A 57,325-nucleotide genomic window follows, 5' to 3' on the forward strand; every position below is an offset into this window, starting at 1 on the left:
TCAGGCGCACGCTGCCGCCGGAAAGCTCCCGGCCCAGTTTGTCGACCATCAGCCACTGCTCGGGGGTCACCACACCGCCTGGCACCCGGGCGCGCAGCATAAAGCTGTACAGGGGTTCTAGCTTGCGCTTGGCGCGCTCGCTGCGCTGGTCGCGGTCGTCCTGCTGATAAAAGCCATGGAATTTGGACAACTGGGTGTCGTCTTCACGCAGCGCGCCGGTGTAGCCGTCGTGCAGGCTCTCTTCCAGGGTGCCACGCAGGTGGCGGCTTTCGTTCTTAATGCGTTCGTTGGGAGAAGCCATCAGTAAACATCCCTCAGGTAGCGGCCCTGGGCGCGCAGCTCGTTCAAATAGGTTTCGCCATCGGTGTTGCCGTGGCTTGCAATGAGGTCGGCCAGGGCCTGGTGTACGTCTTTGGCCATGCGTTCACCGTCGCCACAGACGTAAAGGTAGGCGCCGTCATTGAGCCACTGCCAAACTTCGGCACCTTCCTCTTTGAGGCGGTGCTGGACATAGATTTTGTCCTGCTGGTCACGGCTGAAGGCAAGGCTCAGCTTGCTTAGCTGCCCTTCGCTCAGCCAGCGCTGCCACTCGGTCTGATACAAGAAGTCGTTACGCAGGTGGCGGCTGCCAAAGAACAGCCAGTTGCGGCCTTGCGCTTGCGTAGCTTCACGCTCCTGCATAAAGGCGCGAAACGGCGCCATACCGGTGCCAGGGCCAATCATGATCACCGGTTTGTCGGCGTCAGGCAGGCGGAAACGGTTGTTGGGCTGCACGTACACCTTCAGCTCATCCCCGGCTTCCAGGCGGGAAACAAGGCCAGAAGCTACCCCAAAGCGGGCCTGGCCTTCGGCCTCAAAGGCCACCAGGGCGATGGTCAGGTGCACTTCGCCTTCGGCTTCCTTGGGGGAAGAGGCGATGGAGTAAAGGCGCGGCGCCAGGGGTTTAAGGGCATCGATAAGTTGCTGGGCGGTCAGCGACTCGCTGCGGGTGCGAATGCGCTCCGGCAGTTGGCCTTCCCCTTCAGACAGTTGCAGCTCGGCCACGGTCTTGGGGTGCAAGGTGGTGAGCTCTTTGCCTTTAAGGGCATCAAAGAGGCGCACTTTTTTGCCATCAAGGGTGACCGGCTCGTCGGCATTGAGGCGGGTGGCGTCCAGCACCGCTTGTACCAGCGCGTCGCTTTGCTGCGCCACGATGCCAAGGGCGTCACCGGGCTGATAGCTCAGGCTAGGTACGTCCAGCTCCAGGTGATAGACCTCGTGGCCAGCGTCGATGGTCAGCGGGTGCACCGCCAGCACTTCGGCGCTCATGGGATTGGCGCGGGTCGGCTGGGGCGCAGCAGAGCTGCTGACCTCGGCGGCGCTTTGCACCTGGGGCGCGGCATCGGCAAGGGCGGCCAGCAGCTCGTCTTGCCAGGCTTGGGCCGTGGCCTGGAACTCCACATCGGCTTCTTTGATGGTAAGCAGGCGCTCGCTGCCGGCGGCGGCCAGGCGCTCGTCAAAGTCTTTACCGGTCTGGCAGAACAGCGGATAGGAGCTGTCGCCAAGGGCCAGTACCGAGAAACGGGTTTGGCTAAGATCAGGCGCCCGTTTGGAGCCCAGCAGCTCATGCAGGGCAATGGCATCGTCCGGCGCTTCGCCGTCACCGTGGGTGGACACCACCAAGGCGATATCCTGGGCGTCGCTCAGCTTTTTGGCTTTGAAACCGGCCATGGAGGCCAGGGTGACATCAAGGCCCGCCGCTTTGGCAGCATCGGCAAAGGTTTTGGCAACCCCCTCGGCGTTGCCGGTTTGGGAGCCGTAGAGCACCAGCAACGGGCGGCTGGCAGCAGCAGTGGCAGCAGGTGCAGCAACAACAGACCCGGTTCCGGCCTTGGCATCGGCCAGGCCAGCCAGATAACCGCTCATCCAGCGCAGATCGTCGCTGGACAGTTGCGACAGTTGTTCCCTGACCGCTTGGGTCAGCTGTGTCAGTACGTGAGACATGGGCGCCTATTCATAAATTATGATGGGCGCCATATTAGGGGCCTGGATGGCCAAACGAAAAGATTAAAAAGGGCTTTTGTATGCCATATCGGAATAAGCACTACGTTGTGAGGGCATTAACCCCTGAGTAGAATGCCAAGCCGCTTTATCATCATTTACTTAGGGAGGGCGCCATGAACGCAGCCCGTTATGCCGAACTGTCTGGCCTTGAGCTCTCAGCCAAGGGCCTGGCCATTGCCGATGCTACTGCCAACGCCCTCGACGCCCTGGCGCCCCAGGCCCCCGAAAGCCCCCTGGCCCACTACGTATTCAAGGTGCCAGAGTTGGGTGAAGGCGGCGCCTGCTCGCTGTTTGGCCAACTGGCCGACGAGCCTTACGACCTTCGCCCCATCCTCGGTGGCCAAAACAGCGCCAACGATGCCCTGCTGGCGCGCCTGAACGCCGCGGTTGCCCATATCACCACCCAAAGCCAGGTGGATTGGCTGGGGCTGTATCCGGCCAAGGTGAATGCCGCTGGCCAGCGGGTATTGGTTAAAGCCGCCTACCGTGGCGCCCCGTCCCGGGCCGAATTTCCGCTCACCCCCGAGTTTGCCACCATCTCCAACAACGCCACCGTGGGCCTGAGTGGTCGCGGCCGGCTTATTCAAGACGTGGCGGCTTATCTCAAGGACGGCGGCGAGTACTACACCTGCGACCCGAAAGTGCAGGCCGAGCTCTGTATTCCGCTCTACGACGAAGCCGGCAATACCATCGGTATTCTCGACGCCGAGGCCTTTCGCCCGGGTTACTTCGACGATGAAAAGCTGGGGGTCTTTGTGGGCCTGGCGCTGTGGGCAGCGAGCCAGTTCAGCTAATAAAAAAGCCTGCTGACGCAGGCTTTTTTATATTTGCCGCACTTAGAAGTGCATGGTCACCGAGGCAAAGGCGCCGTCGAGCTTGATGTCGGCGTCAAAGTCGCCAATGTCATTGAGCTTGAGTTGCAGGGCCCGGTAGCCTAGTTGCACCCCCACATCCACGGGGCCGGTGATGTCGAAGTCGTAACCCACAAAGGCGCTGTAATCGAGCAGGCGGTTGCCGCTGTAAACCACGCCATTACCCTGGGCACCCACATAAAGGCCGGTCAGCGGCAGGTCGACCCGGGCGTTGAGATAGAGCATCGGTACCCACTCGTCCACCGGCTCTTCGGCGCTGCCCACCAAGGGGTTGGCTATTTTGAGGTGGCCGTCGAGCTTACGGCCAGTCAAGCCGATGTCAAAATCACCGCCCACATCCCACAGCTCGTAGTAGAGGGTGACGTCGGTCATCTTGATTTGCAGATCGCTGTTGATTTCGCTACCGGCGGGGTAGAGCGTGTCGTCAAATTCAACGTTCTCATTCAGCTGGCCCTGGCCGCTTTCGGAGATGTCGCTGTAGGCGATACGCAGGTTGGGCAGCACCGGGATGGGGTGCTCGAAGTTGATATACCACTGGGTGAGATCGGCGCTTTTAAGGCCCATCTCGTCATCGATTTGCACGTTCTCGGACAGCAAATCGCCGGAAAAGTCGTTGTTCCAACGGCCAACACCGGCGTAGATCCCCACATTGTCGGCATAGGCCGGCAGCACGGCGCCACCGGTGATCGCAAGGGCAAGCAGCAGCTTTCTCATTTGATATAACTCCATGTCAACATTGGCTTAAAGGTTAGCGTGGCCAGTAACACACCGACAGTATCAGCGGCCTAAAACCACTAACGCATTAATGTTGCGTGTAAAAAGGCCCGCTTACACGGGCCTGACAAGGAGCATCATGTTACTTAAAAGTGCATGGTGAGGTTAGCAAAAGGCCCAGAAAGGCGAAGGTCTGACTCAAAATCACCGATGTCGGCCAGTTTCAGCTCCAGGCGGCGATAGCCAAGCTCTACACCCACGTCCACCGGCCCCGGAATATCGAAGTCGTAACCCACAAAAGCGCTGTAATCGAGCAATCGGTTGCCGCTGTAGGCAAGGCCATTGCCCTGCACCCCGGCATAAAGGCCGGTGAGCGGCAAATCGACCCGTGCTTTGCCGTAAAGCATGGGCACCCAGTCATTGAGGCGGGCGCTGCCCTGCTGGCTGGCACTTTGCAGCCGCACCTCGCCGTCCAGTTTACGGGCGGTGATGCCCAGATCCAGGTCGCCGCCGGTATCCCACAGTTGGTAGTAGAAGGTGGCGTCGGTCATCTTCACCGCAAAGTCGGACGACACCTGGCCAGAGAAGGTTTTGTCATCAAAGACGATACCGCTATCGAGGGTGCCCTGCCCTTGGGCGCTGATGTCGCTGTACGCAACTCGAAGGTTTGGCAGCAGCGGCAGCGGGTGTTCGATGTTGATGTACCACTGGCCCAAATTGGCGTTATCAAGGCCCAGTTCGTTATTGGCCGAGGTGTCGGTTGCGAGCAGATCGCCGGAGAGATGGTTGTGCCAGTAGCCGCCACCGGCATAGACACCAATGATGTCGGCACGGGCCGGCAGCGCTGCCGCCAGAGCCAGGCAAGCAAGAGCAACGGAGGATTTCATGATGAGGACTCCACAGAAACAGGAAAAGGCCAGGGCCTAGGCATGAAAAAGCCGCCCTTTCGGCGGCTTGGGCGGCATAAATAACAGGAAAACAAAAAGGGCTGCACCCAGGCAGCCCTTGTTCCTCTTTTTATCCTTTATCCGCGGTCCAGCAGGTTTTCCAGATCCACCACGGCGCCGTTGGCTCGGCTGATGTAGTTGGCCATCACCAGCGAGTGGTTGGCCAGCAGGCCAAAGCCGGAGCCGTTAAGGATGATGGGGCTCCACACCGTTTGTTGGGTGGCTTCCAGTTCGCGGATCACCTGGCGCAGGCTCACCAGGGCGTGCTTGTTCTCAAGGATGGGGCCAAAGTCCACTTCGGCGGCCTTGAGGATGTGCAGCAAGCCCCAGCTGTAGCCGCGGGCTTCGTAGAACACGTCATCGAGCTGCCACCAAGAGGTGGCCACTTTGTCGGCGGCGGTTTCTTTGTCTTCCGGCACGTCCAGGCTCTCGCGGCCCACCGAGGCGGCCAGGCGCTGGCTGTAACTGCCCAGGCGTTTATCCACCAGGCGCAGCAGCTCGCGCAGGTTGTCGGCGCGGGCGTAGAACTCGGCTTTATCCGGCCCGCTTTTGCTCAGGCGGGCGCGGTAGGCTTTGAGGTGGTTGATGCCGCGCTGGTACTCGCTCTCGGCGCGGGGCATCACCCAGGAGCGGCGGTCCACGTTAAAGAGCGGCTGGGCTTCTTTGAGATCCGGGTCTTCCCGGGATTGGGACTGGGAGCGAGACAGCTCGTTACGCATCACCAGGGTGGTGTCGCGCAGCAGTTCGAGGTTGCCAAATTCCCAGGCCGGCATGTTGTCCAAAAACACCGAGGGCGGGGTGACGTCGTTGGATAAAAAGCCACCGGGTTTGTCCAGCAAGGTCTGGGCGATGGTGATGACGGTAGTGGTGATGGTGGTGCCGGTCACGTCGGGCAAGTTATCTTCTTGCTCGGCTTTTTGGGTAACCGCTTTGACGTCAAAACGGTCCGGCTCTACCGACCAATACACACCCAGCAGGTAGCCTGCGAAAATCACTCCGAGCAGGCTCCAGGTAACGACTTTTCCTCGCGCCATAACAACTCCTTTATCGAGAATAACGTGGCCAGGCTTCAATCTCCTGGGTCTGGCCATCGGCAAAAATCAATTCCAGCCTCAGCGGCTGGCCCTCTTTGAGGGGTTTTACTATGTCCATCAGCATCAGGTGCAGGCCGCCGGGGGCCAGCGTCAGGCGTTGGCCGGGGTTCAGGCTGAGGCTGGGCACATGATACATGCTCACCCTGCCCTGTTGGGCCAGGGTTTTATGGATGCTGATGTCTTTGACATCGCGGCTGCGCACCCCGGTCAGTACCACGGTTTGCGAGCCTTTGTTGGTCAGCTCCATATAACCGGCGCTGTTGCTCCCCGGCGGTACCAACCGTACCCAGGGGTCTTTGACGTCCAGCACCTTGGCCTGGAGCGGCCCACTCAGTAATAACAACAGCAACAGGGCGTATTTCACGCTAGCTCCTTGTTTTACTGGTTGTACCAGTCTAACGTACTCATGCCAAATCAGATATAGGAAATCACCATGACCGATTTCGTCCAAAGCGCCGTTGCCGATGGCGTCATGACGGTAACCCTTAACCGCATCGACAAGAAGAACGCGCTGACCCAGGCCATGTATGACGGCCTCACCGCCGCCTTAAGCCAAGCCGACACCGACCCGGCTGTCAAAGTGGTGCTCTTGGTCGGCAACAACGACGTGTTCTGCGCCGGTAACGATCTCGAAGATTTTCTGACCTTAAAGGAACTGGGCCCGGACAGCCCCATTTTGCGCTTCCTCACCACCCTGGTGCGCTTTAAAAAGCCGCTGATGGCGGCGGTGGCCGGCCCGGCGGTGGGCATTGGCACCACGGTGCTGCTCCATTGCGACCTGGTACTGGCCGACAAGGCAGCCCGTTTTCAGCTGCCCTTTGTAGCACTGGGACTGTGCGCCGAAGCCGGTTCATCGGTCCTGCTGGCCGACCGGGTTGGCCAGGCCAAGGCCAACGAATGGCTGCTGACCGGTAAACCCTTCAAGGCCGACGAGGCCCTGGCGCACGGCTTGATTAATCAGGTGGTAGATGGCCAAGTATGTGAGATTGCCACGGCCATGGCCAAGCAGGTTGCCCAGTTGCCTTCAGGGGCGATGATGGCCACCAAGGCGCTTATCCGCCAGCCCAATCAGGCCCGCGCAGAAAAGGCCATCTTTGATGAAGCCGAGCAATTTGTTCGCCTGCTCAAGGGCGATGAATGTAAGGCCGCAATAAAAGCCTTCTTTACCCGGCGTTAACGCGTCGGCCTGGCCTTACCAACAGCCAAATCACCAGAATTGGCACCCACAGCGGGATGGAAACAAAGGCCAGGCCACAAAAAAGGCTACCGGCTACCAGCAGCAACACAGCCACCACGCCAATCAGGGTGCCGCCTATGGCCAGGAAGGCTACCAGCAGCCCAATGCCCAGCGCCAATACCGCGCCCAGGGGGTTGCTGACTTGCCAGTCACTGCCGGAAATGGCAATCAGGCTGTGGTGCCAGTGGCCGCCAAAGGTGAAGTAAAGCCAGGCGGCCACAAGCACCAAAAGTATCAGGGTTTTCTTTCCCATTGTCCCTCCAGATGCGGTTTAGCCGGCAACAACCAGACAGCGACCCCATAAAGAATGGCGGTGGTCAGGGGCGAGAGTAGCAATGCCACTACCGCAGCCAGTCTTACCCAGGCCTTGTCCAGGCCGATAATAGGGGCAAGCCCTGCACAGACACCGAACAACAGCTTGTCTGAAGTGTCTTTGTACCAACGTTCACGCATGCTTACCTCCGATCAGGGTGACTACGGCGCCGCCCAGCAACACCACGGCGGGCGGCACCATCCAGCACAACAACAACACACCCAGACTCAGCATCACTGACCTTCCTTGGCAGGGCTTTGGGCCTTGGCGTCGCTGGCGTCCTCAGGGGCGCTTTGCGGCATCATGGCAGCCATGGCTTCGTCAAATTTCTTGCTGAGCTCATCGCTCAACTGAGTCTGGATTTGGTCCAGGGCTTTAGTGCTTTGCTCAACCACCATATTGGTCAAAGTGGTGGTGAGATCGTCTTGGGCGAAAGCGGGTGCAGACAACATAACAACACCGGCCAATACTGCGATTTTCAGGCTTTTCATGGCCAACTCCATGTGTGGGTTATCAAGTACACAGGGGTTATTACAAGGGCCGTGCCAACCTGAGATAATTTTTTATCTGCATGATTTATAAAGAGATAAAAAATAAGGCCGCCTTTTAGGCAGCCTCATTTGGGGACAGCGGTGACCAAATACGCCAACACTATTGGCGAAATTCACCACTCATTCAGGGCGGTACTCGGTCAGGGCCAGGGCTTCTTCCATTACCTCAAGGCCGGCGCCCGGTTTATGGGCATTCTCAGACAAATACCGGCGCCAGCGGCGGCCACCGGTCTGGCCGTTAAAAAGCCCCAGCATATGGCGGCTGATGTGGTTAAGGCGGGCACCGGCGGCGAGCTCCGCTTCAATATAAGGGAACATGGCCTCCACCACGGCGCGGCGGCTGGGCATGGCGGTATCCATGCCATAAAGGGCAGCGTCCACTTCGGCCAGCAGGTAGGGGTTTTGGTAAGCCTCGCGCCCCACCATTACCGAATCGACGTGCTCAAGATGGCCTTGCATCTCATCCAGAGTCTTGATGCCGCCGTTGATACCGATATGCAGGTTCGGGAAGTCCTTTTTCAGCTGGTAAACCCGTGGGTAGTCCAGCGGCGGTATTTCGCGGTTTTCCTTGGGGCTAAGGCCGCTCAGCCAAGCCTTGCGGGCATGAACAATAAAGGTATCGCAGCCGGCTTCGCTGATGGTGGACACGAAATCCATCAGGAATGGGTAGCTGTCCATATCGTCGATACCGATACGGCTTTTTACCGTCACCGGAATGGACACGGCGTCCTGCATCGCTTTTACGCAGTCTGCCACCAACTGCGGCTCGGCCATCAAACAGGCACCGAAGCGGCCGTTTTGCACCCTATCCGACGGGCAGCCGACGTTGATGTTCACCTCGTCATAGCCCCGCTGCTCGGCGAGGCGCGCGCAGTGGGCCAAGTCCGCCGGGTTGGAGCCCCCCAGCTGCAACGCCAGCGGATGCTCGGCTTCGCTAAACGCCAGGTAGTCGCCTTTGCCATGGATAATGGCGCCGGTGGTCACCATCTCGGTATAGAGCAAGGCATGACGGCTCAGCTGCCGGGCAAAGACCCGGTAGTGGCGATCGGTCCAATCCAGCATGGGGGCAACGGAGAAGGTACGGTCCAGCATGGCGCGCTCACATCAAAAGGGGCGCAAAGTTTACTCAATGGCCGCCCCAGCGGCAAATAGCAGGGGAATACCCTACCTATTTGCTTGAATGAACTCTCGGTGAAGAAACGGCATAAGCCATTTCAAATGACATAAAACGCACATGCGCAGTGTGCAAGCTCTAAAGGTTAAAGCAATCCGAATGTTTTTCTCAGGCCTTTCTCGACAGCCCCTGCTGGCATAAAGCGACGTAATTTAGCCAGCATAGATGCCTCGCCTTTCGGCGTCCGGCGCATCTTCCATGCACCTAGCGCCGCCTCGACAATGGTATCCACTACACCGTCGGGGGCTGGCGCGTTTTGGACATTTTTCTGGATAGCCTGGGCAACTATCTCAAACTCTTTACCGTATTCGGGAATTCTAACAGCGGTTTGGGGAGCATTAAGATCCAGATTGGTTTTGGTAAAAGAAGGCTCGACAAGTACGACTCGAACCCCAAATTGGCGAACTTCATGATCCAAGGTTTCAGATAGCCCTTCCACGGCATGTTTGGAGGCTGAGTAGGCAGCCATGTAAGGTGCTGGCAAAAAGCCCAACACTGAGCTGATGTTGACTATTCGGCCTGAACGCTGCTTGCGCATATGCGGTAACACGGCTTGAATAGTGCGCAGTAACCCAAAAACGTTCGTATCAAACACTGCCTGCGCTTCAGTAATGGACGTTTCTTCCATCGCCCCGAGCAGAGTAACGCCTGCACTGTTAACCAGTACGTCGATGCGACCCGCCTGCGCCATGATCTCTTGGATCCCGCGTTTCACCGAGGCCTCGTTACGGATGTCCATTTCAATAAGCACAACTCCGGGGCTCGCCTGCGCGTTGTCCATGTCGCGCACCGTTCCGAACACTTGGTAGCCCTGAGTTGCAAATTTCATTGCGCTAGCGCGGCCGATACCTGATGACACACCGGTGATAACAACAACTTTGGTCTTCAACATGGTCGCTCCTTTTATTCAATGTTTGGGTGGTCAGGCCCGGGACGAAAGGGGTTTTATCCTGAACCAGATGGAGTACATGGCTGGCAGGAAGACCAGCGTCAAGATGGTGCCGGCAAAGGTGCCGCCAATCAGCGTATAAGCAAGGGTGCCCCAGAACACCGAGTGCGTCAGGGGAATGAAGGCCAGAATGGCGGCCAAGGCGGTCAATATCACCGGTCTGGCACGCTGCACAGTAGCTTCAACAACCGCATCAAACGGGCTTAACCCGGCTTGTTGGTTATCGCGGATCTGCCCGATAAGGATCAGCGTGTTACGCATCAATATGCCCGACAGTGCAATCAAGCCAACCAGGGCATTGATGCCAAAGGCCTGTTGAAAGATGAGCAAGGTCGGTACCACGCCAATCAGTCCAAGGGGGCTGGTGGCAAACACCATGAACATGGCGGCTATCGAGCGCACTTGCAAAATGATGATGAGCAGCGTCAGCACAATCATGATGGGAAACAGTGGCATCATCGCCACCGTGGCTTTGGCCGATTCCTCAATTGCGCCAGCCTGCTCTATACGGTATCCCGCCGGAAGACTCTCCATCACCGGCTGAAGTTCTTTTAAGAGTGCAGTAGAGACATCGGGGGGCTGCAAGCCATCGGCAATGTCACCACGAACCGTGATGGTCGGTGTGCGGTCACGGCGGCGCAGGATGGGATCTTCCATCTGCACTTCAACCTTACCTACCTGAGATAACGGAATACGTTGCCCCGCTGCGCCCACCAGGGTAAATCCTTCGATTTTGGAAGGGTCAAGGCGAATATCTCCGGCTGCGCGGCCAACAACCTGTACCGAGCGAATGTCCTCTCGCACATCAGTAATAGGTACGCCACTGAGCAGAAACTGCAACTGTGAGGCCACCGCATTGGACGTCAGGCCAACGGCCTGAAGCCGGTCTTGGTTGAGCGTAAAATGCAGGGTCGGCACACGGGTGCCCCAGTCGGTATTCACGGTGCGCATCAACGGGCTGGCACGCATGATGGACTCAACCCTTGCCGCCATGGCGCGAAGCTTGTCCGGGTCTGGGCCCATCACGCGATAAGCCACAGGGAAGGGTGAGTAAGGGCCAAACACCAGTTGGGCTACCCGCACTCGCGCTTCTGGTGCCAACCCGGCAGCAATGGCCTCGCGTAGCCTGAGTTTAAGGGCTTCGCGCTCTTTCTGGTCTGCGGTCAGCACCACTATCTTGGCAAAGGAAGGGTCGGGTAGCTCTGGCGACATCGCTAGGTAAAAGCGCGGCGCACCCTGGCCAATGTAGGAGGTGACAATCCTGGCTTCAGGTTGCTTTGCCAACCAAGCCTCAACCTTGGCTGTCGCAGAGCTGGTTTGCGCTATCGACGTGCCATAAGGCATCTGCACTTCAACCAGTACCTCTGGGCGGTCGGATGTGGGGAAGAACTGCTTTTTGACCAACCCCATTGCCACTATCGCCAGCACAAAGGTGGTAACAACCGCGCCCGCTACCAGCCACTTATGCGCAATAACACGCCCCAGCACACTGCGGAATCGGTTGTAGTTGCGGGTGTTGTAAATCCCATGATGCCCGCCCTCGACCTTCTTCATGTCTGGCAGCAGCTTTACGCCAAGGTAGGGCGTGAATGCCACCGCAACCACCCAAGATGCAATCAAGGCGATACCGACAATCCAGAACATGTTACTGGTGTATTCACCTGCGGTCGAACGCGCAAAGCCATTGGGCATAAAGCCAATGGCCGTCACCAAAGTACCGGAGAGCATCGGTGCAGCAGTGTGGCTCCAGGCATAGGCAGAGGCCTTGATGCGGCTAAAGCCCTCTTCCATCTTCACCACCATCATTTCGATGGCAATGATGGCATCGTCCACCAACAAGCCAAGCGCCAGGATCAGCGACCCCAGCGTGATCCGGTCAAAGCTTTTACCTGTTATTGCCATAACAACAAAAACTGTCGCCAAGGTCAGCGGAACAGCAGCAGCGACCACAATGCCGGCACGCCAACCCATGCTGACAAAGCAAACCACCATGACCACCAGCAACGCGACGAAGAACTTGACCATGAACTCGTTCACTGCCGACTTAATGTTAACGGCTTGATCCGACACCTTAGAAAAAGTCATCCCCAAAGGAAGCTCAGCGTTAATTTGGGCCGTTTCGGCATCCAGCGCCTTACCCAACTCCAGACCATTCCAGCCGTCACGCATCACAATGCCCAGCAGCAAAGCCGGCTCGCCGTTGTTGCGAACCAAAAAGGTGGACGGATCTTGGTAGCCACGCTTCACGGTTGCCACATCCTTTAACTTAAAGGTTCGGCCTTGGGCGCTGATCGGGGTTTCACGGATCTTGTTGAGCTTGTCTAAGGCGCCCTCGATGCGAATAAACACTTGCGGACCATGGGTCTCAATAGAGCCGGCAGGGGTGAGCATATTCTGGCTGTTGAGCGCCGCGAAGATCTGCTGCGGCGATACCCCCAGCGTCGCCAAGCGAGCGTGGGAGAAAGACACAAAAATCCGCTCGGGTTGCTCGCCAATAATGTTGACCTTTTTCACCCCTGGCACGTGCAGCAGTTGCTGGCGTAATGATTCAGCGTCACGCACCAACAGCCGCTGTGGCTCACCTTTGGCCTTCAAGGCAAACAGCGCAAAGGTTACGTCTGAGTATTCGTCATTGACCATCGGGCCAATCACTCCCGAAGGCAGATTTCTCGCTTGGTCTGAGATTTTCTTACGAGCTTGGTAAAACTGCTCCGGCACAGCCGAAGGCGGTGTTTTATCTAGCAGGTATACGGTGGTAAAGGCCAAGCCGGGGCGCGTGTAGGTGGCGGTATAGTCGTACCAGCGCAACTCCTGCATGCGTTTTTCCAAAGGTTCGGCAACCTGATCCTGCATTTCCTGCGCTGTTGCACCGGGCCAGGCCGTGATGATGGTCATCTGCTTAACGGTAAAGGGGGGATCTTCGGCGCGCCCCAGCTCTAAAAAGGCCAAAACGCCTGCGACAAAGGTAATGAAAATCAGGAATAACGTCACGGATCGCTCGCGTACTGCCAGCGCTGAAAGGTTAAAACGCCCCTCTTTCATAGACGGGCTCCTGCAGCAGTTGATGCATGCTCTAAAGGCTTAACCGGTTCGCCATCGTGCAGCAGGTGAGCACCCAATGACACAACCTGCTCGCCTGCCTTAAAACTGCCTTGAACCAGGGCTGTTGCGTCCGTCAAATCCAGCACCTGCACGGCGCGCCAAACCACCTTGCTGGGGTTGCCCTCAATCACCCAAACCCCCGGCCCATTGCCTTGGTCTAGAAGCGCACCAACCGGCACCATAAAAGACAACGCCGCTGGTGCACTGCGGGGAATATCAACCGTGACAGTGGCACCCAATGGCGCATTAGCGAGCGCCCCGGAAAGTACGTATCTTGCTTCGTAAGTGCGCGTAACAGGGTCGGCAGCATCAGATAACAACCGTAAAGTGGCAGGTACTGCGGTCTGCTGGGCCCCGTACAGAGTTGCCTGTGCTTTAGAGCCAATCGCCGGCCTTAGGGTCTCGGGCAAATAGACCGCAGCCTCGCGCTGCCCGGCCCGCGCCAAGCGCACCACGGTTTGCCCAGCGCTAACCACTTGCCCAGGTTCTGCAAGGGTATCAACCACGACACCGTCGGCATCAGCGAGCAACACCGCATAACTCGAGGCATTCTTGGCCACATCCGCTTGCGCCTCGGCCGCTTTAAGCTGCGCCCGCGCCGAGTCAGCCGCAGCCTTGGCCTGATCGTACGCAGACACAGAAACGGTCCCCTTAGCGACCAAATCGCGATAGCGCGCTTCATCGTCACTCATCTGCCGGGCACGTGCCCGGGCAGCCGCAACCGCCTGCTGCTGCGCTTGCACCTGCAAGCTCAAATCGCTCGGGTCGATGCGCATCAGCGGCTGGCCACCCTTAACCTTCTGGCCAGTTTCGACCAACCGTTCCAACACTTTGCCGGAAACCCGAAAGCCCAGATCACTTTGCACCCGCGCAGCGACAACGCCGGTAAAGGCCCTCGCTTGCGCAGAAGCGGCCTGAACGGCTTCAACCCTGACTCGCGGAGCCTCGGTACGTGGGTCTGAAGAACGAGCGTCACCGCATGCCGTCAAGGCAAGCGGCAACAGGCAAAAAACAGACGAAACAAACTGACGCCGAAACATGGGGACCCTTCTTGGCGAAGAAAAAGTACCCCATTCTCATAACTGTGACCAATTTAGTCAATAGTCACAAAGCGACATTAAGGCGCCAAACTGCGCAAAATGAGATTGGACAGCTGGCTGCTGTGCTGCGCGGCATTGTCTAAGTTGTATTGCAGCATCAGCGGGTTGATGTAGGGCTTCATCGCCAGATAGATGGCATTGGCCGTCTCATCCAGTGGTGTTTTTCTTTCAAATTCACCGGCTTCTCGGCCATCACGCACAATATCCAGCACCAGGGCCTTAAGATGGGCTTCGTAATGGCCAACCGATGGCCAGGCCTCGCTGGCCGAGGCCGCGGCGATGTCGTAGAGCTTACGCTCATGAAAAAACAGATGGCTGCCAGCGTCCACCAATGCCTTAAACATCCGGCGTAGCTTTTCAGAAGCACTGGTAGTGTCCGCAGTGACTGCATCAACTGTCGCGGTAATTTCGCTTAGTCGATTAGCACAAATAACTTCGCCAATGGCTTGTTTGGACTCAAAGAACTTATATATATAAGCTTTTGAAAAACCTATTGCTTTTGCCAGATCGGACACTGTGGTTTTGTTATAGCCATAATGGCCGAAGTACTCGGTTGCCGCCTCAACGATCTGGTCGCGGATATCGTGCTCGGAAGGTCCCCGGGATTGGGGAGTCGGCGTATGTGTCTTCGCCATGTTGTCACCTTACCTCTTGCAATGGTGCCATACAAAATGTGACCAATATAATCACTGGTCACATTATTTTCAGTATGCGGCTTATTTGCAACTGCCAATAGAAGTGGCAGAAGAGTGGCGCGTTCTTCTGCCGATTTTGATGATTTTTGTTTAGTCGGTGTGAATGCCCAGACGATCGCTAGCTCAGGTTCAGAACTCTTCAGGGCACTCGAATAATACAATTGGCACGAATAGCATCTGCCTCAAGCCTGACGTGAAACCGCCAGCCGCCAGGTCTCTTCGTTGATTATCTTGATGGCCTGCCCTTTGTTCCTAGCCTCGATGGCCGCTTGGATCTTGCGGCCATGGCTGCTGAACTTCCAATCACGGCTGACAATAGTACCAATCACTAACAGGTTAAGATTAAGAGGTACCCCTTTCACTACGGTCATGCCTGCTGCTAGCGCCAAATCCGTCTGGCGGCTGCGTGAGCCGGACATGAACTTGCCAGTGAAGCACACCACCAGTCCGTGCAACTCACCATCCAACTCCTTGTCAGTGCAAAATTCGGTGGCCAAGCCACCGGCAATACCGCTATCGATAAAGCGCTGGCCAGAGATCTGGCTGACAAGTTCGCTTAAATCGGCTCGCTCGTCCTCGGTTATAACACCGTCGGCAAGGATGTCATCCAGACGTTGCACCAGCAAATTGCCAGGCCAAGAGGTAAGCAGCGACTGGTTATCGTGAAGAAATTGGTTGAGGGCCTGTACTTCGCGATCGTTTAGCACACCATCGGCGGCAATACCCTGCAAAAAACCCAGCAGGCGGTTGATCAGGGCATCATCGTTAACCGGCAGCGTGTGACCACCAAACTCCAACACGTCGGATAGCAGCGTATTGATGTCGTCCATTTCGTCCTGAGTGATAACGCCATCGGTCAGGACGTCGGAGATCACATCTTGAATATCGAGAAAATCCCCGTCTTGCTTGAACTCATGGTCTGATTTCAACCAGGTATCCAAGAACAGCAACTCGGCATCGTTGAGGCGAGTATCGGCGATAACGCCAGCCAAAATGCCGTGCAGGGCCAGCAAGTGCTTTTCTTTATTGCGGTGAAAGTTAAATGCGCTGGGGGCTGGGTGACGTTCCATCTTTCCATTCCTCAATCCGTTGATGCATTACTGCTTCCTGCGCCCGAACTGCCTGTGCTCTGACTTACTAGCGATGATGGTCATGCACTAGCTCTCTGAGCCGCGGGTGCAGTCGCGGTTACCTAATGAGGACAATCTAACCTGATAGGGAGTTGCAATGTAAAGAGACTGAAGGACGCTCTATCGCAGCACGGCCCCATGAAAATACAAAAAAACAAAAACATGACATCAACATCAGTGCAAGCCCGCATGGGGCAACGGAGAAGGTACTGTCCCGCATGGCGCGCTCACATCAAAGGGGCGCAAAGTTTACTCAATGGCGCCAGTAGGCACTCTTGAACCAGCAATGGCCGTCAGCGTCCCTTTCAGGTTGGCCGATAAATAATGGCACTGGCTTTATACAAAGACGCCGCTGCGCGCCTACCTTGTCCTCGCTCCGAAAAAGTCGGCAATAGAACCCATGTGGCAAGCATCCGTCAGAATCCCTCGGCGAAGCCCTTGGATAGACATCCTTCGTTGGCGGTTGTCCTGAGATTGAACCACCCTCAATGAAGGCTTGCTTAGTTGGTTGTGAGCCCTAACGGACCCGGCTGAGGAGGCCAAAGTGCCAGGCGATACCGAAGAGTGCAGTGCGACTTGCCCGGATGGCGGTCATGGATGAGCAACCACCACCCCAAGCCAAACAGACCGGGCTTCCGGCCCAGTTGGTCGAACGCCTATCAAGGCCCTTTCAGCGCTTTTTGCACATCGAAGCTGCCGCCGGCGGCGTGCTCTTGCTGTGTACCCTGGCCGCCATGCTGTTGTCCAACTCCCCTTGGGTGCACCAGGTTGAACAGTTCTGGGAAACCCCCGTCGGCCTGCACTTTGGCGATATGGCGTCGGTACGTTCCTTACGCAACTGGATCAACGACGGCCTGATGACGCTGTTTTTTTTCTTGGTGGCCATCGAACTCAAGCGGGAGTTGGTGCTGGGTGAACTCAATGCGCCGCGCAAGGCGGCCTTATCGATTGCCGCAGCCCTGGGCGGTATGTTGGTCCCTGCCGGGATCTATCTTGTCATGCAAAAAGGCCAAATCGGCGAAGTGGGTTGGGGCACGGTGATGGCCACCGACACCGCTTTTGTGATCGGTTGCCTGGCGCTGCTCGGCTCACGCATACCGCAGAGTTTGCGGGTATTTATGCTGTCGCTGGCCATTGTCGATGATATTGGCGCCATCCTGGTGGTCACTTTGGGCTATAGCAGCCATGTCGCCTGGGGAGCCTTACTCTTGGCCGCCCTAGGATTTGGCTTGGTGAAGGCCATGTCCATGATGGGGGTGCGTGGTTTTGCGCTCTACTTTTTAATGGGGGGGCTTATCTGGGTAGCAATGGATGCCTCAGGGATCCACGCCACCATCACCGGTGTACTCCTCGGCCTGATGACACCGGCCCGCCGCTGGGTCAGTGACCATCGCCTATACGCCATCCTCGGGCAAGTTATCGCTCATCCCACAGGAAACCACGGTAGTGGTGATACCAAAGACCGGCAAACCTTGCTGATGGCTCAAATCGCGGCCCGCGAATCACTGTCACCCGTGGAAAGACTGGTGATGGCACTCCATCCCTGGGTGGGCTTTCTGATCATGCCCCTTTTCGCCATGGCCAATGCCGGTTTGACGCTGTCATTCGGCCAGCTTGGCAATCCCATTACCACGGCGGTGGTCATGGGCTTTGTCTTGGGTAAGCCGCTGGGCGTGCTGAGTTTCAGTTGGCTGGCCATAGGTTGCAAGGTGGCAATCAAACCGGCCGACCTCAGTTGGCGATTACTGACGGGAGGCGGCCTATTAGCTGGCATTGGTTTTACCATGGCGTTATTCATTGCCAATCTGGCTTTGAGCCAAAGTCAATTGGAGAGCGCCAAGCTGGGGATCTTTATCGCATCAGTGTTAGCGGCACTGGCCGGTTTGAGCGTCTTGGTCTCGCTCCCCTTACCGGCAGCAGATAAAGCCGCCAAGCGCGTCCTCTAACCGGCGGATGGCAGGCTTGCCCAAAGGAGGCGGCTCAGCTTTTAAAGACCTCCGGTAAAAGCCGCTCGTATTCTTGTTTTACCACTGCGTAGCATTCACTGGTGCGGGCCTCCAGCCCTGCTCTATCCAGCAGGGTGATGTGGCCACGGCTGTATTGGATAAGGCCAGCCTCCTGCAATTTGTGCGCTGCCGTTGTCACCCCTTCACGGCGCACGCCCAGCATATTGGCGATCAGCTCCTGAGTCATAAACAGCTCGTCACAGGGCAGCCGGTCACGACTGAGCAACAGCCAGCGGCAGAGCTGCTGGTCCAGGGAATGGTGACGGTTGCAAACGGCGGTCTGGGACATCTGGGTCAAGAGCGCCTGGGTGTAACGTAGCAGCAGGCTTTGCAGCTGGCCGTTGGCATGAAAGGCCTCTTTGAGTATTTGCCCCGGTAGCCGGTAGGCGGTGCCAGCACTCTGCACCACGGCGCGGTTGGGCATGGTTTCTCCGCTCATAAAAAGTGCCACCCCAGTACCCCTTCATTGCCAACCACTGACATCTCCGTGGAGGCGCCATCGAGGGTGACATATAGCAACGACACGATGGAATCGCTTGGGAAGTACAGATGGCGAAGTTCACTGCCCGACTCATAGAGCACCGCCCCCAGGGACAAGTTCACTTCTTCCAGATAGGGGGCAAGGCAGGCAAATTCTGGGGCTGGTAGCGCCGCCAACAGGCGGTTTTTAAGCGAATCTGAGGGCAATCTGGCGCCTCCTGCCGCAGCGGCTGGGCTCAAAACACGTTGCCACAGTATAGAAAAGCCTGCCTCAGCCGCCCTCACCAAGCACAGCACAGCAAACCACAGAAGCGCCGCTATGCGCGATAGCGTACAGAGCCTGACTAGCCTTCGGTTGACAATCGGGTTGGTCACCGCCAAAAGGAGGGCAAATCGCCACCGGTCAACGCGGGTTGGCTAAAAGGGGTGACGTGATGCCCGGGTGAAAGGTTGTGGCTAGCCTCAAGAGGATACCGCTATGACATTCAAAGACACCTGACACAACGCTGTCTCACCGCAAGGAGAGCCACAGGCACCAGTGCTGCGAACCCTCAGGGCAGCCTGGCCCAGCGGCCGCAAAAGTCAGGTGGCGCTGGGGGTACTGGCCTGCTTTGGGCTGCTGGGCTGGAGCGCTTTTTACACCGTACCGAGCGACTCTGTCGCCGTGGTGCAGCGCTTTGGCCAATACCAATTTGAAGTCCCCCCTGGGCTGCATATTAAGCTGCCGCTCGGCATTGACGTCGCCACCATAGTGCCGGTCAAACGGCAGTTAAAACAGGAATTTGGCTTTACCACTCCTGGCTCAACCGATCTGCACCAAAGCCCGCTACCAAAAGACGAAAAGCGCGAAACCCAAATGGTGACAGGCGATCTCAATGCCGCGTTGGTGGAGTGGGTGGTGCAGTACCGCATTGCCGATCCGGTCAAGTTCCTGTTTGAAGTGCGCGAGCCGGCCGCCACCTTACGCGCCGTTTCCGAATCGGTGATGCGTGAAGTGGTGGGCGACAGAACCGTAGACGAGGTGATCACCATAGGCCGCCAGGAGATCGAAACCGAGTCCCTGGCCAAGATGCAGATGCTGGCCAGTAAATACACCATGGGCATCAGCATCGATCAGGTGCAATTAAAAAACATCAATCCCCCCGAGCCGGTCCAAGAATCCTTCAACGAGGTCAACCAAGCCCAGCAGGAAAAGGAAAAGCTCATCAACGAGGCCCGGCGTGACTACAACAAGGTGATCCCCCTGGCCGAAGGGGAAAAAGACCAACGCATTCGCGCCGCCGACGGTTATCGACTGAAACGGGTCAATGAAGCCCAAGGGGATGTGGCCCGCTTTAACGCCTTACTGGTTGAATACAACAAGGCGCCAGAGGTAACGACAAGGCGTATCTATATCGAAACCCTGCAGGAAGTGATGCCCAAGATCCGCGCCAAAGTGGTGGTGGATAAACAGGCCGCGTCGGTGCTGCCACTGTTGGATCTCAATGCCCAGCCAGGAGAGCAGCCATGAAAAGTCGCAAAACCCTGATGTTGGTGGCACCGCTACTGGTGCTGGGCTGCCTCACCTTCAGCGCCCTTTACACCGTCAGCGAAACCGAGCAAGTGATCATTACTCAGTTTGGTAAGCCAGTCGGCGTGCCTGTTACCGAGGCCGGCCTGAAAACCAAACTGCCCTTTATCCAGACCGTTAACACCATCGACAAGCGCATCTTGGAATGGGACGGTAACCCCTCGGACATGCCAACCAAAGACAAGCTCTATATCTCAGTGGATCTCTTTGCCCGCTGGCGCATCACCCAGCCGCTGCAATACTTTTTGCGGCTGCGCGACGAGCGCAGTGCCCTGTCTCGTCTCGACGACATCCTCGGCAGCGAAACCCGCAATGCGGTGGCCAAGCATGAGCTGATTGAAATTATCCGTACCACTAAAGACCGGCAACCGCTGCGCGACGCCCTGCTCAGCCCGTCAGAGCGGGAAATGAATATCGGCAAGCTGGTGCCCATCGAAAAAGGACGAGAACAGGTCGAAAAAGAGATCTTCACCGCTGCGGCCGACAAGGTCAGGGTATTTGGTATTGAGCTGCTGGATATCCGCTTTAAACGGATCAACTACAACGAGAGCGTGCGGCCGAAGATCTATGACCGGATGATCAGTGAACGACGGCAAATCGCCGAGCGTTTCCTGGCCGAAGGCAAAGGTGAAGCCGCCCGGATCCGCGGTAACCGCGAGCGCGATCTTAACCAGATCCAATCAGAGGCCTATCGTCAGGTGGAAACGATCAGGGGCTTGGCCGACGCCACCGCTACCCAGATCTACGCCCAGGCCTACAACCAAAGCCCGCAAGCCGTGGCCCTCTATGAATTCACCCGCACCATGCAGGCCTATCCGGATCTGATTGGCAACAACACCACCTTGGTGCTGTCGAGCGACAGCGAGGTGTTTAGATACCTCAAAGGTATTTCGCCCCCACAAGACAAACGGCGCTAAAAGCCACTTGTGTATGCCAGCGCACAGAGCCACGGCCCACAACCGCGCAAACTGGTGCGAAAACGGCGGCTTTAGCAGGCCAAACGGTTGCCCTGCCAGGCCCCAAGGAGGCGATGATGTCTATCCAAATGCATCCAGAAAACGGCGGTGATCTGGCCGTCGTCGAAGTGCGCGGAAAGCTGACAAAGGCCGACTACGCCACCTTTATTCCAGCCTTTGAGCAACTGATCCAAACCAAGGGCAAGCAGCGAGTGCTGCTGGATATGTCTGGTTTCCAAGGCTGGGCCTGGGGGGCTGCCTGGGAAGATCTCAAATTCGGTGTTCGGCATTTCTCCGACATCGAGCAACTGGCGATTGTGGGGGAAAACCGATGGCAACATTGCCTGGCCGCCTTCTGCAAACCCTTTACCAAGACCCAGGTGCGATACTTTGACAGTAAAGAGGGCACTAAGGCACGTGCTTGGCTGGCAAAAGAGCAACAGGCAGCTTAATTCACAACAACGTGGGGAGGCGGCAGCGGCTCCTCCCCAGGGCTCAGCTGTTGATGAGAAACACCTTGGTACCGTCGATACCGATACCCGCCATCAAAACATCGCCTTATTCCCCATTCGAGTAAAAAGCATAGGGCTTATTGCTCGCTAGCCTCAGCGCGGTGGGCCTCGCCATAAGACACCATACGCTGCCGCTTCTCATCCCAAAGGGCCGAGCGGAAGCAGTCAACAATGTCTCTGGGCGCCAAGGTCGTTGTTAACGGCGCTTGCAGCTCAGGAATGGCGGCCATGGCTTCCGGCAAGCGATAGAAAGGGATACGAATATTAAGGTGATGAATATGGTGATACCCCACATTGCCGGTAAACCACTGCATCACCTTGTTCATGCGAGTAAATGCCGACGATTCCATCGATGCCCGATAGAAACTCCACGCCTCATTAGAGATCACCTGCATACGCCGAAAACTGTGCTGGGCAAAGAACAGATAACAGCCGATAGAAGAGGCAATGGTCATGGGAAGTAGCAGTACGAAAAATGCCAGGCTAAAGCCCCCTAACCACCACAGCAGGGCCAGCAAGCCGAAATGACAAACCAGGGCCACCAAGGAGTCCAAATGCTTGGCTGGCGCAAAGAGAAAAGGCTTGAGGGTAATGTTGATACCAAATACCAAGGGGTAGCTAAACACCACCACCAAAGGATGGCGCTGAGCTCGGTAACTGAAGCGCTGCCATCGGGTCGCTGTGCGCCACATCTCGGTGGTGATGAGAGGGAATGCCCCTACGCTTTTGGCCTCGATGCAACCCACATGACCATGGTGATAATTATGACTTTCCCGCCAGGAATGGGTGGGGGTCAGTACCAAGGCCCCAAACCCCTTAAACAGCCAATACGCCACTCGCGACTGCTTAAGAATGGCCCCGCGCTGGAAATCATGGAAGGTGATAAAGGCGCGCACCATCAGCAAAGCGCCAAACAGCGAAAAGACCAACCGCAGCGGCCACCAGGGCGCCAAGGCAGCAGCCGTCAGTGAGACAAGCAGCAATACAAAGGTTGAGCCGACATACCACCAGCTGGTGGCAGCAGACACCTCAACATAGGGGGCAGTTGCCTCAAGTAAGGCTCTACCAACCCGGATACCGGCACTGTGCTCGGGTAAGCTACCGGGGGCAACGGGGGCGTTATCCTGGTGCATGGCCACCTCCCATTTTTCAAAGCGACTGCAACAACGCTGCGTGTTCAATGGGTAAGTATCAGTTAGAAAAAAGCCCGCTCTCACTTAAATATGGGGAGAGTTGATACATCATGCACAAAGGAAGCTGACCAACGTCTGGCGTCTGGCCGTTACTTTATTCACGAACTCAGACACCAACGGCATGTTCAGCACTAAACGTTCCCCCTGATAATAAGTCGTTGCGCCATCGATGCAGCTTAAGCTCCCTACTTGACTCCACAGGCTCACCCTCCGGCAACCCTGAAATTGCGCCGTTAAATTAATAACAATATAAAAATCAATAATATATCGGAAAAATTTGTTCAATCCGACATGGGAAATGGTGAAATACCGAGACCACTCCAGCTCGCCGATGCCGGCCTCAGTATGATGAGTAGCAATTCCGGGATCCCCCTTCACAACTGACACCCAAAGCTGTGCGGCAGGCCACGTTTATGGATTTTTACAGCCGGCCTCCCCTGTCTTTTTTAGCAGGTTTAATAGTAATAACTGCTTATAAAATGGTTGCTAAAATCAAATTAATTCAACATGTTAAACCGGAAGCCTAGCAGAAGATGTTGGTTTAAAAAGCTGGCTACACTGTAGAACGTTCGATGGATAGTCCACCTCAACGGCTTTTTGATAACGGGCCTTAATTCACGGCCATGGACCTGCTGACAAGCCGCAAACAATGAAGGTGTAGCGCCATCGGTAAGCAGTGCCTCCTCGGCACTCTAGCAGCCATGACAATCAGGATATGGACATGTCCCCACAGCAAAGCCACCTTGTCGGTTCCTCCGAGTTGTTTCAGCAGGTATTAAAGCGTCTTCACCAATTGGCCGGCATTGACGCCACTGTGCTGGTCACCGGCGAAAGTGGCACCGGCAAGGAACTGGCCGCCCGCGCCCTGCACTATCTCGGCCAATTCAGCGAAAAGCCCTTTATTCCCGTCAACTGCGGCGCCCTGTCGGACAGCCTTTTGGAAAGCGAACTGTTTGGCCATGAGCGCGGCGCCTTTACCGATGCCAAGCAGTCCTATCAAGGGCTAGTAGGGGAAGCCCAGAACGGCACGCTTTTTCTGGATGAAATCGACACCTTAACGGCCAAAGGACAGGCTGCGCTGCTGCGCTTTTTGCAGGAAAAGACCTACCGGCGGGTCGGTGGCCAGGGCCAGCATCAGGCCAATGTCCGGTTGATAGCCGCCTGCAACGCCGATTTGGAAGCCTTGGTCGGCCAGGGCCGCTTTCGTCAGGATCTCTGGTATCGGCTGAATGTGCTCAACCTGGTGATGCCGCCGCTGCGGCAACGGGAAAACGACGCAGTAGAACTGGCCCAAACTTATGTCAAACGCCTGCAGAGCCAGTACCAACAGCCTCACCGGCACCTCTCTCCCGAGGGACTTTGTTTTATTCAGGATTACCACTGGCCGGGCAATGTCCGTGAACTGCACAGCCTGTTACTGCGCGAGTTTCTGCTCTGCGATGGCGACGAAATGCACTGCCTGGAAAGCCGTCAGTTGCTGACCACCGCCGCCACATCCTCCCCAGACAGCGATACCTTCAAGGAGGCCAAAGCCCGAGCCGTGGCCCGCTTTGAACGTGACTACGTGGCCAGGCTGCTCACCCAAACCGGCGGCAATATCAGCCAGGCGGCGCGGCTGGCCGGCCAGGACCGCAGCGCCTTTGGCAAACTGGTCAGAAAATACGGCCTGCAGGCCAGGGAAAGCACCTTGTCTTCCTAAGCGGGACCATTCATCTCGGTGAACGTTGACCGATAACAGCTTTCGGTTAAGTCTTGCCGCTTATACTCCCCTGTAAGATCTGACAGGACGTCGCTGACCAGGTGCAGCCAAAGAGGACAAATGATCGATTCCGACCCTATTGACCGTATCAGCGCCGCGATAATGGACTATCTGGCGATCCGGCCCCAGGCTGCCGACAGCCTCGAAGGCATCCACCACTGGTGGATCAATTGGGCTGGCCAGGAAGCCCCCCTCGAAATGACCCAATTGGCCCTCGAATCCCTGGCGGCAAAGGGGCAGCTGCAAGTGCGGCTGCTGGCCGGCCGCGAGATCTGGAGCCGGGCACCAGCCAAACAGGGCTGATGCCCGCTCGTCAACGCACCCGTTTTCTTAAATCAATGGAATGGTTGGTAAAATCGGCGGGTTGCAAGGGATTGCCATCGGCTTTTTCAAAGCCCACATGGCGGTAAAATCCCTGCGCCTCCTTACCCTCAGCCCCCAAGGTCACAAAGCGCGCGCCCTGCCGCAGCCCCAGGGCGTTGGCGTGGTCGACAATGGCGGTGCCTACCCCTGGTGTGCTTTGTCCAGGCCCGCTGATATTACCCGGCTTGGTGCTGAGAAAGCCGACCCCTCTGTCGCTGTGATTCCCTTGGTTTACCCCCATCGAGCTCATCATCCCTTCAATGGTGTTGCCGCTTTTGACAAACGACAGATCTGAACCGGACCAGGGCCCCATATCCGCAATGGTGCCCAGGGTTGAAAGTACCGAGTGGGCTTCTTTTTGCTGGCGCATTTCCCGAAGGTGGCCCATTACCCGCCGCTGGCCGCCCTGGCTGCCGCCTTCGGGGCCGTGGAGAATGTCATCCAGCCACGCCTTCTGGGCCAGGGTCTTGGCGTAACGTGCCCGCAGATTGGCGTTGGTGGCCATGGTATTGGCCGCCTTTTTAGCCAAAGGGTAATCGGGCTGATCAGGGGTAATGGTATTGAGGGTCTGATGGCGTTTATTCACCGATGGGGTGCTAAGCCCAGGGGTATTTGGCCCCAGGGTTGCGGCCAGTTGCTCAAGGGCCGGGGTAACCCCGTGGACATCATGAAGCTCCACCAGGTTCTGCTGTTGGCGCTGACGCCTTTTTATCTTTTGTACCGCACTGCGAAAGGGGCGGGGAGTTCTGCTCATAAAGCCTCCAAGCTTGATGTGGGTGTTGTCCGCGTGCCTTACCCGCCGACTGCCGCAACAGCAGGTCATTCCAGGCTAGTCACAACGCCCGGCGCGCACAATTAGGCAAAAAACACCCAGCCAGGTCTAAAACATCCCACCCAGGCCAAGCCAAGCCAAGAGCGGCCTGCCGCGCCATTTCGCCCTCTTCAGCCCAGGTAAATTTCCACCCACCCCAGGCAATGAAACCAGAACATTTCAAATAAAAACAAACACTTAAAAACTGGCATCTTCCTTGATTAGGTTTTTGCCCCAGCCAGCGAGCGCACTAACAGCCGCTGGTGGTGAAGGAAGGTAAGACGCTAGCCAGGTTCGGCCAGTCTTATGGGTGCACCAACGAGGCACCAAGGCTGGCCGGTAAAGGAATTTCACGCTGAAGGAATACCAATACCGCTATGTTGGGAAGCATACAGGACAGACTGACGCGGGTTCGTCCACCGCGCGTGCGCATCACTTATGACGTTGAAACCGGTGGCGCGCTGGAGAAAAAGGAACTGCCTTTTGTGGTGGGCATCATGGCGCAGTTGGGCAGCGATGCCCAAATGTCTCAATTGCCCCCTCTTAAAGAGCGCAAATTCAACGATATAGACCGCGACAGCTTTAACAGCATCATGGCCACCATAGCCCCGGAAGTGGCGGTGGGTGACATGCGCAACGTCACGGTAGACGACCCCAAGGCCACCCTGGGCGTGCCGCCCCTGGTGTTCAAGAAAATGGATGACTTTGACCCTGTGGCCATCATCAAGCAGGTCGCCCCCATGGCGTACCTCTACAGTGGCCGTGGCAATATCCGTTTCCTGCAATCCAAAGCCGAGATCTCCGGCACCCTGGCCCGCTATCTGGACCAGGTTACCGGTATCGACGAGTCCGGCAGCGCCTGCAGCGATGCCCGCCAAGCCCTCGTGGACCAGTTCAAGGAGGCCAAGGCCGCCGCCGACGACCCGCAAAAGCCGTTGCCCGAAGCCGAGCGTTGGGCCCAGGCCTGGAAGGCGGTGGAGCTAGGCGAGCCGCTCAAAGAGCTGTTCACCCAGTTGGGCCTGGAGGACGAAGCCGCCGACACCATGAAGGTGCTGCTGGGTCAGTTTACCCAGGACATCCTGGTACCGCTGGCCGCAAAACTGGGCGCCACGGACTTTGTGGCCACCGAGCAAGACAAGCTCAAGGGCGCCGCCGCCTACATCGATGACCGAGTGGCCGAGATCGATAGGCTTTTGGGCTTGCAGCTGGATGTGATCATGCACGCCAAGGTCTTTCAAGACCTGGAAGCCACCTGGCGCGGCCTCTTTTATCTGGTGTCGCGCACCGAAACCGGCGCCATGCTCAAGCTTAAGATCCTCAACGCCTCGGCCAAGGATCTGTTGGCCGATCTCACCAAGGCGGTGGAGTTCGACCAGAGCGGCCTCTTTAAGATGATCTACGAAGACGGCTACGGCATTTACGGCGGCATGCCCTACAGCGTGTTGCTGGGTGCCTACGAATTTGGCCGCCACCCCAACGACATGACCTTACTGGGCAAACTGGCGGAAGTGGCCGCCGCCAGCCATGCGCCCTTTATCGCCGCCGCCTACGCCAAGCTGTTCGATTTGGAAAGCTTTGAGAGCCTGGCCAAGCCTCGGGATCTGCAAAAGATCTTCGAGAGCGTCGAGCTGGCGTCCTGGAGCGAGTTTCGTAAAAGCGAGGACTCGCGCTACGTCACCCTGACCTTGCCACGGGTGCTGCTGCGCCTGCCTTACGGCCCCGACACCGCCCCCTGTGACGGCCTCAATTACCGGGAGATCGTCGGTAAAGAGCAGCAGAGCGACACCGAGGTCAACGGCAAAAAGGCCACCCAACTAGTGCCCGACGCCAGCCTGCTGCTGTGGGGCAACCCGGCCTTTGTGCTGGCCGAGCGCATCACCAACGCCTTTGCCCTGTTCGGCTGGACCGCCGCCATCCGCGGTGTGGAAGGGGGCGGCCTGGTTGGTGGCCTGCCGGTGTTCAGTTACAACTCCGACGAAGGGGACGTGCAGATGATCTGCCCCACCCAGGTGGCAATCACCGACCGGCGCGAGAAGGAACTGAACGATCTGGGTTTTATGGCGATCTGCCACTGCAAAGGCACCAGCCAGGCGGCCTTCTTTGGCGGCCAGACCACCAACCTGCCCAAGAAGTACCTGTCGGACCTGGCCAACAGCAATGCCCAGCTGTCGGCGATGCTGCCCTACATCATGGCCGCCTCCCGCTTTGCTCACTACGTCAAGGTGATCATGCGCGAGAAGATCGGCGCCTTCATGACCCGTGGCAACGTGGAAGCCTACCTCAATACCTGGATCTCCCAGTACGTGCTGCTGGACGAGAACGCCGCCCAGGTGATGAAGGCGGCCTACCCGCTGAGCGCCGCCTCGGTCAAGGTCACCGACGTGCCGGGCCGGCCCGGGGTCTACAACGCCACGCTGTTTTTGCGGCCCCACTTCCAGCTTGAAGAGCTGACCACCTCCATCCGCCTGGTAGCCGAGTTACCAGCCTGATACCCACTGAAGGATAGCGAACATGGATCTTGTATTACTGCAACCCGGCGACACCAGCATCGTCGGCAACAACAGCTGGGACACTGGCGGCTCCTTGATCTCCAAGGATCCCTGGGGCTCAACCGCCCTGGACGAGGGCCTTTCCAGCTTCGGCTTCAACCCGGAAAACTGTATCGAACTGGTGTCCATTCACCAGGGCATGAAACAACAGATGACCACCGATGTGTCCAACTCCGCCCGTACCTCGGGGCGGCCCATCATCACCGAGTTCACCTGCGTCAAATACGTGGATCAGTCGTCGGTCAAGCTCTATGACCTCTGCCTCAGGGCCAAGCCCATGGACACCGACAAGGCCAAGCCCACCTCGCTGTTCGTGCTGCGCAACTCCGGCGAAAACATGGTGAACATCATCTCCATGCAGCTGCGCCTGGCCATGGTCAGCGAGATCCAGTTCCAAACCAACCCGGACGACATGCCCACCGAGCAGTTCAAGCTCAGCTTCACCGAAGTGCTGTGGAAATACACGGTACAGCTGGCCAACACCAGCCCGGCCGGGGTGATCCCTGCTGGCTGGAGCCTGGCCCGTAACCGCCCGATCAGCGCCTTCACCGACTAGGTGCCTGAGGTGGCCGACTTCTTGTTCGACCGTTTGTTGGCGGCCCAGGACCATGCCCTGGGCCGCCAGCCCCTGACCGAACAACAAGCCGTGCTCAAACAACTGAACTGGCTGATCAGCAGCCGCGAATGGCTGGCGCAATCACAGGGCCAATACCTGATTGATGTGGCCATGCCGGACCCGGTGTCCATGAACAGCCAGCAACAAGTGGAATTTTACGCCCGGCGGCTGGTGCGGCTTATCGAGCATTACGAGCCCAGGCTGACCGAGCTGGAAATACATCTGCTGCCCACGGGCCGTCCCTTAAGCCCGTTTCGAGTGCAGATCAGTGCCCGCCTGGTGGGCCAACAAAGCCAGGAAAGATTGTTCTTCGACAGCCACCAAAGCTAACGGCAAGGAGCACAGGCCATGGACAGCAGTACGGTATTTCGCGACTACTTCGAAGCAGAGCTGGGCCAGTTACGCGCCCAGGCTGCCGATTTTGGCCGCGACTACCCCGCCGCCGCCAAGGCCCTGGCGCTTAGCGGCGGCCGCTCCGCCGACCCGCAAGTGGAATTGCTGCTGCAATCCTTTGCCTATCTCACCGGCCGCCTGCGCCACCAACTGGACCAGGACGCCGCCCTGCTGCCCAACGCCTTGATGGCCCAGCTCTACCCGCACCTGGAAGCGCCCATCCCCAGCCTGGCCATTGCCCAGCTCACCGTCGGTGGCGCCATCGACCCGCAAGCGGGCAACCAGCTGCTGCGTGGCCGCGAATGCTACGCCCAAACCCAAGACCAGCAAGGCCGCAACCTGCGCTGCCGGATGAGCACCTGTTTTGATACCGCCCTGTTGCCGGTGACCATCCTCGACATCAAGCAGGTGTCCCCCACCGCCTATGACGAACTCAGCGAAGACCGCTCGGTCAACGCCGTGATCAGCGTGCGGCTCAAGGCCACGGGCCTGGATCCGCTTGGCTCCCTGGGCCTGACCCGGCTGCGCTTTTGCATCAACAGCGAGCATCGGCACGCCTGGCCCTTCTATGATCTGCTGGCGTTGCAACTGGCCGGCGTTGCCACGGTGCCGGCGGGCGGCCAGCAGCTGTGCCGCCAGGACGCCTCCAGCCTGCGCTGGCTGGGCTTTGACGATGATGAAGCGGCGCTGGCCACCGACATGGTGACCCATCCCGGCTACCGGTTGGTGCAGGAGTACTTCGCCTTCCCGGAAAAATTCCTGTTCTTTGAGCTCGACGCTCTTAGCCTTGAGGGCCAGCACGACGAATTTGAACTGTTGCTGCTGTTGCAGGGCCCCGTCGACAAGAAGCTGTCTCTGGACAAAGCACTGCTCAAGCTCAACTGCGTGCCGGTGGTGAACCTCTTCCCCCAGCGCCTGGAGCCGCTGTCGCTGGACCAGTCGCACTTTGAGTACAAGCTCAGCGGCGACCACGCCAACCACCGCTTTCTGGAGATTTACAAAATCCTGTCGTTGCAGGCGATGCGCCCCGACGAGCCGCCGCGCTCCGTGGTGCCCTACTTCTCGGTGGACGGCATGGGCCAGCTCGAAGAGCAGCAGTATTTTTACACCACCCGCCGGGTCGACAGCCCACTGCGCCGGGTGCCGGGCACTGAACTTTATGTGTCTTTCATCGACCTGGCCTTCTCGGCCCAAAAACCTAACAACGAAACCTTGACCGGCCGCGCCCTGTGCACTAACCGGCGCCTGGCCGAGCACCTGCGGGTAGGCGACCGGCTGTTTTTGGAAGGGCCAGGCCCGGTCAAACAAATCAACGTGGCCAGCAAGCCCACCCCGCACCAGCCGCCGGTGCTGCTGGGCAGCCAGCCCTGGGCATTGGTCTCCCAGCTGCTGCTCAACCACCTGTCGCTCACCAACGACCGCTACGGCCCCAGCGCCTTAAAAAGCATGCTGCGGCTGCACCTGGGCCACGCCAGCCTGATGGGCACCAAGCAGATAGACGCCATCACCCGGCTGCAAATTGCGCCCATGGTCAGGCCCATCACCCAGGAGGGGCGACGGGTAATGATGGAAGGGCTGCACATCACCCTGACGCTGGATCGCAAGCACTTCGAAGGGGCCAGCCCGGTGCTGTTCGCCGAGGTGCTGCGCCGCTTTTTCGCGCTCTATGCCAGCGTTAACACCCTGACCGAATTGAGCCTGGAAACCCATGACACCAAAGGGAAACTGAAAACATGGCCACCTATGGTTGGTTCACAGATCGTGCTTTAAGCGACCGGGTTGCCCTGCACCCGGAGCGCTTTAACTTCTACCAACTGGTGCGGCTGCTACTGCAGGACCGCCAGGCCGACGCCAGCCAGCTGGACGACGTGGTGCGCTTTACAGCCAGCCTGGACATGGCCTTTCCCAGCCACGAAGTACGCCAACTACAACCGGGCCAGACCCCGGCCGAGCCGATGGTGCTGGAAACCAGCAACCTGGTGCTGGCCGGCTACAACGGTCCGATTCCCGAGGCCCTGTTCGAGCAAATGATTGAGCAGGCCCGCCAGGGCAACAAGACGCTGATCCACTTCTTTGACCTGTTCAACCACCGCTTGAACGTGCTGCGCTACCACATCAAAAGCGCGCCCCGGCTGGGCCTGAACGTACTGCCCCCCGAGGCCACGCCGGTGGCAATGATGCTCTCGGCGCTGATGGGGCTCACCCACACCCAGGCCGCCGAGCGGCTGCCCCTGGACGAGCGCAGCTTGCTGGGGCTGGCCGGGTTACTGGCCAACCCCCGCTACAGCGAACCGGTGCTGACCCGCATCCTCAGCCATTACCTGGGCGCCCAGGTGACCCTGGCCCCCTTAAGCGGCGCCTGGCGGGCGCGCCAGGGTGACAACCTCACCCGCCTGGGCCAGGCCAACCAGCGGCTGGGCCAACAAAGCCGTCTGGGCCGAAGCGTGTGGATGCCGGCGGCGCGCATCAGCCTGGAGGTGGCGCCCCTGCCTTACCCGGATTACTGCCGGCTGCTGCCGCGCCAGGACCTGCACACCGGCTCCGGCTATGTGCCGCTGGTGGCGCTGCTGCGCTTTTTGGTCAACCGCCGCCACGACGCCTGGGTCAAGCTGACCCTGGCCCAAGATACCCGGCCACAGCCGATGCTGACCGCCAAAGCCTGGCAGCCCTTTCCACTCAGATTGCACTTGGGGGCAAGCTCGAACCGCCCTCGCCCTCAAGCCCGCCAATACGGCAAACCGGGCCGGTTGTCGCGCTCCGCCAGCCAAGGTGAGCCGGGCTATTGGGGGCTGCGGCTTGGGCAAACCGCCTGGCTGCGCGGCGCCAACCCCAGGCCCGGCTGCCGTTTTCTGGTTACCGCTTTTGACCAAGAGCAGGCCGCGCCATGAACCAGCCCATCAACAGCACCCAGATAGCCACCCTGGAAGGGCCGCAACCGGCGCAGTTTCTGCACGTCACCATCACCCTTAGCGATGGCCGCAAACTGGGCGACGAGACCTTCCGGCTGGTCAGCCTGCAAGGCCAGGAAAGCGTGTCCCAGCCCTTTGAGTTTCAGCTGGAACTGCACGCCAACACCCAAAACGGCCCGCTGCCGGTGCCCAAACCGCGCCTGGAGGCCATTAACTTCAACCAGGTAATGGGCCAGCCGGTGACCTTTGCCATTACCCTGCCCTGGCTGCGCCAGGACGACCACAGCTTTGAGAGCGATCTGGAAGCGTCCAGCCAGCGATTTGCCGAGGCCATGAACGGCGGCAACAGCGCCGGTTTTCGCTGGTTCAACGGCATCATCACCGGCTTTGCCATGGGCGCTCCCGGTGTCTACCACGCCACCGTCAAACCGGCGCTGTGGAAGCTGACCCTGGCCAACCGTTACCAGGTGCACAAGGGCATGACGGTGATTGCGGCGCTACAAGCGGTGCTCAGCCGCCATGACATCCGCCATATCGACAGCCAGCGGGTGCAGGACCTGGCGGTGAACCGCTCCCAGGATTGGCTACAGGCCGGCGAGAGCGATTTTGACTTCTTCCAGCGGCTGCTGGGCAAGGCCTATCTCTACTACTACTTTCGCCACCACCCGGGCTACCACGAGTTGGTGCTGTCCAACAGCGCCCATTACCCTGACCGGGCCCGGGCCCTGCCGCTGCGTTACGCCTATACCGGCACCGAGGAGCTGGGCCTGGAGCAGGACGATGTCATAAGCGACTACCGCTTCGAGCAAACCCTGAGCGTGGCGGCCATCCAGTCGCTGCTGACCGACCAGCAAGAAGCCTGGCAGGTGGACGGCGACCCGCGCCTCAACAACTTTGCCGCCCCCGAGCATGCCAAAGAGATGCTGGCCATGTTCCGCCAGCACAAGGTGTTCCAATACGGCTCCAACAAGGACGAAGCCAGTATCTTCCACGCCAAGGCCAGCCAGGCGCGGCTGGCCTCGGCGTCGATGCTGAGCGGCAGCAGCTACTGCGCCGACTTTTGCGCCGGTTTTACCTTTACCCTCACCGACGCCCTGGCTGGCGCCAGCCTCGACCCCTTGGTAGACGCGCAGCGGCCCATCCAGCCGCAACTCAAAGACCAAGGCTTTGTGCTAACCAAGGTCCAGCACCAGGCCAGCATCGACGGCAGTTACAAAAACAGCTTTGAAGCCACCGAGGTCGAAGGCCTGGTGGCGCCCTTTTCCCTGGGCGACACCCAGCAAGGCAGCATTCTCGGCACCGTGGTGTCGCACAGCGACCCGGACTTGCGCCCGGCCAGCTGGAAATACGGCTATGCCGGCGACTTCGACGGCGACACCAGCCCCTATATTTTCGACCACCAGGCGCTGCCCTATCGTCAGTTCCACCCGCCGGGCGCCGAAGGGGTGTACGTGCGCTTTGCCACCGACGGCGACCACGACAAACCCAGTTGGGTGAAGCTGTCGGCCTATATGGAAACCACCCCCGAGATAGGTGCCCAGGTGGTGATAGGCCGCTCCAACGACGAGTCGGAACTGCCGGAGATAAGCCAGGTGGTGCACAGCAGCGGCACCCAGACCTGCACCCCTTCCGGCTGGCAGGCACGCACCGACATCGGCAGCAACTTCAGCACCCGCTACGGCGACGGCATCAACATCGGCTTTGGCCGCGGCATGAACGCCAGCGACGCTCGGGTGGCGCTGCAAAAAGCGGTGACCATAGTGCAAACCGCCTACGGCACCGCCGCCGGCGACAACCAGACTGCCCCCAACCCCAACGCCCCCATGGGCCGCTTTCGCGACGCCGGCTACAGCCAAGGGGCCAGCTACAACTTTGCCACCGCCAACAGCACCGCCAAAGCCGCCAGCCAGGACTTGGCCGGCACCTACGGCGGCCTGGGCCCCACCGACGACTTGCTGCGGGTAGACGAGTCCTTCGGCTCCAGCTTTGGCCAAAGTCAGGGCCAGGTGTCGTCCAGCGTGCAGCACTACGGAGTCAGCTACAGCAACAGCACTTTCGGCCGCACCGAGGCCTACGACACCGTGACCGGCACCGCCTATCGCAAGTCGGTGAACAAAGGCGCCAGCACCACCGTCAGCGAAAACTACGGCGCCATCTCCACCACCAGCACCATAGTGGCCAACTCCGACAGCACCACCAGCCAGACCGGCAACAGTGTCGATAGCCGCACCACCACCGGCAATACCACCTCCAGCAACACCGTGACCGGTACCGCCAAGAACAGCACCCAGATCACCACCCAAAAAAACAACAGCACCATCGGCATCAACGACAGCCTGGACCTGGTGGGCATGACCAACACCCTGAACCTGACCGGCATGAGCGATGCCATGAGCCTTACCGGCATGAGCACCAGCCTGAACGTGTCGGGGCTGAGCAACCAAATTGGCGTCTCGGGGCAGTCGTCGCAGATCAATATCGCCGGCTCCTCCACCAACATCGATATTGCCGGCAACGCCAATACGGTGCGGCTCCACGGGCCCGGCCTGGAACTGATTGAAGAAGCCGAGAAGCTCAAGCTGACCCTTGAGGATCTCAAGATCGTGATCAACTCAGCCTTGTCGATCATCCTATGAAAATCGTCAAACCCCTCACCCTGGGCCTGCTGACCCGCCCCTACCGCCAGGGCGGCCAGCACCGCTTGTGCCTGGCCGCCCTGGGCTTTTTCAAGCTGGGTGAGCAGCAGCCGCGGTTCCTGGACGAAGCCCAAAGCTGGCCCAAGGTATTGAGCCAGCTGCCGGCAGGCACCGCCCTGGATGAGGTGTACGGCAAACCCCACGGCGAGTTTCTGCTGGCCGGCAGCGCCTTTGCCCCCGGCGCCGCCCCGGTGACCGCACTGACCGTCACCGCCGCCCTGGGGCCCGTAACCAAAACCCTGGAGGTGCTGGGTGAGCGCCGCTGGTATTACGGCCCCTGGTACCGCATCGAAGAACCGGCGCCTTTTACCGAGATGCCGCTGACATTACGCCGCGCCTACGGCGGCCCGAAACTGGCCGACAACCCGCAGGGCACCGGCTACACCGGCAACCCCGTGGCCGGCTGGGTGGGCCAGAACCAGGGCGACATGCCCAACCTGCAATACCCGCACGCCCCGATCCATGGCCATGTGCTGGCCCAGCCCATCGCCAGCTTTGCCGCCTTGGACCCCAGCTGGCCGCAGCGCCGCCGTCATGCCGGCAGCTATGACGACCAGTGGCTGCTCAACGACGCCCCGGGCCTGGCCGCCGATCTCAATCCGCTGTTTTTCCAGCGCGCCGCCGCCGACCAATGGCAGCAAGGCCCCTGGCAAGGGGGCGAAGACTACCGGCTGGAAAACCTCCACCCCCAGCAACCGCTGATTGAAGGGCAACTGCCGGCCCTGGTGGCCCGCGGCTTTGCCCGCAACAAAGACAGCCAACAGCTCCAAGAAGTGGCCATGGCCCTCGACACCGTCTGGTTCTTCCCGTCCGTGGGCCTGGGGGTCGCCATCTACCACGGCAATGTGCCCTGCCAGGACAGCCTGGCCCAGGACCTGGACTTGGCCATGGTGGCCTACGAGTCGCCGGCGGCGCCGAAAGACGCTGACCATTACCGCCAGGTGGCCCAGCTGCGCTCGGACGTGAAAACCGCCGCCCAGCATGTGCTCAACGAAGCGCAGCTGGCCCCGGCCCTGGCCGCCGACCAACTGGCGGCGCGGCGCCAGCAAAGGGCCCAGCAGCAACAAGCGGCCCTGGCCCACCAGCAGGCGGTGCTGGACGAACTGGACCAAGAACTGTGGGCCCAAAGCGCCCAGCCCAAGCCGGCCAACTACCAAGGGCCCAAAGCCCAGCCGCCGCTGCTGGATATCGACATCGAGGCCCTCAAAGAAGGGGAGCAGCAGCTGAGCGACATCCTGGCCCAGGTGGATGCCATCAAGGCCGACGCCGACGCCAAGGCCAAGGCGCTAAAGCAGCAGCAGGCCCAGCAGCAGAAAAGCCAGCCCAAGGCGGCGCCCGTCAGCGCCGAGCAGCGTTATCAGCAGCGCCTGGCCCAGGCCGCCACCCCGGCCTGGGATCTGGTGGGCGCTGAAGATCCCAACCAGGCCAAACTCAAAGCGGCGCTGCGCCAAGCCGTTGCCAGTGGCCAACCCCAGGCCCCCAGCGAGGCGCAACTGGCCGAGCTTGAACAGCAGCTGGCCAAGCAAGCGGCCATGGCCCGCCAGGCCCAGCGCCTGGCCATGAGCCCGCAACAGCCGCCGCTGGCGCCCGAGCAGGCCCAGCGCCTGGGCACCCAAATTCGCCAATGGCTGGCCGGTGGCGTGCCGCTCAAGGGCCGCAACTTGAGTGGCGCCGACCTGCGCGGCTGCCGCTTCGACGGCCTGGATCTGCAAGAGGTCAACTTTGAGCAGGCCAATCTGGCCGGCTGCAGCTTTGTCGGTGCCAAGCTGCAAGGCGCGGTCTTTGTGGGCAGCCAGTTGGCCGGCGCCAATTTGAGCCAGGCCCAGCTGCAAGGGGCCAATTTCTGCCAGGCCAAGGCCAGTGGCAGCACGCTCAGCGGCGCCAAGCTCAACAAGGCCATGGCCATCGCCGCCGACTTCAGTGGCGCCACGCTGCAAGGGGCCGACTTAAGCCAGGCCATTTGCAACCTGGCCTGTTTCGAGCGGGCCGACCTTGGCGCCGTCATCGCCAGCAAAACCCTCTTTAATGCCATCAAGGCCGCGGCCAGCCACTGGCAGGGCGCGCAACTGGAGTCGGCCACCTTCTACCAGGCCGGCCTCCAAGGCAGTGGCTTTGAGGCGGCCCGCTTGCACCAGTGCGTGCTGCTCAGCGCCCAGCTTGACGGCAGCCGCTGGCAAGGGGCCAGGCTCAGCCGCACCCTGCTGACCGGCGCCAGCGCCGTCGGCATCGATGCCCGCCAGCTGCACTGCCAGCAGTGCGGCCTGGGCCAGGTCGATTGGCGCCAGGCCAACCTTAGCGGCGCCTTTTTAGCGCAGTGCGACCTGGCCGGCGGCAACTTTCAAGCCGCGGTGCTGGACGGCGCCATCCTCGCCGGCGCCTTGCTAAACCAAGCCCAGTTCCAGGGCGCCTCGGCCATCAAGACCAACTTTTTAAAGGCCCTGGCCCAGGGCGCCTGTTTTGACGGCGCCAACCTTACCGACGCCTGCCTGCTCAAGGCCTTTTTGCAAGATGCTCGCTTCCAGCATTGCCATCTGCAAGGCGCCCAGTTCGACGCCCCCACCCATCGCCAGCTCAGCCACCAACGGAGGCTGTCATGACCTTACTAGACAGCATGGCCAAGGCCCGGCGCCTGGGACGGCCGCTCGACAGGCAACAACAGCCGGGCTGGCAAGGGGCCGGCGCCGATGTAAGCGAATTGGTGATCACCGAGTCTGACTTCAGTGGCGCCAACCTCGCCGGCGCCAACCTGGCCGGCAGCAAATGGCTGCGCTGCGACCTTAGCGGCGCCGACTTGAGCCAGTGCCGCCTGCAAGGCACCAGCTTTATCGACTGCCAGCTCGACGGTGCCCGGGTTAACGGCGTCGACGCCGACAACAGCCACCTGGTCAATTGCAGCGCCCGCCACAGCCAATGGCAGCAAAGCCGCTTCACCCGCTGCACCTGGATGCAGTCGCACCTCGATGCCAGCAACTGGCAAGGCAGCCAACTGAGCCGCTGCGCCATCAGCGGCGGCAGCAGCAGCGGCTGGTCCCTTGACCATTGCACCCTGGTGCAATCGGCGCTGACCCGCCTGGATTTCACCCAGGCCAGCCTGGCAGGGCTAAGCGCCGACAAAACCGTGTTTGCCGGCAGCCGCTTTGCCGGCCAGAACCTGGCCGGGCTCAGCCTCAGCCGCTGCAATTTCGACAGCGTCGACTTTGCCAACGCCAACCTCAGTGGCGCCAACCTCAGCGGCGCCAACCTGCACGGCGCCCGCCTGCAAGGGGCCTGCTTGGACGGCATCGCCGGCCAGCACCTGCTGCTGCTGGAAGCCTCTCTCACTGGCTGCAGCCTGCAAAAGGCGCGGCTGCAAGGGGCGCTGCTGGTCAAGGCCAGTATCAGCCACTGCGATTTCAGTGGCGCCGACCTGAGCCATTCGAGCTGGGACCAGGCCAAGCTGTGCGAGGTGGATTTCCAGGGCGCCGATTTCGGCTTTGCCCGCTTTAACCACGCCCGCGGCCAGCGGCTGGATTTTCGCCGCTGCCACTTCGACCGTGCCCGCCTGCAGGGTGCGCAATTTGACCACAGCCGCTTTGACGGCACCTCCCTGAAAAAGACCTACCCGACGGACCCGGCCCTGCTGGCCGCCGAGCAACAGTATCTGGAGCAATCATGATGACCCGCGCCCTGAAAAGCCCCACCCAGCAAACCCCGCCGCCCATCTGGCACGAGGCCACCGTCAGCCTGACCTTAAGCCCCGGCTGCTACGTGCTGGACAACGGCTTTACCGCCCAGCAGGCGATCAGCTGCCTGGTCTGCCCGCAAGAAGGGGACAAGGTGTTGTGGCTGGCCAGTAAAGACGGCCGCCGTTATATCACCCACCTGCTGCTGCGCCCGCAAAGCGCCACCGCCAACCTGGCCGTGCCCGGCGCCAGCGGCATTGCGATTAGCACCAGCAACCTGGCCCTGACCGCCAGCGAGCAGCTGAGCATTCGCTCCCTGGGTGACGCCGAGCTCAGCGCCCCCACCGGCACCCTGAACATGGCCGCCCGCAACCTCACCATCACCGTGCTCGACAGCCTGCTGCAACTGGCCAAACACATCGTCGGCCGCTGCGACAACTGGCTGACCGAGGCCAAGGGCCTGAGCCGCTTGCACGGCCAGGACACTCAAGTGACCGCCGACAAGGATGTAAGGGTCGACGGCGAACGGATCAGCATGGGCTAAGGAGGCCAGCATGTTTGCCAATACCAACCTTGGGGTCATGAATCTGGGCTTTCCCGACGTCTGCCTGACGCCGCCCTATGCGCTGCCCATTCCCTACCCGAACATTGCCTTGTCGCTGACCCACATCCCGTCGCAGTTCAAGGTGTTGATCGGCGGCGGCCTGGCCGAAAACCTGCTGACCGAGGGCACCACTAGCCTCGGCGACACCACCGGCGTCGATACCGGGTTGATTTCCCATGAGGTGGCCGGCCAAGACCAACCGGTGCTGGGCAGCTTCAAGGTGCTGTACGGCACCGCCTTTGCCACCCGGCTGACCACCGTCAACATTCAAAACGGCATCAACAGCGTCGGGGTGTCACTGACCCCGGCGCAGTTGGTGGCCCTGCTGCTGGGGTAAGCCATGGCCAACCTCAAACGCCATTGTCGCACTGTTGCCCTGCTGGGGGGGCTGCTGCTGGGCGGCTGTTCCACCCTGGGCGGTTGGCTGGGCTTTGGGCCCGATTATGCGGCGCTGGACAGCCTGAAGGTGCTGGCCAACAGCGACGCCAATCAAGACGCCGCCGGTACGCCCTGTGCCACCGAGCTCGATATCGTCTTCGCCTATAGCCATGCGGCTATCGGCCAGCTCCCCAAGACCGCGCCCCAGTGGTTTGCCCAGAAAACGGCGCTGCAAAACGGCCTGGCCCAGGACCTGGCGGTGCTGTCGCTGCAACTGCCGCCCAGCACCGCCGTCAAGACGGTGCCCTTGGCGGACAAAGCCGACAAGGCCCTGCAAATCATTGCCTATGCCCGCTACTTCGCGGTGGCGGGGCAAAACCGCATGGATCTGACGCAGGCGCACAGTGCCCAACTGACGCTGCGCGCCAAGGATCTGCAACTGATTAACCTCGATGACTAGGCGCAAACATGGATACTCCGACACTAATCCCCGAAGCCGTTGAATGGTCAGAAGGCATGCTGCTGTCGCCCCAGCACCTGCAGCAGAACGACATTTACTGGAGTCAGCAGGTGCGGCACCAGGCCCTGGCATTGCAACCCTATTACTGGGGGCTGCTGGCTCTGGAGTACGACGAAACTGCTCTGGCCAAGGGACTGCTGCGCATCACCCGCCTCGAAGCCATCTTGCCCGATGGCCTGGCGGTGCAGTATCCCGGCCACTACCAGGCGCCGCTGCAGCTGGATATCAGCGGTGATGATGTCTGGCATGACCGGGTGCTGCGCATTTACCTGGCGGTGCCGGTGCGCGAAGAAGGGTCCGCCTCCGCCCAGAGCCGCATCCAGCGCTTTGACCGGGTGGCCGGCGCCCTGGAAGCGGACGAGTGCCAACTGGAAAGCCGCCTGGAAGTGGGCCGGCTGCGGCCTCGGCTGACGCTGCTGGCCGACAAGACCATTCCCGCCAAGTTTGTGGCCCTGCCGCTACTGGAACTGGGCCACGACAGTGGCGATCACCTGCGGGTAGCGGCCTACCATCCGCCGCTGCTGCGCCTGGGGGCTTGTCGCTTTTTGAGCGCTGAGCAGCAACTGTCCGAACGGTTGGACGCCGTTACCAAGGTGATGCGCAGCAAGATCCGCGATCTGGTGGGCGGGCGCCGCCCGGACGAGCGCCTCGACCAACTGGACATGGAGTCGCGCCAGCAGCTCTTTGTGGCGCGTCAGCTGGCCTGCGCTCTGCCCTCTTTGGAAGTGCAACTGCAAGGCGGCTTGGCTCATCCCTACAGCATTTACGTCAAGCTGGCCGAGTTGGCCGGGCAACTGGCCACCATTGGCGCCAATCCCTCACCGCCGGTGGTCAGCCAGTACCAGCACAACGACATGGGCCCCGGTTTTGACACCCTGCTCACCTTCATCGAGCAGCGGCTGCAGCTCATTCAGGCCCAGTTTGAGGCCATGCTCTTTACCCGGCTCAGCGCCAGCCACTTCAGCCGCGCCCTGCCGGCGGGCTTGGCGGTGGACACCCTGCTTATCGAGCTGCGGCCCAAACCCGGCCAGAGCGAACAGCAGCTCAACCAGTGGCTTGGCCAGGCCCGTATCGCCTCGGCGGCCTTGATGCCCGTTCTGGAACGGCGCCGCTTGCCCGGTTGCAGCCTGCGCCTGGTCAATCCGCGCAACTACAGCGGCCTCAACCTGGCAGAAGGCGCCTTGCTGGTAGAGCTGAACAACAAGCAGATAGAACACGATGGCCGGGACCTTTATGTCATCAACGCCGGCACCGATCTGCTGATCCGCGGGCCAGAGCAGGAAAATGCCCCCCGCGACATCGTGCTGCACCGTACCCTGAGCGGCGCCAACCCGGCCGGGGAGCTAAGCGGCGATGCCTAAGGTCAACTGGACAGGCCATGAGCTGATCACCGGTTTTACCGACTTCTATCAGGAGGTGACCCTGATCAAGGAAGCCATAGCCTTGGGTCGGCTCCCCCTGCTGCTGGGTAAGACCGACGCCGATTCCCCCGCCGATTTGACGGCCTTGGTCAGTGCGCGCCTGGCCGAGCAACTGCAACACCAGTTGCTGACCCTCAAGGCCGAGGCCACCACCGAATTGAGGCGCGTCTACGACATGGCCCATTACGCCATGGCCGCCCTGGCTGACGAGATCTTCTTGCTGGAGATCCAATGGGACGGCCAGCAGCACTGGGGCGACTACCTGCTCGAGTACAACCTGTTCAAACGGCGCCAGGCCGGCCGCCAGTTCTTCGAACTCATCGACTGGCTGCTGCGCCAACGCCAAGGCCACGGCCAATTGATGGAGCTGGCCACCCTCTACCTGCTGGCCCTGCAACTGGGGTTTAAAGGCGAATACCGCGGCCACAAAGGCCAGACGGTGCTGGCCGACTATCGGCGCAAACTGATGCTGTTTATCACCGCCCGCAACCCCAACCTGGGGGACAACCACCCCATGTTCCCCATGGCTTACGCCTATCCCCTGAGCAGCAAGGACGACCGCCGCCTGGCGCCTCTTCGGCCCTGGATGTTGACCGCCCTGGGCCTGGGGGTGCTGTACCTGGCGCTGTCCAGCGCCCTGTGGCTGAAACTGACCGAGCCGGTCAACACCCTGCTCAACGCCTTGCTGACCACCCTGGGAGGGGCCTCATGATGGCGTCTGTGAACGCGATTCTGGCATTACTGCACCCTTGGCAATGGGCGCTGTTCGCGCTGGCGCTGGTGCTGCTTGTTCTGCTGGTTTGGTTGCTGCTACGGGCTCGCAAGGCCCGCAAAACCGGCAAAATGCCCGACCCCAAACCCACCTTGCCACGGCGCTGGCTGCACAGTGTGATGACGGCCCTGCGCTACATGACCACCCGTCAGGCCTGGCGTTACCAGCACCATTGGGTGCTGTTGCTGGGCGAAGAAGGGGCCGGCAAAACCAGCCTGGCCGCTTCCCTCAACGCCGGCGACCGCGAGGCCAATGTCCTCGACAGCCACCGCCACAAACCGCACCAGTGGCAACACCTCAAGGGCCTGACCACCCTGGCCGAAGGGGTGGTGCTCAACAAAGACGGCGTCATCATCGATCCGCCGGGCAAATTGCCGGTGGCCGACGCCGACTCCAAAGAAGGCCAGCAATGGCAGCAGCTGCTGGATGCCATCAACGACGGCCGCCCGGAACGGCCGCTGGACGCCGTGGTGCTGACGCTGTCGGTAGAGTCGCTGCTCAACAAGAACCCCGAGCAGCTAACGGCACTTGCCGAACGCCTTTATCTGCAGCTGTGGCGCATTCAAAAGCGCTTTGAGTTCGTGCTGCCGCTTTATGTGGTGATCACCCAGTGCGACTACCTGCCCGGCTACTCGGCGTTCTGGTCTTTGGTGGAACCGGCCCGGCGCCAGGAGATCTGGGGTTGGTCCAACAATGCCTTGAACGACCAGGAAACCGCGCAGCTCCTGGTGGACAGCGTGATCGAAGAAGTGATGACCAGCCTGCGCCAGCAACAGATCCAGGCCGCCGCCGGCCACGCCGACATCGATGACGCCGATGCCTTCTTCCTGTTCCCGCGCCGCTTTCTGGAGCTGGCCGGGCCGCTGCGCCAGTTGCTTGAGCAGTTGTTCAAGCCCAGCACCTTCATGGTCAACAATTACCTGCGGGGCATTTACTTCACCGGCAGCCTGGCAGCCAGCCGCAACCCCGAAAACACCAGCACCAGCGAGGTGGATTTCGTCCAGGAGCTGTTTGCCAATAAGGTCTTCAGCGAACGGCGCCTAGCCCGGCCGCTGCGCCAGAGTATCTGGTCGCGCAACCGCATCATCCGCAACCTGCAATATGGCCTCATTGGCGCCACCCTGGTGTCGGCAGTAGTGCTGGGGTACCAGTCAATCAAGCTTGAGCGCCAGGTGGACCACATCAGCAACACCCTGGAAACGGTCAATCTGGTCAACCACCTGCAAACCAACAATGCCGGTTGCATCAATCAAAGCGATATCTTCCGGGTGCTCGACAGCATCGGGGATGTACAGGCGTCCTTTCACAGCCCGGTGATCCCCATCTCCTTTGTGGACTCGCGGATGCTGGAAAAAGCCAGCGCCTGGCTGTCCAATCGGAGCCTGAGCAACATTGTCATGGAAGGCATGCACTGCGAACTGCGCCGCAGGATAGACGACATCAAGACCCGCCCCACCAACACCAGCGATAAATTGCTGACCAGTATCACCCTGTCGACGCAGCGCGATCAGTTGCTGACTTACTTAGAGCGGATCCAGGCCCTGGAAAACGCCGTCGACGCCTTCAACTACATCTCCCAAACCGCCTCCAGCGGCGACACCGACAGCCAGGTGCAAGCCTTTGAAGGTTTGATCCACTACCTCTACGACCGGCCGGTACCTGAGTCGGTGCATCAGGTTGACAGCATCTACCGCAGTGCCGTCACCAAGGTGTCTTATCCCAAACCCTTTAACCTCGGTAAAGCCTACAAGGACCTGGTCAGCCGCAACCTCATCGACATGGCCAACGATTACCATCAGGCGCTGCTCGACAGGGTGCAATACGGCGCCGACTTGGTCACCAAATTGCAGCAGGAACAAGGGGATATACCCGAGGAAGTGTTGGCACTCAAAGATTGGGTCGACTGGATGCAGGTCAGTTGGCTGGGTAACGACAAGCTGCACAACCCCTGCGCCGACATTGCCCGCTCCTTCGAGCAAAAGCTCGAACCCCTGTACCGCAACCATGGCTACGACTACAGCCTCACCAAAGAGATCAACCAGTTCCTGCCGACCCAATGCTATGACAAGGCGCAGGCCATGCTGGGTGCCATCCGCCTGGCGCCCTACGGCAACGTGTTCTTGCCCAGCGACAGCGGTTACCTGCTCAACCCGGCGCTGCGCCCGGAGCTGGCCGGTATTAGCGCCTTGGTCAAACTGCCGCTGATGCACACCCCCGCCGAGCGCAGCTTCAGCTGTCAGGTCGCCACCCAGACCTGGGATCTGGGCCAGTTGGCCCAGGCCACAACCTTTCTCGGCCAATACCAGGACTTTGCCACCGCCCAGCAAACGGACACCAGCCAGAAGCTGCCGCTTTACCTGCGCCTGGCCCGCCAGCATGTCAGCGCGCTGCTGGAAACGGTGCTGAGCGACGCCCAGCAGCCGCCCAAGCCCGGCACTGATGACGGCCATAGCCTGGAAAACCAGTTGGCCGTTGCCAGCGCTAACTTCGGCCAGGCCCAGGCCTCTCTCGGCAACCTGCGCCAGCAACTGGCCGCCATGGGCGATACCCAAGGGGCCAGCCAGCTCAACAACTGCGTGCAAAGCTACAGCAGTAACATGCTCAGGCAGCTCAGCTTGCTGACCGACAACAGCCGCCTGTACAGCCCCACTCCCAGTGCGGCCGAGTCGGACCCGCAAGCTCGCATCTATGATTTGGGCTCGAAAAGCGACATCAAGGACTACCTGGGCCGCCAGCGCCAGCGCGCCACAGTGCTGGCCGGTTACGCTCAGCCCTTTGCCCGCTACCTGAGCCAGAATCCGGCCACCATCAGCAGCACGGCACTGCCCGCCAATGCCACTGCCGACTACTGGCAGGGCACCCTGGCCGAACTGACCGCCTACCAAAAAGCGGTGCCCGATGCGGCCATCGCCAGCCTGGACGACTTTGTCAGCAAAACCCTGGCCAGCATGGACTACAGCAACTGCAACCAGTTACTGCAAGGCCAGAGCGCCCTGCCAGAGGGCGACAACCTCTTCGCCGGCCAAGCCCAGCAGTTGGCCACCCAGACCCAGTGGCGCTGCGACGACCGCCGCGACGCCGACGCCTATGCCCAGTACCGGGACCTGGCTACCCGCTTCAACAGCCAGTTGGCCGGCCGCTATCCCTTTGCCGCCAGCGGCGCGCCCGATGCCAACCCGGCCACGGTGCGCGCTTTCTTCAGCGATTATCTTGCTGAAAAAGACAGTCTGGCCACCGCCAGCGCCGGTCTAAATGCCAGCCACTGGCGGGCCATTCGCCGCTTCTTGGCGCAGTTGGATGCCGCCGCCGCCTTCTTCGGGCCGACCCTGGCTGCCGACAGCAACCCGCCGGTGGTCTTGACCGCGGACTTCAATGCCCTGCCCGGCAAGGCCAAGGGCGCCGAACAACTGATCGGCTGGCAGCTCGTTGGTAGCGGCAACAGCATCAGCTTCCCTGGCACCGGCAACCAGTTGGCCTGGACCCCCGGCAGCGCCATGACGCTGGCCCTGACCTGGGCCAGCCAGTCGGCCTGGCGGCCCAGGGTAGATGCCCAACAGCCTAGCCTCAGCGTCGATGACGCCACCGCCAGCTTCACGGCTCGCGGCACCTGGGGCCTGCTGCGCCTCTTGGCCGAACATAAGCCGCCAACAGGACCGCTGGTCGACCCCCTGAACCCCAGCCGCTATTTTCTGGCGTTCACGGTGCCCACCATCGACGCCAAAAACCCGCCCGGCAACGCCAGCGCCCAGCTATTCCTGGCCCTGAGCCTGGGTGTGACTGACAGTAAAACCCAATTGCAGACGCCGCTGACCCTGCCCAGCCAATGGCCGGTCAGCGCCCCTGTGTACTGGTAAGGGAACCGCCATGAGCCACAGCCTTTTTGACAAAGCGCAGCAGTACTTTGAAACCGTGCTGGGCATCCCTTTGGATGCTCTGCTCGACCCCATCAGCCCGGAGCACCCCACCGGCAAGTCGGTACGGGCCAACGGCGTTTACAGCGCCATCAAGGAAGCCCGCCGCGAAGACGACCCCAGCCTGCCGCTGGGGGCCTGGTCTTATGAACTCAAGCAGGCCGACTGGCCCAAGGTCAGCGACATCGCCGTCCACGCGCTGATGAGTAAAAGCAAGGATCTGCAACTGGTAGCCTGGCTGCTCGAGGCCCAGCTCAACCAGCAGGGGTTTGCTGCCATCAGCGCCTGTATCACCCTGATGCAGGCGCTGTGCAACCAATACTGGGACAACCTCTACCCGCGCATCGATGAGGGCGATCAAGAATACCGCGCCAACATCCTGGCCTGGGTCAACGACAAGCTGCTGCCGCTGATAAGCCTGTTACCCATTACCAGTGCCGACCGCGATTCCCGCGACTTCGGCTGGGCCGATTTCGAGCAGGCCAAGCTGCTGGAACACGCCCTGGCCAAACAAAACCGCAAGGACACCAAGCCCAGCGAAGAAGGCCCGACTCTGGCCGACTTCCAGGCGCGGATGTCGGCCACCGCCACCGACTACTTCCAGCAGCTCTACCACACCCTGGCTGACGCCGGCGAAGCCCTGGAAAACCTGGTGGCCACCCTGGATACCCATTGGGGCGAACAAGCGCCGAGCCTGAGCAACCTGGCCTCCTTGCTGGAACAAATTCAGGCGCTGGTGGCCGGTGAGCTGTACAAGCGCGGCATCCGTTTTGCCGCGCCGCGCAGTGCCGATGAAGACCCCGGCCAGACGCCGCCCGCCGACGAAAACAGCGACGGCACTGGTAGCGCCGGTGGCAACAGTGGCGGCGGCGACGGCCCCATTCGCAGCCGCGAGGACGCCTACCACCGGCTGGCCGTGATTGCCGAATACCTGGCCAACCGCGAACCCCACAGCCCGGTACCGGCGCTCATTCTGCGCGCCGTAGAATGGGGCAATCTCAATACCGCCGAGCTGTACCAGGAAGTGTTTGTGAAATTCGGCGGCAATTTGAATGTATTCGAGCTGCTGGGCTTGGACGTGGACACAAGGCAATAAAACGACGCGGCATTCGCCGGGTAACCAAGGAGAACCACCATGCAAAGATATACCTTTAGACGCTTTAATCCGGTTGGCCATTTTCAAACCGCCACCCAGATGCAGGGGCCCTATCACCCCCACGGCACCGACCGCATGAACGCCATACTGGCCACCAACCATGCCCCATATGGCACTGTGGGTTATGGGGTCAACGCCGCCATCACCGGCATTTTCACCGGTGCCCACACCGCTGGCCAAACCCATATCGGCACCGTCTTTGGCGCCCCCCAAACCCAGCATCTGCTGCAACAGCCCAATACCTGGGCCAACAACAGGGCCGTGGCCCAGGTGGAGCACACCTATTGGCGCGGGGTGCGCGACAACCCTAATGAGCGCTTTGGCAACCGCTTCGCCGCCACCTTCGCCACTATGTTCACCCCCGGCATGCGCGCCGGCATTCAGATGACCTTCGGTGAAGCCAGGCGGATGTGGAACAACCACTAAACATCGTCGCTAGCAAAGGAGCCTGACCCATGACCCTAAAGCCCCGCTTGTCCGCCACGCAGCTGGCCGCCTTCTTTGACCGGTTGGAGCCGCTGGCCAGCCGGGCCGGGCATGTGACGATATTGCTGCAATCAGAAACAGAGCTGTCACTGCTGTGGCAGCTCTGCCTGGCCTTACAGCAACACCCCCAACTGCCGCCCTGGCGCCTTTATGTGGCTGGCGGCGATGAGGCGCTACTTACCCACCCCTACCTGGAACCGCTGGTGGCAGGGGGCCAATTGCTGGCCGGTGAGCCAGAGCCTGACGGCGGGCTCTTGCTGCTGGTAAGCGACGGCGCCCTGGCGGCGGCCCCGCACCTGGCCATGAGCATGCAGTACGGCAACCTCTGGCAGGCCCCGCACCTTGACAGCCCCAGCGCCCGTTGGCGCCAGGCCCAGGCGCCGGCGCCCTGGCAGCCGCTGATTGACGACTATCGCCAGCTCCTGACCTGCAGCGACTTTACCCTGCCCACCGGGGCCAGCGAGCGCCTCGACGGCCTGGCCAAGCAATGGCCGGGCGGCATGCTGTGCCTGGCCTTGGAGCCGGCCACCACCAACCTGCACCAGCTAAGGGCCGGCACCATTCATCAAAGGCCCTTGAACCTGGACGCCCTGGCCCAGCAGCAAAGCGCCCAGGGTGGGGGCATTGCGATTATCCCGGTGGATGACAGCCACAGCCTGTTTCTTACCTGCCGTGGCGTCGCCCTTGACGCCGCTGGCTTTGAAGCCCTTTGCCGTTCCCTTGACGGCCCCGCCCTGGCCAGCGCCGCCAGCCTGTTGGCGGTAGCCAAGGCCAGCCCCCAAGCACTCAGCCAGTGCGATCAACTGCCCCAATGGCTGGCCTTGGCGCACCACGACCCGGCCTTTTTACAGGCTCTGCCCGAGCCTTGCCTGCGCCCCCCAGAGCCCTGGAACGAGACCCGCTTTGAGGCCTGGCGCCAGGCGCTGCTGCGCACCTGGCACCAGTACCTGCCGCTGGCGCAAAACGCCGAGGCGCTGTTTCGCTTCAGCGCTCTTTTTGAACTGACCGGTCAATGGGGATTACTGCGCGACGCCCTGAGCTGGGTGGACCATTGGTTTGAACCTCAGGCCGATTGGCTGGCGATACTGGCCGGCTGCGAAGCGGCCACCGGCAACCTGGCCCAAGCCTGCCAGGTGCAAAGCCAGGCCCTGTCCCTGGCGCCAAGCAACAGACCCCTGGCCGAGGCACTCAGCCAATACCAGCAGCGCCTGGCCGGCCAGCGGCAACTGGCACCAGCCTGCACCGACCCCGAGGCGCCGCTGCGCCTCGAACCCCTGGGTCCGCAGCACAATGAGGTCTTCGCCTGGCAGTATCGGGACCCGCAAATTGCCATCATGTCTGGCCTGCCCCCAGCTCCCCAAGGGTCGGCAGCTCCGGCAGATTGGCCAGCCGAACACCACGACAGCCCCGGCAAACGCAACTTCGCCCTGATGCACCGACAGCTGGGTTTTGTCGGCGTTGTCGCTTATGAATTACGCGGCCAGAGCGCTTATGTCAGCTATTGGCTGGGCACCGATTTTCAGGGCCTGGGGTTGTCGGCGCCGGCCCTGGCCCTACTGGCCGAGCAGGCTCGCCATCAAGGGGCCAAGGTGCTGTTCACCTCTGTCTACACCCACAATCGGCGCTCTTTGCGCACCCTGGAAAAGGGCCAGTTTCAGCAACTGCCCATAACGCCGTCCGAGCAGGAAGCCATGTATTACTTCGCCAAGCAGATGGATGGCCAAGCGCCCCTGGCACCAGAGCGCCTGCAGGCCATGCTGCGCGAGCTTTGCCAAACCCTGGGTAGCCCTCTGCCGGATGACCAACGCCTGACAGGATAACCGCCATGAAAAGACCCGGCTTTAACAGCAACAAACAGCATGCCGCCAGGCTGGAAGCCACCCTGGCCACCGGCCACGACTATTCGAAAACCAACCTGCGCACCGCCGATCTCGCGGCCCCGCACCGGGCTCCCTATGCCGAAATACGCGACCTGATCCTGACCGGCAACCGCCACCAGATCCGCAAGGCGGTCAGGCCCATGATCAAGGCCAGCCGCCACGTGCGCAGGGCGCTGGCCAAGGTCAGCCTGGCGGCCAACGCCAGTGACTACCGGCGGCTATCGACGATGTACCGTAAAGGCGAGAGAGGGGTGCGCAAGTCCTACAAGGCCTTTAAAGCCAACCCCGGCGACACGGCGCTGCGCCGCGCCCTGGTGGTCAGCTTGAATAACCTGCCCAGCAACGCCCCCGGCCTGGGGCCGCACAACACCGTCAATAACCCGGTGTCGGACCGCCTGCATCTGCAGCCTACGGGCCAACTGACCGAGCCCCTGTCACCGCGCAGCGATGCCGCCCGTCGGGCCTTTCCGCAAGTGGGGGTGGCCTCGACCTCGTCCGGGAATGTGGTGTCGGTGACCGGCGCGACCCATGCCCCGTTTCCGACCATAGGTAACCCGCAAAGTCAGGTCACTATTCCGACTCATGCGCCGCAGGTGCGGGGGTCGCTGTGGGTAACGCAAGGGGGTGACGTCATGCAGCCTAGTGGTACCACCGGCTGGAAGAAAATCACTTAACGCTTTTTCGCGGGGCCATGGCCGACACCCCGGATACCGACGCGGCCATGGAACCGCCGCGCAGCGGCGGTAAACCGCTGGTGATGGGCATATGACTGGGGCCGACATGCAGGCGGCCTTTGACGCCATCGACTCGCTCGCGGCGGCCCACGGGCGCACCTTCAAAGCCGCTGCTCAGTACCTGTTGAATGTCGGGGTGAAGGCGGGCGGCATAAGCCACCTTTTCGCGGGGAGACAGGGGCGCATCGATGGTGCCGAACATCGGCTTGCGGGGGGAGGCCTGTTCCATGCCCCACATCTCCAGCACCCGTTGGCGGCGACTGGCGTCGGGCCGGTAGGGCCTGCCGATAAGGTATTGCTGGCGGCTGTCTGCCTCGCCGCGGATGAGGCTGACCATATGGCGGCAATGCCTCAGGCCCAGTTCAAACGGCAGTCCCATAGTCGCTCCTTGCTGGTAAGTCCCTCAGTCTGGTGGCAAAAACCGGGAAATACAAGCGGGCCCTTAGCCGTAGCACGCCAGGAACATATCCAGGGTGCGCTCAACCAGGGCTTTGGCGTCGCTCTCGCCAAGGGGCGGGGCGCCCAGGGTCAGCTGAGGCCAGAAGGCAAAGGCTTTGAGCAGGCCATGGAGCTGCTGGGCGGCGAAGTGGGGGTCAACGGCTTTGAGGCGGCCATCGGCCTGGGCGGCGGCGATCCAGTGGGTAAAGCCCTGCTCGCGCTGGCCGATGCGCTCGACAATAGCCTGGGCACGCTCCGGGGCGTGAATGCCGGCCGCCACCGCCACTCGGGCCAGCTCCATAAAGTTGCTGTCTTGCATCATCGCCACCTTGGCACCGAGGATGCCGGCCAGCTGCGCGCGTAGCGGCCGGTTAGGGTCGTAGCGGTTGTCATGGCCGGTCTGGCAGCTTTGCCAGAGGGCGTCGAGGCACTCGGCAAAGAGAATTTCCTTGCTGGGGAAGTGGTTATACACGGTACGTTTGGAAACCTCGGCCCTGGCCGCCACTTTGTCCATGCTGGTGGACTCAAAGCCGTTGTCGCCAAATTCGTTGATGGCGGCAGTGATGATGGCTTCGCGTTTGCGGTCGGTTTGTCGGGTCTTGGTCATAAGGGCTCCGGTGCAGGCGGGGCAAGATTACACTAACTAGTTTACTTTCCCAAATCACAAAACTACACTGTGCAGTGTAATTTAAACCTGTGGAGTCTGCCGTGAGTAACAACAGCGCCCTGCCCCGTTATCGCTTTGATGGCAAGCAGTACCGCAACACCCAGCCGTTGCCCAAGTCAGGCTTCAAGGAAACGGTGAAAATCTTCTGGGACTTCTTCTTTAATAAGCCCAGCAACACCCAGCCGGCCGCCCCCTTCGAGGTGAAAAAGCTCACTCAGGCCGAATTACTGGCAGCCCCCGACAACAGCCTGTGGCGCCTTGGCCATTCCACACTGCTGCTCAAATTGGCCGGCGAGTTCTACCTGACCGACCCGGTGTTTTCTGAGCGGGCATCGCCCTTTCAGTGGATGGGCCCCAAGCGTTTTCACGCAACCCCCATCGGCATCGAGCAGCTGCCCCCCATCAAGGCGGTGATCCTCTCTCACGATCATTACGATCACCTCGACAAGGCCGCCGTCAAAGCCCTGGCCGCCAACACCCAGTACTTCATCACCCCCACCGGGGTGGGCGATTTGCTGGCCAAATGGGGCATCAAGGAAGAAAAGATCCGCCAGCTCGACTGGTGGCAACAAACCGAGCTGGGGGCGCTGACCCTGGTAGCCACTCCCAGCCAGCATTTTTCTGGCCGTGGCCTTGGCGACGGCAACCAGCGGCTGTGGTGCTCCTGGGTGATAAAGGCCCCCCAGTGCCGCATTTTCTTTAGCGGCGATTCGGGCTACTTCGACGGCTTTAAAGCCATTGGCGAGCAGCACGGGCCCTTCGACCTCACCCTGATGGAAACCGGCGCCTACGACCCCAAATGGCCCGGCGTACACATGCAGCCCAAAGAGAGCCTGCAAGCCCACCTGGATGTGCAAGGCCAGTGGCTGCTGCCCATCCACAACGGCACCTTTGATTTGGCCATGCACGCCTGGTTTGACCCTTTCGAGCAAATCCTGGCCCTGGCCAACAGCCGCCAGGTGGCCCTTTGTACCCCGGCCATGGCCGAGCGCCTGGACATCACCGCTCCCCATAAAGGCCAGCCCTGGTGGCGGCCCCTGGCCAAAGAAGCCATGGCCCAGAGCGGTATTGTGGCTAACGAACCGTCCTGAGCCTTGCCCGCCATTGGCGATGCCCGTATGATATGAACCATATACACAACGTATAGGCTTTATAGTATGGGCATCGTCAAGATCTCCGACGACATGCACGAGAACCTGCGCTTGGCCAGTGGGGCGCTGTGCCGCTCCATCAACGCCCAGGCCGAGCATTGGATGCGTATCGGCATGCTGGCCGAACTCTACCCCCAGCTCAGCCACAGCGAGATCAGCCAATTGCTGATCCGCGCCGAGCAACAAGGGGGGCTCAGTGTCGACAAACTGGTCAACGCCCCCGCCACCCTCAGTTCCCAGGGAGCCAGGCCATGAGCCGCAGAGTCGTTATTCGCAATAAAGAAGAAATCGCCAAGGCCCGCGAGGCCGGCCGCTTGGCCGCCGACGTGCTGGAAATGATCGCCCCTTACGTGCAGGCCGGGGTCAGCACCGAGGAGCTGGACGCCCGCTGCAACCAGTACATTACCCAGGTGCAGAAAACCATTCCCGCCAACGTTGGCTACCACGGCTTTACCAAAACCGTGTGCAGCTCGGTCAACGAGGTGGTGTGCCACGGCATTCCCTCGCCCAAGGTGGTGTTAAAAGACGGCGACATCATCAATATCGATGTGGCCATCATCAAAGACGGTTGGTACGGCGACACCAGCCGCATGTACTTTGTGGGCACCCCGGCGGCTGAGGCCAAAAAGCTGGTCGAGACCACCTACGAGGCCATGTGCGCCGGTATCCGGGCGGTGCGCCCAGACGCCACCCTTGGCGATATCGGCCATGCCATTCAAACCGTGGCCCACCGCGACGGCTTCTCGGTAGTGCGCGAGTACTGCGGCCACGGCATTGGCACCACCTACCATGACGACCCGCAAATTCTCCACTACGGCAACCCGGGCCAGGGCATGCGCCTAAAACCGGGGATGATCTTCACCATCGAGCCGATGATCAACGCCGGTAAGCCAGGGGTGAAAACCCTCGCCGACGGCTGGACCGTCATCACCCGCGACGCCAGCCTCTCGGCCCAGTGGGAGCATATGGTGGCGGTTACCGACGACGGCTTTGACGTGCTCACCCGCTGGCCGGACGGCACCGGCCACTACGGCGCCATCTGATAAAAAGCCTCCCACCGGGAGGCTTTTTTTGTCTCAGCTTGCATTGCCGTAACATAAATCACAAAAACTAGGCATTCCATTAGGTTACCTTAAGATAAATGATCCTTTGGTAACGGCCTTGGAGTAGGCTAGGGCCCAAAAGTAACAACAGGAAGCGGTAACACCATGAGTGGGGCGGTCTTTTTCTTTGGTGACTGGCAGGTGGACCCTAAGGCCAACAGCCTGCGCCTCGGGCAGAGGGTCAAGCAAATCGAACCCAAAGCCATGGATGTGCTGCTGGCCCTGTGCGAAGCCAAAGGCGATGTGGTTACCAGCGAAGACCTGCTCAGCCGCTGCTGGCCCAACGCCGAAACCGGCGACAACCCCCTTCATAAAACCATTACCCAACTGCGCGCCGCCCTTGGCGACAAAGCCAGCAGCCCCAACTTTATCGAAACCATCCGCAAGCGCGGCTACCGCGCCTTGGCCGAGGTGCGTTTCCCGGTGGGCAGCGAGCAACAAGTAGAAGAAGCGCCCTGGCAAGGGGGCTCGCCCTTCCCAGGCCTTCGCGCCTACAGCAGCGATTACGCCCAGGTCTTTTTTGGCCGCAGCCAGCAAATTGCCACCCTGATGGAGCGCATCAGCCAGCAGCTGCGTTTTGGCCGCGGCTTTTGCCTGGTGCTGGGCCCAAGCGGCAGCGGTAAATCATCGCTCATCAACGCCGGTATCCTTGCCAACCTCGCCTCGCCCCAGGGCTATAACGGCGTCGGCCTGCCCACATACACCAGCCTCGATTTAGCCGATGTCACTCAGGGCCGGCTGCTGCTAGACCTTGCCTGCGCCCTACTGGACTGGGAGCTAGGCGACGCGCCGCTGTTTGACAATGAAAGCGCCGAAACCCTGGCCGAGAAGCTGCAAGACGCGCCGCAAGCCCTGGCACAAAGCCTTAAAGAAAAGCTGCCCAAAACCGGCTACGCCACGCCCCGCTTTGGCCTTTTTATCGACCGCCTGGAAGTGGCCCTGTCCTCACCGCTTTTTAGCCCTGACGAGCGCAGCCACTTTATCGCCCTCTTGGAAACCCTGGCGCTCAGCGGCGCGGTGCTGGTGCTGGGGGCGTGCCGCAACGATTTCTACCCGCAGCTGATGAGCTTTGAGAGCCTTAGGGCCGGCAAGGGCAACGGCGCCCATTTTGACCTTGGCGGCCCCAGCCGGGCCGAATTGCTGCAGATGATCCGCCTGCCGGCCCAGGCCGCCGGGCTCAACTGGGAGACAGACCCCAACACCGCCCAGCCCCTGGACGAAATGCTCTGCGTTGAGACCGCCCGCAACCCCGACGCCCTGCCCATGCTGCAATACATGCTTGAGCAGCTCTACCTTCGCCGGGGCAGCGACGGCACCTTGAAGGTCTCGGTTTACCAAAGCCTGGGCGGCATTGAAGGGGCCATCGGCAAGGCCGCCGAAGACGCCATGGCCCAGCTCAGCCTCGCCCAGCAGCAAGCGCTGCCAAGGGTGCTGTCGATGCTGGTTACCCTGCGCGAAGACGAAGAATCCGTTACCAGCCGCAGCGCCCGCTGGGCCGATTTAAGCCATGAAGACGAAAAAGCCCTGGTGCAAGCCATGGTGGATAAACGCCTGTTTGTGTCGCACCTGCAACACGGCGAGGCCAGCTTCTCCATCGCCCACGAAGCGCTGCTGCGCCGCTGGCCCCGCGCCACCGACTGGATAAACGCCCACCAGGACAGCCTGGCCCAAAAAGCCAGGCTCTATTACCAAAGCCAGCGCTGGCTGCACGAAGGCAAGGCCAGCGCCTACCTGCTGGCCCTGGGTAAACCCCTGGACGAAGCCCGGCAACTGGCCGCCAACCCGCTCTTTACCCTAAGCGATGACGAAGCCAACTTTGTGCGGGCCTCCCGGCGCCGCGCCTCCTGGCGCCACACCTTGCGAAACGGCACCGTGATGCTGCTGTGCCTGCTTACCCTTACCGCAGTCACCCTTAGCGTAAAAAGCAATCAAGCCGAGAAGCGCGCCACCGAGCAGCGGCTGGCCGCCGAAAACCTGCTGGGTTACATGGTGGGCCAGTTTGCCGACAAGCTGCGCGGCATCGGCCGGATGGACTTGTTGGACGGCATCTCCAGCAAGGCGCTGGACTACTTTAAATCGGTGTCGGGCAGCGACGAGGACCATATCGGCTTTGACGGCCGCTTCCAGCATGGCCAAACCCTGGAAGCCATCGGCGAAGTGGCCTATTCGCGCGGTAAAACCGATGAAGCCAAAAACGCCCTGCTGGCCGCCCAAAAAGAATTGTTGCCGCTGTTAAAACAGCAGCCCGATAACCTGGAGCTTTTAAAATCCCTAGGCGCCAACGCCTTTTGGCTGGGGCAAATGCGCTATGACCAGGCCGATTGGTCCGGCGCAGAAAAGTGGTTTAGCCAATATCTGACCTATAGCCAGGCGATGTATGACAAGAATCCTAACGATAGCGACGCTCAGATAGAACTTTCGTACGCCTTTAGCAGTATTGGTTCGATAGAAATGAAGACTCATAATTATCTTGATGCCATAAAGAACTTTAAAATCTCTATTTCCTTAAAAGAACTAGTTTTAATAAAAAACAAAAACATGAAGCTACTTTCGGACATTATTAATACTAGGTCATGGTTAGCAAGCGCTATCAATTCAACAGGAAGAATAAGAGAGTCTATTAGCATTTACAAAGAGAATAGACGTGATTTCATTGGTAGCGAGCTGGAAAACAATGCTTATGCGTTAACAAAAATATCATATAACCTTGAAAAAATGTCTTTAACAACCTCCAATTTCGACCCTGACGAAGCAGAATCTTTAATTAATGAAGCCTTAGCATACATAAGAAAAGCAATTTCTTTAGACAAGGAAAATATTGAGTGGATTCAAGATGAATTCCGGTATGAAATTGAAAAAATATCATACGCAAGCCAGTCAAAGAAAAGTGAGTTAACTCTAGAAAAAATAATAGCACTAACATCAAGACTCGAAGAAAAGAATAACGTCTACGATAAAGACTTCTCAGAGAGAATGAAGCCAAGAATTTATTACATTACCTCTGAGTATTACACACAAGAAAATAAAAAAGAAAAAGCAATTTACTTTATAGACAAAGCTATAAAAAATGAGAAAAAGTTAAAATCAAAGTATAGTGACTCATCCTTTCATAGTGCGGAACTGGCAAAATCATACTTGAAAAAAGCAATGTTATTTAAAAGCAATAACCATGAGTATAAATACGAATGCGAAAATGCAAAAGACATATTAACACCAATATTTGAAATAGACAAAAGCGCTTATATATTGTTCCCTTATGCGAGCGCCATGTCTTGTTTAAATAGTCTAAACGCAGACAAACATCTAACCCATTTCCTTGAAATCAACAAAATAAACCCTCAAGCATTTAATGAAGAATGGAGATAATTATGAACAGCATCACTCTTTGTAAGAAAGAAGTCATTATTACAGCTAGCTATGACAATATTACACGCTGCTTCATTTTCGACTACTGCAACCCTAAAGGGGAATCCTGCTCATCATTGGAAATTGAGGAACCCAGCAAGATAGTTTACAAATTGGTAGATAACACAGGCTGTGGATTAAAATTCGCTGGCGTAGCATTTTCAAACCCTTTCAATAAGGTTATCACAAAGTCAATTATATCGCCCGATAAAGAATCAATCACACTAATTGACCCTTTCGACTTAAGAAGTGAGAGCGAAAATATTGTTTCGTTTGAATTTATGTTTTCTCACACTCACTCTC

Annotated in this window: 53 protein-coding genes (2 of these 53 only partly in view); 31 read left to right on the top strand and 22 right to left on the bottom strand. The window is 59.7% G+C overall.

Translation table 11 applies throughout. The features are described 5' to 3' along the window. Both cysI and EDC28_RS01060 read right to left on the bottom strand, forming a co-directional pair. Nucleotides 1–301, bottom strand: the start of a protein-coding gene (gene cysI, locus EDC28_RS01055) for an assimilatory sulfite reductase (NADPH) hemoprotein subunit (RefSeq protein ID WP_123420378.1). Its footprint begins 1,367 nt before the window's first position; 301 of the gene's 1,668 nt are visible here — the first part of the coding sequence; its start codon is at nt 299–301; its stop codon lies off the left edge, out of view. Further along, a complete protein-coding gene (locus EDC28_RS01060; RefSeq protein WP_170163986.1) occupies nt 301–1,983 on the bottom strand; it encodes a diflavin oxidoreductase in 1,683 nt (560 codons plus the stop codon). The genes cysI and EDC28_RS01060 overlap by 1 nt, the downstream gene beginning before the upstream one ends. Before the next feature lie 173 nt (nt 1,984–2,156). Here EDC28_RS01060 and EDC28_RS01065 point away from each other — a divergent pair, with 173 nt between their 5' ends. Then, nucleotides 2,157–2,837 (top strand): GAF domain-containing protein, encoded by a 681-nt coding sequence (locus tag EDC28_RS01065; protein WP_050657813.1) that lies wholly within the window; start codon nt 2,157–2,159, stop codon nt 2,835–2,837. A 42-nt stretch (nt 2,838–2,879) separates the two neighbouring features. Here the strand turns inward: EDC28_RS01065 and EDC28_RS01070 are convergent, their stop codons facing one another. The 4 genes from EDC28_RS01070 to EDC28_RS01085 all read right to left on the bottom strand — a co-directional run bounded on the left by EDC28_RS01070 (nt 2,880) and on the right by EDC28_RS01085 (nt 6,034). Then, nucleotides 2,880–3,629 (bottom strand): TIGR04219 family outer membrane beta-barrel protein, encoded by a 750-nt coding sequence (locus tag EDC28_RS01070; protein WP_170163987.1) that lies wholly within the window; start codon nt 3,627–3,629, stop codon nt 2,880–2,882. Nucleotides 3,630–3,775: 146 nt separating this feature from the next. Further along, complete coding sequence (locus EDC28_RS01075) at nt 3,776–4,516, bottom strand: TIGR04219 family outer membrane beta-barrel protein (RefSeq protein ID WP_123420380.1); 741 nt, start codon at nt 4,514–4,516, stop codon at nt 3,776–3,778. A 137-nt stretch (nt 4,517–4,653) separates the two neighbouring features. Beyond that, the gene (locus tag EDC28_RS01080; RefSeq protein WP_050657816.1) at nt 4,654–5,610 is read right to left on the bottom strand and encodes a DUF2333 family protein; all 957 of its coding nucleotides are present in this window, start codon (nt 5,608–5,610) and stop codon (nt 4,654–4,656) included. A 10-nt stretch (nt 5,611–5,620) separates the two neighbouring features. Beyond that, nucleotides 5,621–6,034, bottom strand: a complete 414-nt coding sequence (locus tag EDC28_RS01085; protein ID WP_170163988.1) for a copper chaperone PCu(A)C — start codon at nt 6,032–6,034, stop codon at nt 5,621–5,623. A gap of 69 nt (nt 6,035–6,103) precedes the next feature. On the opposite strand from EDC28_RS01085, the gene EDC28_RS01090 reads away from it, so the two are divergent. Continuing rightward, nucleotides 6,104–6,847 carry an enoyl-CoA hydratase-related protein gene (locus EDC28_RS01090; protein ID WP_050657818.1) on the top strand — a complete coding sequence of 248 codons (744 nt, stop codon included), beginning with the start codon at nt 6,104–6,106 and terminating at the stop codon, nt 6,845–6,847. On the opposite strand, the gene EDC28_RS01095 is transcribed toward EDC28_RS01090, so the two are convergent. The 9 genes from EDC28_RS01095 to EDC28_RS01135 form a co-directional block, all read right to left on the bottom strand. Continuing rightward, a complete protein-coding gene (locus tag EDC28_RS01095) occupies nt 6,834–7,160 on the bottom strand; it encodes a hypothetical protein (protein WP_050657819.1) in 327 nt (108 codons plus the stop codon). The genes EDC28_RS01090 and EDC28_RS01095 overlap by 14 nt on opposite strands. Then, the gene (locus tag EDC28_RS01100; RefSeq protein ID WP_123420382.1) at nt 7,142–7,360 is read right to left on the bottom strand and encodes a PspC domain-containing protein; all 219 of its coding nucleotides are present in this window, start codon (nt 7,358–7,360) and stop codon (nt 7,142–7,144) included. Before EDC28_RS01100 ends, EDC28_RS01095 begins: the two co-directional genes overlap by 19 nt. Nucleotides 7,361–7,453: 93 nt before the next feature. Further along, entirely contained in the window at nt 7,454–7,711 is a 258-nt protein-coding gene (locus EDC28_RS01105) for a hypothetical protein (protein WP_123420383.1), read from the bottom strand. Nucleotides 7,712–7,891: 180 nt separating this feature from the next. Beyond that, nucleotides 7,892–8,863, bottom strand: coding sequence for a tRNA dihydrouridine(20/20a) synthase DusA (dusA, locus tag EDC28_RS01110; RefSeq protein WP_123420384.1), 972 nt, complete (start codon nt 8,861–8,863; stop codon nt 7,892–7,894). A gap of 167 nt (nt 8,864–9,030) precedes the next feature. Beyond that, nucleotides 9,031–9,837: an oxidoreductase gene (locus EDC28_RS01115; protein WP_050657823.1), complete on the bottom strand. Its 807-nt coding sequence runs from the start codon at nt 9,835–9,837 to the stop codon at nt 9,031–9,033. 30 nt (nt 9,838–9,867) lie between these two features. After that, nucleotides 9,868–12,936 (bottom strand): efflux RND transporter permease subunit, encoded by a 3,069-nt coding sequence (locus EDC28_RS01120; protein ID WP_123420385.1) that lies wholly within the window; start codon nt 12,934–12,936, stop codon nt 9,868–9,870. Beyond that, nucleotides 12,933–14,036 (bottom strand): efflux RND transporter periplasmic adaptor subunit, encoded by a 1,104-nt coding sequence (locus EDC28_RS01125; protein WP_123420386.1) that lies wholly within the window; start codon nt 14,034–14,036, stop codon nt 12,933–12,935. Before EDC28_RS01125 ends, EDC28_RS01120 begins: the two co-directional genes overlap by 4 nt. A gap of 77 nt (nt 14,037–14,113) precedes the next feature. Then, entirely contained in the window at nt 14,114–14,731 is a 618-nt protein-coding gene (locus EDC28_RS01130) for a TetR/AcrR family transcriptional regulator (RefSeq protein ID WP_050657826.1), read from the bottom strand. 242 nt (nt 14,732–14,973) lie between these two features. After that, a complete protein-coding gene (locus EDC28_RS01135) occupies nt 14,974–15,861 on the bottom strand; it encodes a BRCT domain-containing protein (RefSeq protein ID WP_050657827.1) in 888 nt (295 codons plus the stop codon). A gap of 653 nt (nt 15,862–16,514) precedes the next feature. Here EDC28_RS01135 and nhaA point away from each other — a divergent pair. Continuing rightward, a complete protein-coding gene (gene nhaA / locus EDC28_RS01140) occupies nt 16,515–17,867 on the top strand; it encodes a Na+/H+ antiporter NhaA (RefSeq protein WP_123420577.1) in 1,353 nt (450 codons plus the stop codon). Between the two features lie 34 nt (nt 17,868–17,901). Here nhaA and EDC28_RS01145 read toward each other — a convergent pair whose 3' ends face one another. Next, nucleotides 17,902–18,366 carry a Crp/Fnr family transcriptional regulator gene (locus EDC28_RS01145; protein WP_336391476.1) on the bottom strand — a complete coding sequence of 155 codons (465 nt, stop codon included), beginning with the start codon at nt 18,364–18,366 and terminating at the stop codon, nt 17,902–17,904. Next, nucleotides 18,363–18,614, bottom strand: coding sequence for a cyclic nucleotide-binding domain-containing protein (locus tag EDC28_RS20430; protein ID WP_336391477.1), 252 nt, complete (start codon nt 18,612–18,614; stop codon nt 18,363–18,365). Before EDC28_RS20430 ends, EDC28_RS01145 begins: the two co-directional genes overlap by 4 nt. Before the next feature lie 331 nt (nt 18,615–18,945). Between EDC28_RS20430 and hflK the strand changes: the two genes are divergently transcribed. The 3 genes from hflK to EDC28_RS01160 all read left to right on the top strand — a co-directional run bounded on the left by hflK (nt 18,946) and on the right by EDC28_RS01160 (nt 21,385). Further along, nucleotides 18,946–19,917 (top strand): FtsH protease activity modulator HflK, encoded by a 972-nt coding sequence (gene hflK, locus EDC28_RS01150; RefSeq protein ID WP_123420387.1) that lies wholly within the window; start codon nt 18,946–18,948, stop codon nt 19,915–19,917. Then, nucleotides 19,914–20,894: a protease modulator HflC gene (gene hflC / locus EDC28_RS01155; RefSeq protein ID WP_123420388.1), complete on the top strand. Its 981-nt coding sequence runs from the start codon at nt 19,914–19,916 to the stop codon at nt 20,892–20,894. Before hflK ends, hflC begins: the two co-directional genes overlap by 4 nt. A gap of 116 nt (nt 20,895–21,010) precedes the next feature. Further along, the gene (locus EDC28_RS01160; RefSeq protein ID WP_123420389.1) at nt 21,011–21,385 is read left to right on the top strand and encodes a SpoIIAA family protein; all 375 of its coding nucleotides are present in this window, start codon (nt 21,011–21,013) and stop codon (nt 21,383–21,385) included. Between the two features lie 137 nt (nt 21,386–21,522). On the opposite strand, the gene EDC28_RS01165 is transcribed toward EDC28_RS01160, so the two are convergent. Further along, nucleotides 21,523–22,578 carry a fatty acid desaturase family protein gene (locus tag EDC28_RS01165; RefSeq protein WP_123420390.1) on the bottom strand — a complete coding sequence of 352 codons (1,056 nt, stop codon included), beginning with the start codon at nt 22,576–22,578 and terminating at the stop codon, nt 21,523–21,525. 108 nt (nt 22,579–22,686) lie between these two features. Continuing rightward, complete coding sequence (locus EDC28_RS19920; RefSeq protein WP_148049775.1) at nt 22,687–23,016, bottom strand: hypothetical protein; 330 nt, start codon at nt 23,014–23,016, stop codon at nt 22,687–22,689. 343 nt (nt 23,017–23,359) lie between these two features. Between EDC28_RS19920 and EDC28_RS01170 the strand changes: the two genes are divergently transcribed. Continuing rightward, complete coding sequence (locus EDC28_RS01170; RefSeq protein ID WP_050657832.1) at nt 23,360–24,337, top strand: sigma 54-interacting transcriptional regulator; 978 nt, start codon at nt 23,360–23,362, stop codon at nt 24,335–24,337. Nucleotides 24,338–24,457: 120 nt separating this feature from the next. After that, the gene (locus tag EDC28_RS01175; protein WP_050657833.1) at nt 24,458–24,700 is read left to right on the top strand and encodes a hypothetical protein; all 243 of its coding nucleotides are present in this window, start codon (nt 24,458–24,460) and stop codon (nt 24,698–24,700) included. A gap of 10 nt (nt 24,701–24,710) precedes the next feature. Here EDC28_RS01175 and EDC28_RS01180 read toward each other — a convergent pair whose 3' ends face one another. Continuing rightward, the gene (locus EDC28_RS01180) at nt 24,711–25,514 is read right to left on the bottom strand and encodes an N-acetyltransferase (protein WP_123420391.1); all 804 of its coding nucleotides are present in this window, start codon (nt 25,512–25,514) and stop codon (nt 24,711–24,713) included. A gap of 434 nt (nt 25,515–25,948) precedes the next feature. Between EDC28_RS01180 and tssC the strand changes: the two genes are divergently transcribed. From tssC to EDC28_RS01270, 18 genes are read left to right on the top strand one after another with little or no spacing between them, the layout of a single operon-like run. Beyond that, nucleotides 25,949–28,060, top strand: coding sequence for a type VI secretion system contractile sheath large subunit (gene tssC, locus EDC28_RS01185; RefSeq protein ID WP_123420392.1), 2,112 nt, complete (start codon nt 25,949–25,951; stop codon nt 28,058–28,060). 22 nt (nt 28,061–28,082) lie between these two features. After that, nucleotides 28,083–28,676 carry a type VI secretion system tube protein Hcp gene (locus tag EDC28_RS01190; protein WP_050657836.1) on the top strand — a complete coding sequence of 198 codons (594 nt, stop codon included), beginning with the start codon at nt 28,083–28,085 and terminating at the stop codon, nt 28,674–28,676. 9 nt (nt 28,677–28,685) lie between these two features. Further along, nucleotides 28,686–29,066, top strand: coding sequence for a GPW/gp25 family protein (locus EDC28_RS01195; protein WP_123420393.1), 381 nt, complete (start codon nt 28,686–28,688; stop codon nt 29,064–29,066). An 18-nt stretch (nt 29,067–29,084) separates the two neighbouring features. Beyond that, nucleotides 29,085–30,899: a type VI secretion system baseplate subunit TssF gene (gene tssF, locus EDC28_RS01200; protein ID WP_123420394.1), complete on the top strand. Its 1,815-nt coding sequence runs from the start codon at nt 29,085–29,087 to the stop codon at nt 30,897–30,899. Further along, complete coding sequence (tssG, locus tag EDC28_RS01205) at nt 30,863–32,017, top strand: type VI secretion system baseplate subunit TssG (RefSeq protein WP_123420395.1); 1,155 nt, start codon at nt 30,863–30,865, stop codon at nt 32,015–32,017. The genes tssF and tssG overlap by 37 nt, the downstream gene beginning before the upstream one ends. After that, nucleotides 32,014–34,674, top strand: a complete 2,661-nt coding sequence (locus EDC28_RS01210) for a contractile injection system protein, VgrG/Pvc8 family (protein WP_123420396.1) — start codon at nt 32,014–32,016, stop codon at nt 34,672–34,674. The genes tssG and EDC28_RS01210 overlap by 4 nt, the downstream gene beginning before the upstream one ends. Beyond that, on the top strand, nt 34,671–37,331 hold the full coding sequence (locus tag EDC28_RS01215) for a DUF2169 family type VI secretion system accessory protein (RefSeq protein ID WP_123420397.1): 2,661 nt from the start codon (nt 34,671–34,673) through the stop codon (nt 37,329–37,331). Before EDC28_RS01210 ends, EDC28_RS01215 begins: the two co-directional genes overlap by 4 nt. Further along, on the top strand, nt 37,328–38,389 hold the full coding sequence (locus tag EDC28_RS01220; RefSeq protein ID WP_123420398.1) for a pentapeptide repeat-containing protein: 1,062 nt from the start codon (nt 37,328–37,330) through the stop codon (nt 38,387–38,389). The genes EDC28_RS01215 and EDC28_RS01220 overlap by 4 nt, the downstream gene beginning before the upstream one ends. Continuing rightward, nucleotides 38,386–38,940, top strand: a complete 555-nt coding sequence (locus EDC28_RS01225) for a DUF3540 domain-containing protein (RefSeq protein ID WP_123420399.1) — start codon at nt 38,386–38,388, stop codon at nt 38,938–38,940. The genes EDC28_RS01220 and EDC28_RS01225 overlap by 4 nt, the downstream gene beginning before the upstream one ends. A gap of 10 nt (nt 38,941–38,950) precedes the next feature. Continuing rightward, nucleotides 38,951–39,337, top strand: a complete 387-nt coding sequence (locus EDC28_RS01230) for a DUF4150 domain-containing protein (protein WP_050657844.1) — start codon at nt 38,951–38,953, stop codon at nt 39,335–39,337. Between the two features lie 3 nt (nt 39,338–39,340). Then, entirely contained in the window at nt 39,341–39,838 is a 498-nt protein-coding gene (locus tag EDC28_RS01235; RefSeq protein ID WP_123420400.1) for a hypothetical protein, read from the top strand. A gap of 8 nt (nt 39,839–39,846) precedes the next feature. Further along, nucleotides 39,847–41,259, top strand: coding sequence for a type VI secretion system baseplate subunit TssK (gene tssK, locus EDC28_RS01240; protein WP_083445753.1), 1,413 nt, complete (start codon nt 39,847–39,849; stop codon nt 41,257–41,259). Next, nucleotides 41,252–42,031: a DotU family type IV/VI secretion system protein gene (locus EDC28_RS01245; protein ID WP_050657847.1), complete on the top strand. Its 780-nt coding sequence runs from the start codon at nt 41,252–41,254 to the stop codon at nt 42,029–42,031. Before tssK ends, EDC28_RS01245 begins: the two co-directional genes overlap by 8 nt. Then, complete coding sequence (locus tag EDC28_RS01250) at nt 42,028–45,945, top strand: type VI secretion system protein (RefSeq protein WP_123420401.1); 3,918 nt, start codon at nt 42,028–42,030, stop codon at nt 45,943–45,945. The genes EDC28_RS01245 and EDC28_RS01250 overlap by 4 nt, the downstream gene beginning before the upstream one ends. Before the next feature lie 10 nt (nt 45,946–45,955). After that, the gene (gene tssA, locus EDC28_RS01255) at nt 45,956–47,098 is read left to right on the top strand and encodes a type VI secretion system protein TssA (protein WP_123420402.1); all 1,143 of its coding nucleotides are present in this window, start codon (nt 45,956–45,958) and stop codon (nt 47,096–47,098) included. Nucleotides 47,099–47,137: 39 nt separating this feature from the next. Further along, complete coding sequence (locus tag EDC28_RS01260) at nt 47,138–47,584, top strand: hypothetical protein (protein WP_123420403.1); 447 nt, start codon at nt 47,138–47,140, stop codon at nt 47,582–47,584. Between the two features lie 29 nt (nt 47,585–47,613). Beyond that, complete coding sequence (locus tag EDC28_RS01265; protein ID WP_123420404.1) at nt 47,614–49,464, top strand: GNAT family N-acetyltransferase; 1,851 nt, start codon at nt 47,614–47,616, stop codon at nt 49,462–49,464. A gap of 5 nt (nt 49,465–49,469) precedes the next feature. Further along, nucleotides 49,470–50,198, top strand: a complete 729-nt coding sequence (locus EDC28_RS01270) for a hypothetical protein (RefSeq protein WP_050657852.1) — start codon at nt 49,470–49,472, stop codon at nt 50,196–50,198. Here EDC28_RS01270 and EDC28_RS01275 read toward each other — a convergent pair. Together EDC28_RS01275 and EDC28_RS01280 are read right to left on the bottom strand one after the other, a co-directional pair. Continuing rightward, nucleotides 50,191–50,637: a hypothetical protein gene (locus tag EDC28_RS01275; protein ID WP_050657853.1), complete on the bottom strand. Its 447-nt coding sequence runs from the start codon at nt 50,635–50,637 to the stop codon at nt 50,191–50,193. The genes EDC28_RS01270 and EDC28_RS01275 overlap by 8 nt on opposite strands. Before the next feature lie 63 nt (nt 50,638–50,700). Beyond that, on the bottom strand, nt 50,701–51,303 hold the full coding sequence (locus tag EDC28_RS01280; protein ID WP_050657854.1) for a TetR/AcrR family transcriptional regulator: 603 nt from the start codon (nt 51,301–51,303) through the stop codon (nt 50,701–50,703). 101 nt (nt 51,304–51,404) lie between these two features. Here EDC28_RS01280 and EDC28_RS01285 point away from each other — a divergent pair, with 101 nt between their 5' ends. The 5 genes from EDC28_RS01285 to EDC28_RS01305 form a co-directional block, all read left to right on the top strand. Further along, on the top strand, nt 51,405–52,454 hold the full coding sequence (locus EDC28_RS01285) for an MBL fold metallo-hydrolase (protein ID WP_244946520.1): 1,050 nt from the start codon (nt 51,405–51,407) through the stop codon (nt 52,452–52,454). Nucleotides 52,455–52,520: 66 nt separating this feature from the next. Further along, nucleotides 52,521–52,769: a ParD-like family protein gene (locus tag EDC28_RS01290; RefSeq protein ID WP_050657855.1), complete on the top strand. Its 249-nt coding sequence runs from the start codon at nt 52,521–52,523 to the stop codon at nt 52,767–52,769. Next, nucleotides 52,766–53,557, top strand: a complete 792-nt coding sequence (gene map / locus EDC28_RS01295; protein WP_050657856.1) for a type I methionyl aminopeptidase — start codon at nt 52,766–52,768, stop codon at nt 53,555–53,557. The genes EDC28_RS01290 and map overlap by 4 nt, the downstream gene beginning before the upstream one ends. A gap of 165 nt (nt 53,558–53,722) precedes the next feature. After that, on the top strand, nt 53,723–56,983 hold the full coding sequence (locus EDC28_RS01300) for an nSTAND1 domain-containing NTPase (RefSeq protein WP_123420406.1): 3,261 nt from the start codon (nt 53,723–53,725) through the stop codon (nt 56,981–56,983). Between the two features lie 2 nt (nt 56,984–56,985). Further along, a protein-coding gene (locus tag EDC28_RS01305) for a DP-EP family protein (RefSeq protein WP_170163990.1) crosses the window boundary here: on the top strand, nt 56,986–57,325 show its 5' portion. 92 nt of this gene lie beyond the right edge of the window; only the first 340 of its 432 coding nucleotides appear in the window; it begins with the start codon at nt 56,986–56,988; its stop codon lies off the right edge, out of view.

The organism is Gallaecimonas pentaromativorans (assembly GCF_003751625.1).
Lineage (GTDB): Bacteria > Pseudomonadota > Gammaproteobacteria > Enterobacterales > Gallaecimonadaceae > Gallaecimonas > Gallaecimonas pentaromativorans.

Coding starts and splice junctions, on each gene's coding strand:
- EDC28_RS01060 (WP_170163986.1), bottom strand. CDS start 1,983: ATGTCTCACGTACTGACACAGCTGACCCAAGCGGTCAGGGAACAACTG.
- EDC28_RS01065 (WP_050657813.1), top strand. CDS start 2,157: ATGAACGCAGCCCGTTATGCCGAACTGTCTGGCCTTGAGCTCTCAGCC.
- EDC28_RS01070 (WP_170163987.1), bottom strand. CDS start 3,629: ATGAGAAAGCTGCTGCTTGCCCTTGCGATCACCGGTGGCGCCGTGCTG.
- EDC28_RS01075 (WP_123420380.1), bottom strand. CDS start 4,516: ATGAAATCCTCCGTTGCTCTTGCTTGCCTGGCTCTGGCGGCAGCGCTG.
- EDC28_RS01080 (WP_050657816.1), bottom strand. CDS start 5,610: ATGGCGCGAGGAAAAGTCGTTACCTGGAGCCTGCTCGGAGTGATTTTC.
- EDC28_RS01090 (WP_050657818.1), top strand. CDS start 6,104: ATGACCGATTTCGTCCAAAGCGCCGTTGCCGATGGCGTCATGACGGTA.
- EDC28_RS01095 (WP_050657819.1), bottom strand. CDS start 7,160: ATGGGAAAGAAAACCCTGATACTTTTGGTGCTTGTGGCCGCCTGGCTT.
- EDC28_RS01100 (WP_123420382.1), bottom strand. CDS start 7,360: ATGCGTGAACGTTGGTACAAAGACACTTCAGACAAGCTGTTGTTCGGT.
- EDC28_RS01105 (WP_123420383.1), bottom strand. CDS start 7,711: ATGAAAAGCCTGAAAATCGCAGTATTGGCCGGTGTTGTTATGTTGTCT.
- dusA (WP_123420384.1), bottom strand. CDS start 8,863: ATGCTGGACCGTACCTTCTCCGTTGCCCCCATGCTGGATTGGACCGAT.
- EDC28_RS01115 (WP_050657823.1), bottom strand. CDS start 9,837: ATGTTGAAGACCAAAGTTGTTGTTATCACCGGTGTGTCATCAGGTATC.
- EDC28_RS01120 (WP_123420385.1), bottom strand. CDS start 12,936: ATGAAAGAGGGGCGTTTTAACCTTTCAGCGCTGGCAGTACGCGAGCGA.
- EDC28_RS01125 (WP_123420386.1), bottom strand. CDS start 14,036: ATGTTTCGGCGTCAGTTTGTTTCGTCTGTTTTTTGCCTGTTGCCGCTT.
- EDC28_RS01130 (WP_050657826.1), bottom strand. CDS start 14,731: ATGGCGAAGACACATACGCCGACTCCCCAATCCCGGGGACCTTCCGAG.
- EDC28_RS01135 (WP_050657827.1), bottom strand. CDS start 15,861: ATGGAACGTCACCCAGCCCCCAGCGCATTTAACTTTCACCGCAATAAA.
- nhaA (WP_123420577.1), top strand. CDS start 16,515: ATGGATGAGCAACCACCACCCCAAGCCAAACAGACCGGGCTTCCGGCC.
- EDC28_RS01145 (WP_336391476.1), bottom strand. CDS start 18,366: ATGAGCGGAGAAACCATGCCCAACCGCGCCGTGGTGCAGAGTGCTGGC.
- hflC (WP_123420388.1), top strand. CDS start 19,914: ATGAAAAGTCGCAAAACCCTGATGTTGGTGGCACCGCTACTGGTGCTG.
- EDC28_RS01160 (WP_123420389.1), top strand. CDS start 21,011: ATGTCTATCCAAATGCATCCAGAAAACGGCGGTGATCTGGCCGTCGTC.
- EDC28_RS01165 (WP_123420390.1), bottom strand. CDS start 22,578: ATGCACCAGGATAACGCCCCCGTTGCCCCCGGTAGCTTACCCGAGCAC.
- EDC28_RS01170 (WP_050657832.1), top strand. CDS start 23,360: ATGTCCCCACAGCAAAGCCACCTTGTCGGTTCCTCCGAGTTGTTTCAG.
- EDC28_RS01175 (WP_050657833.1), top strand. CDS start 24,458: ATGATCGATTCCGACCCTATTGACCGTATCAGCGCCGCGATAATGGAC.
- EDC28_RS01180 (WP_123420391.1), bottom strand. CDS start 25,514: ATGAGCAGAACTCCCCGCCCCTTTCGCAGTGCGGTACAAAAGATAAAA.
- tssC (WP_123420392.1), top strand. CDS start 25,949: ATGTTGGGAAGCATACAGGACAGACTGACGCGGGTTCGTCCACCGCGC.
- EDC28_RS01190 (WP_050657836.1), top strand. CDS start 28,083: ATGGATCTTGTATTACTGCAACCCGGCGACACCAGCATCGTCGGCAAC.
- tssF (WP_123420394.1), top strand. CDS start 29,085: ATGGACAGCAGTACGGTATTTCGCGACTACTTCGAAGCAGAGCTGGGC.
- tssG (WP_123420395.1), top strand. CDS start 30,863: ATGGCCACCTATGGTTGGTTCACAGATCGTGCTTTAAGCGACCGGGTT.
- EDC28_RS01210 (WP_123420396.1), top strand. CDS start 32,014: ATGAACCAGCCCATCAACAGCACCCAGATAGCCACCCTGGAAGGGCCG.
- EDC28_RS01215 (WP_123420397.1), top strand. CDS start 34,671: ATGAAAATCGTCAAACCCCTCACCCTGGGCCTGCTGACCCGCCCCTAC.
- EDC28_RS01220 (WP_123420398.1), top strand. CDS start 37,328: ATGACCTTACTAGACAGCATGGCCAAGGCCCGGCGCCTGGGACGGCCG.
- EDC28_RS01225 (WP_123420399.1), top strand. CDS start 38,386: ATGATGACCCGCGCCCTGAAAAGCCCCACCCAGCAAACCCCGCCGCCC.
- EDC28_RS01230 (WP_050657844.1), top strand. CDS start 38,951: ATGTTTGCCAATACCAACCTTGGGGTCATGAATCTGGGCTTTCCCGAC.
- EDC28_RS01235 (WP_123420400.1), top strand. CDS start 39,341: ATGGCCAACCTCAAACGCCATTGTCGCACTGTTGCCCTGCTGGGGGGG.
- tssK (WP_083445753.1), top strand. CDS start 39,847: ATGGATACTCCGACACTAATCCCCGAAGCCGTTGAATGGTCAGAAGGC.
- EDC28_RS01245 (WP_050657847.1), top strand. CDS start 41,252: ATGCCTAAGGTCAACTGGACAGGCCATGAGCTGATCACCGGTTTTACC.
- EDC28_RS01250 (WP_123420401.1), top strand. CDS start 42,028: ATGATGGCGTCTGTGAACGCGATTCTGGCATTACTGCACCCTTGGCAA.
- tssA (WP_123420402.1), top strand. CDS start 45,956: ATGAGCCACAGCCTTTTTGACAAAGCGCAGCAGTACTTTGAAACCGTG.
- EDC28_RS01260 (WP_123420403.1), top strand. CDS start 47,138: ATGCAAAGATATACCTTTAGACGCTTTAATCCGGTTGGCCATTTTCAA.
- EDC28_RS01265 (WP_123420404.1), top strand. CDS start 47,614: ATGACCCTAAAGCCCCGCTTGTCCGCCACGCAGCTGGCCGCCTTCTTT.
- EDC28_RS01270 (WP_050657852.1), top strand. CDS start 49,470: ATGAAAAGACCCGGCTTTAACAGCAACAAACAGCATGCCGCCAGGCTG.
- EDC28_RS01275 (WP_050657853.1), bottom strand. CDS start 50,637: ATGGGACTGCCGTTTGAACTGGGCCTGAGGCATTGCCGCCATATGGTC.
- EDC28_RS01280 (WP_050657854.1), bottom strand. CDS start 51,303: ATGACCAAGACCCGACAAACCGACCGCAAACGCGAAGCCATCATCACT.
- EDC28_RS01290 (WP_050657855.1), top strand. CDS start 52,521: ATGGGCATCGTCAAGATCTCCGACGACATGCACGAGAACCTGCGCTTG.
- map (WP_050657856.1), top strand. CDS start 52,766: ATGAGCCGCAGAGTCGTTATTCGCAATAAAGAAGAAATCGCCAAGGCC.
- EDC28_RS01300 (WP_123420406.1), top strand. CDS start 53,723: ATGAGTGGGGCGGTCTTTTTCTTTGGTGACTGGCAGGTGGACCCTAAG.